Source organism: uncultured Nisaea sp. (genome assembly GCF_963974195.1).
In the GTDB taxonomy this organism is placed as follows: Bacteria; Pseudomonadota; Alphaproteobacteria; order Thalassobaculales; family Thalassobaculaceae; genus Nisaea.
In genome coordinates this window covers 1-55,815 of the sequence record NZ_CAXBDC010000014.1, presented here as the reverse complement: position 1 = coordinate 55,815, position 55,815 = coordinate 1, and the positions used below count along the sequence as shown (strand labels likewise).

The window sequence follows — 55,815 nt, the reverse complement described above, 5'->3', positions numbered from 1 at the left end:
GAGGTGCCGAGTTCCGGCACACCGACGGAATCGCCATACATCTCGACAACCCGCTTCATGCCTGCACTGCCCGGCAGATGCGCGCAGATCGGCTCGCCATAACCATAGGGACCGAGGCCTGTGTGGTAATCGATAACGCTGACCAGCGCGCGGTCAGCCAGCGTGAAGTCGCGGATGATCTTCTCCAGCGTCTGGCGCGCCCATGAAGGGCCGAAACCGCCAAAGAACATGCTGTGCGCATGCTTGTACTGACCGGCCTTGCGGGCTGTCTGGAAGGCGCTTTCGCCATGATCCGCCCGGTATTTGGCGATCTTTTCCTTCGCCTTGGCCATGGTTTCGTCGTCGAGGGACGGCGGGACGAGGGCATCGACCAGCTCGTCATGGCCCGGGTTTTCCGGAACGGGCTTGGTGAAATCGATATAGTTCCGGTTCAGGTCGCAGCCTTCTTCCGTCACACGGCGCAGCCAGGCGAAGCCGTGTGGGTTCAGTGCGTGGATGTGCAGCGCCGCCATGTCCGCCTCGAGCCCTTGCCGGGCGCCGGACAGGAACCAGTCGATCTGTGCACCCGAGCCGCAGAAACCTTCCACGCCGTGGGTGGAGGAGATCGTCACCAGAACCTTCTTCGCATCTTTCGGCCCAACCCAGGCGGCGTCACAGGCGAGGGTTTCGCCGTAGGGGCCCTTGTTCGGATTCTCGTAGGTCGTGACCGTGGCGCCTTCGCGCTCGGCCGCGGCGAGAAAGCGCTCGCGCGCCTGACGGTAATCGTCGGAAAATGCGTGATCGATGAATTCGAGGATGCTCATCTGGTCCAGTCCATGGGGAAGGTGGCGAAAGCCGTGAAGGGGAACAGAGTAGCAAACAGCCATGCCCCGGCGCCATTGCCGTAACGGAAATATCTGTTGAGCTGATCGGGACAAGTTGGCAGCGTTGCCGCTCAATTTCCTGAAGTGTGTGAGTGCGAGGCGTCATGGCGTTACCCGGGAACATCCTGCTTATTACCGCCGATCAGTGGCGTGGCGACTGTCTCTCTATCCTCGGTCATCCGGCTGTGCGGACACCCAATATCGATGCACTGGCAGCGGACGGGGTTCTGTTCGAGCGGCATTATTGTCAGGCCGCACCGTGCTCGCCGGCCCGCGCCTCGCTCTATACCGGGCTCTACCAGATGAACCATCGGGTCTGCCGTAATGGCAGCCCTCTGGATGCGCGTTTCACCAATATTGCGCAGGAAGGGCGCCGGGCCGGTTATGGCCCGGTCCTGCTCGGCTATACGGACCAGACCCTCGATCCGCGCACCCGGCATCCGAAAGACCCGCGGCTCACCACCTATGAAGAAGTGCTGCCGGGGTTCGAGCGGCACACGCGATACGACGAACATGCGCTCGACTGGCTGCACTGGCTGGAGGGCAAGGGGGAGGACGCGTCCGGTGGTCTCAAGGGAGTCTATGGGGCGGTGCCGCAGGACGGTCCTTTCAGCCGGGCGGATCTGACGCCAAAATTTGCCCCCGAGCATACGGAGACCGGCTATATCACCGAACGGTTCCTCGATTATCTGGGGCAACAGGATGCGGACAAACCCTGGTTCGCGCATCTTTCCTTTATCCGGCCACACCCGCCGTTTTCGGTGCCGGAGCCCTATAATTCCATGATCGATGATGCGCTGGTACCGGAGCCGAGCAGGGCGGAGTCGGTCGAAGCGGAAGCGGCACAGCATCCGTTCCTGCGCTTCATGCTGGACCGTGTGCCCGGCAAGTCCTTTGTGCCCGGTGGCGGTGACCGGCTGGTGACGGACTGGAGCGACGAGGAAATCCGTGCCGTGCGGGCGGTCTATTTCGCCATGGTGGCGGAAGTTGATGCGCAGCTCGGCCGTCTGGTCGAAGGGCTGAAGAAGGCCGGGGCCTATGAAGATACGCTGATCGTGCTGACCAGCGATCATGCCGAAATGCTGGGCGACCATCATTTGTTCGGCAAGCTCGGCTATTTCGAGCAGAGCTATCATATCCCGCTCATCGTCCGGATGCCGGGAGCGCACAATCCGCGCGGCGTCAGGGTGGATCGGTTCACGGAATCCATCGATATCGCGCCAACCCTGGCGGAATGGTCCGGCATCCCCACACCACTGCAATATGATGGCCGCTCCCTGTTGCCGTTTCTTGAAGGCACGGAGCCGTCCACATGGCGTGATGCGGCGCATTGGGAGTTTGATTTCAGGGATGTCACCGGCGGAGTACCGGAAAAAGAACTCGGTTTGCGGCTCGATCAGTGCCAGCTCGCGGTGCGGCGGGAAGGCCGGTTCAAATATGTCCATTTCGCCGCCTTGCCCCCGTTGCTGTTCGATCTGGAGAATGATCCGGATGAACTGGTGAATCTTTCCGGCAATCCTGACTATGCGGCAGAGGAACTTGCGGCGGCGCGTGGCATGCTGTCCTGGCGTCAGGCGATGAGCGAACGCACCCTGAACGGGATCGATGTTACGGCGGACGGGCCGGTGGAGCGGAGCTTCGCGGAGCGTTTTTAAACGAGTCTGGCGGAGCCTCGCGGAGCGATTCTGAGAAACCGTAATCATCCTTCGCCAATTGATACTGATCCGGTTCCGTGCCGCACCTTGGCGGTGCGCGTAAAGCGCTGCTAAGTTACTGAAAACAGCGAGCGCATTCGGGGGATGTTATGAGCGAAGCAGCCGATTATTCGATTGATCCGCAGATGGCGAAAGCCATGGAACGGATGGTGAAGATCGTCGAAGAGGAAGGGCTTCCGCCGCTCCCCGTGAATCCAAGTCCGCCGGAATCCCGCGCCCGGATGGAAGCGGAGCGGTCCTGGTGGAACCAGGACCTGCCGGAAATGGCGGATGTCCGCGAGGAACATATCGACGGCCCGAACGGCCCGATCCGGGTGCGACTGCTTTATCCGGACGTGCCGCGCCCGGCGCCGGTGCTGGTTTATTTCCATGGCGGCGGCTGGGTCGTCGGCTCGCTTGAGACCCATCACCGGGCAATGCGCTGTCTGGCTCTGGAAAGCGGCTGCGCCGTTGTTGCCGTCGATTACCGGCTTGCGCCAGAGCACAAGTTCCCGGCCCCGCTGCAGGATTGCGTCGCGGCGATCGAGTATGTCCGGGACCATGGGGCTGACTGGGGGCTGGATACGAAAAAGATCGCCGTTGGCGGTGACAGTGCCGGTGCCAACCTCGCCCTTGGGGCGGCGCTTGCCCTGCGTGACAAGGGCGACAGCCCGATCCGCTCCCTGACCCTGTTCTACGGCTGCTTCGACCGGGGTCTCGAAGATGAGTCCCATACATTGTTCGGCGATGGCTCCTTTGGTCTCTCGACAGCTTCCATGCGCTGGTACTGGAGCCACTATCTGCGCGATGATGCGGACGCGGAAAACCCTCTCGCATGCCCGCTGAAAGCGGATCTGGCCGGATTGCCGCCGACCCAGCTTTATCCGGCCGGTCTCGATCCGCTGCGGGACGATTCCATCCACATGCATGAGCGGATGAAGGCTGCAGGAGTGCCCGTTGAATACAAGCTCTATCCCGGGGTCTGCCACGCGTTCATCAACCTGACCCGGATGGTCGATCAGGCGCATGAGCTGATCGGCGATGCCTCTGCCGCAATCCGGCGGAACCTCTCCTAGGCTGAGGTCCCGGGGCGCTCTTTCGGCAGGCCGAGGGTCAGGATGTTGGTCATCAGGATGGTTCCCGCCAGCATGTAAAAGACCGAGGCGAGACCGTACTGGTCCGCCAGCATGCCGCCGATGATCGGCATGACGATGGAGAAGCCGCTCTGCGTGCCGAACATCAGGCTGGTGGCCGATCCTCCGAGATGATCCGGTGTCAGGTCCATCATCCAGCTATGCACGACGGGCCGCACCGCATAGAGCACGAAGCCGAGCAGGGATATCCCGGCGACGAAGGCCGCTTCGCTGCCGAGGAAGGTCAGGCTGGTAATCAGGACGGTGGAAGCGCTCAGCCCGGCGAGCACGACCGTGCGTCGTCCGACCCGGTCCGACCAGATCCCAGCTGCCGGTGTGGCGATCACACCGCCAACCTGCATCGCGGCCATGGCAACGCCGATCATGACGGGACCTGAATGCATGACGTCCGCGAGATAAAGCGGCAGGAAGGCCAGCAGGCCGCCCTGTGTCATGGAACGGAAGCCACTCATCACGCAGAGTCCGAGAATGGCCTTGTTGGCGATCACCGAACGGATCCCGGCGAAATACTCGGAAAGACCGACACCGCGTGCTGCCGTGCCCTCTGCTTTTTTCGTCTCATAGCGCATCAGCCCCACAGCCAGGATGACCGCGACGGCAAGTGCGGGCACGGCGGAGATCTCCGCTGCCTGTTGCCAGCCGAATGTGGCCATCAGGGCGCCGGCGGTCAGGGGCGCGACCGTATCGCCGGCACTGGCGCCGAGCCCGTGAATGGACAGCGCATAGCCCCGGTTTTTCGGATAGCGGTTCGACAGGAAGGAGATTGCCGGTGGATGCCAGAGATTGCTGGTCACGCCGAGCACCACCACAAGTCCGGCGAGGGCAAAGAAGGTGGTGGCGAGCCCCATCGCCATCAGCGCCAATGCACCAACGGCGACGGACAATATCTGAAAGATCACGCGGCGGCCGGAAAGGTCCACCAGCGGACCGCTGACGAAGTTCGCGGCGAACGCGCTGAAATGGAAAACACTGACCAGCGCCCCGGTCTCCGTATAGCTGAGACCCAGCGCCGTCGACAGGGCCGGGAGCAGCAGGTAGAAGACTGCGTCCGTCCAGTGGATGGCGCCGTGGCCGAGGCCGACGAGAGTGATGGGAATGTTTTCCCGGAGCGGGAGTCCGGTCAGACGTTCGGAGAAAGACATGGATATTCCGGGTTACTGTTACGCTGCCGCCTCGATTGAGCGGGCAAGGGCGTATGAGGATGGGTGACCAATTTAGCACGCAAGCCCCCGGATTGAGCAATCTCCTTCGCGAATTGCTGGATCATGGAGTGCTTGAAACCGTGCTGTTTGCCGTGTTGCTGCTCGGCGGCCTCTCGATCCTTTATTACACCGTGCGCACCGGTGTGCCGCCCATGCCGTCGCATCCATCGGTCCGCCGCGCCGTCTTCCGGATGATTCCGGACAGGCTTGCTCCGGCGACGATCTATGAGCTGGGCTGCGGTTGGGGCGGCATCGCCTTCGAACTGGCGGCGCGCTATCCGGAGGCACGGGTGGTCGCCATCGAGCTTTCGCCGCTGCCCTGGCTCGTCTGCCATATACGGAGACTTCTACAGCGCCGGGCGAACCTCGAAATCCGCAGGGCCGATTTCCTGAAGAGCGATCTTTCGGATGCGGATCTCGTGTTCTGTTACCTGATGGTCGTACCGATGCGTGGTTTGCAACGGAAGCTCGCCGGTGAGCTGAAGCCGGGTGCTATTGTGATCACAAGCACTTTCGCATTACCGGACTGGCCGGTTGAAGGAACCGAAACTGTGCCGGAATCCATGAGCGCCACTATTTACCGGTATCGGGCTCCCGGGTAATGCGCGGAAGGCGGCACTAAAGTGCCAGCCGCTCCGCATGCCAGCGCAGGTGATCTTCCATGAAGCTGGCGATGAAATAATAGGAATGATCATAGCCGTCCTGGCGTCGCATCGTCAGGCCGATGCCGGAGCTGCCGCAAGCCGCTTCCAGTAATTCCGGCTTGAGTTGGCCTTCCAGAAAACCATCCGCCAAACCCTGATCGACCAGGATTTCGGGAACCCGGGCGCCATCCTCGATCAGGGCGCAGGCGTCATATTGCCGCCAGTCGGCCTTGTCCGGGCCGATATAGCCGGTCAGCGCCTTGTCACCCCACGGGCAGTTCATTGGTGAGCAGATTGGCGCAAAAGCGGAAACGCTTTTGAAGCGGTCCGGGTTTCTCAAAGCGATGGTCAATGCCCCGTGGCCGCCCATGGAATGACCGGTGATAGCCTGCCGGGCCATGTCGAGAGGCTGTGCTTGACCAAGCAGAGCGGGCAGCTCCTTCTCGATATAGCTGCGCATCCTGTAATTGGCGGACCATGGGGCTTCCGTCGCATCGACGTAGAAACCGGCGCCGAGGCCGAAATCATAAGCGCCATCCGGGTCGTCCGGAACGGAGTCGCCGCGCGGACTGGTGTCCGGAGCGATCAGGGCGATTCCCAACTCGGATGCATATCGCTGTGCACCGGCTTTCACGGTGAAGTTGTCTTCGGTGCATGTCAGCCCGGAGAGGAACCAGAGTGCCGGCACCTTTGCTGTCTCCGCCGCAGGCGGCAGATAGACCGCAACACGCATATCGGTCCCGGTCTCTTCCGAGGCATGGGAAAAGACGAACTGCTTTCCACCGAAAGCCTTGGCTTCGGAGATGGTTGTCAGGGCCGGTGCGGTCATTGGGCGCTATCCTCTGTCGTGCGGTTGGGCCTTTGTCGTGCGTTCGGCCGGAGGCTACACCATGGTGGCGGCGGGCGGAACGGTTCCGTTAAAACGGCGGGAAGGAGCCAAGAAAGGTCCCATTCGGGTTATCGGGGTTATGTCCGGCGCCTTAGATCTTTAGGATGCCCGCTGACTTAATAAGAGGGACCCCATGCCTAAGATCAATGCCGAGCGCCTGCTGAACGATCTGAAAACCCTGCGCTCCATCGGAGCGGTCGAGACGGGGGTCGTCAGGCCCGCCTTGAGCGAAAAGGATCTCGAAGCACGCCGCTGGCTGAAGAAGCGTTTCGAAGAAGCCGGGCTGGACACGACACTCGATGGTGTCGCGAATGTGCTGGGCCGCTCCAGGAAGAACGGTCCGGCCCTGATCGTCGGCTCCCATTCGGACACGCAGCCGCGTGGCGGCTGGCTGGATGGTGCCCTTGGTGTGATCTATGGTCTCGAGGTGGCGCGCGCGCTGGCGGAAGACCCGGAGACCTCCGACCTCGCGGTCGATGTGATCTCCTGGCAGGACGAGGAAAGCCGTTTCTATGGCTGCATCGGCTCCCGGTCGTGGATCGGCACCCTTGATCCCGAAGTGGAAGCAAACGCGACCGACCGGGACGGCGTGAAGCTGACCGATGCGCTGAAGGATGCCGGGCTGACCGATGTGCCGCGCCTGCGGATGGAAGAGGGCCGCTATGTCGGCTATCTCGAGGCGCATATCGAGCAGGGCGCCTGGCTGGAAGAGGCCGGAGAGCAGATCGGTGTCGTCACCGGCATCGTTGGTATTCGCGGCATGACGCTTAAATTCGTGGGCGAGCAGAACCATGCCGGCACCACCACGATGGCGCGCCGTAAGGATGCGGCGACGGCGCTTTTCCGGGTTGCGAGCCGGATCCATGAGGAATTCCCGAAACATGCCAAGCCGACGACGGTCTGGACGCTTGGGCGCGTGGTGATCGAACCGGGCGCGGCCTCGATCGTGCCGGGCTATGCCGAGCTTACCCTGCAGTTCCGGGACAGCGAGGAAGCGTTGCTCGACAAGTTCGAGGAGATCGTCGCGGAGCTGATCGCGGAAGTGAATGCGGAGGGCCGCATCAAGGCCAGTGCCGAACGCTCGCGCACACCGGTTCCGCCGTCGGACATGGATGAAAGCTTTCAGGATCATCTGTCGGCTGCCGCGGAGAAGACGTCCCCGGGCAAATGGCGGCGGATGCCGAGCGCGGCCGGACACGATCCGATGGTGCTCAGCGAAGCGCTGCCCTGTGCCATGTTGTTTATTCCGTCCATCGGCGGCATCAGCCACGATTTTGCCGAGGACAGCCATGAGGAGGACATTGTCGCCGGGTGCCAGGTGCTCGCCGATGCCGCTGCGTCCATCCTTAAAACCTCCCAGAAGGAGACACCATGACCTCAGCCGAAAACACGGCGCGCGCTGTCGAGATCCTCGCAGCGTCGCGCCTCGGCGGTGGACCGACTGACCGTCTCCCCGGCCCGCTCATGCCGGCCACGGTCGCGGAAGGATATGAGCTGCAGAACCAGCTGAACGCGCACCTGACACAGGCGGGTTTCGGTCCGGTTGTCGGTCACAAGATCGGCTGCACCACCAAGGTGATGCAGGACTATATGAAGATCAGCGAGCCATGCGCCGGCGAGATATTCGCGACCATGGAATTCCATGAGCGCGCCGATGTTCAGATAGAGCTGTATCACCGGATCGGGATCGAGGTCGAAATCGGGGTCTTGCTCTCGCATGACATGGTCAAGGACGAGGCATTCACCCGGGAGACGGCCGGCGGTTATGTCGAGGCCGTGTTGCCGGCGGTGGAGCTTGTCGATGACCGCTATGTCGATTACCCGTCCCTGCCGGTGCCAATGCTTGTGGCGGACAATTTTTTCAATTCCGGCGCGGTCCTCGGGGTGCCGGTACTGAACTGGCAGCATCTCGATTTAGCGGCCATTACGGGCAATCTCTATATCGATGGGGACGAAGCCGGAGCCGGTATCGGGGCCGACATACTGGGCCACCCGCTCGAGGCTCTTGCCTGGCTCGCAAATCTGCGCCGCAAACAGGAACGGCCTCTGAAAGCCGGAGAATTTGTTCTCCTCGGCAGTATCGTCAAGACCGTGCATTTCGACGAGCCGGCCCAGTGTATCGCGGATCTTGGCGAGCTTGGCAGGATCGAGGTGAATTTCACCTGACCGGGAGGAAGAGCCCGGCCAAGGACCCGCGATTCGGTTGATTTTTGCCGCCAATGATTTTGTGTCAGGCGAACCAATTTTCTGATGAAATGCGCCAGAGGTTTTACAGCGCTTGTCGGACACACCAGCTGGTGTCACCATCCCGCGGTCTTGTACGACCATGGAAATTGTGTGGGTTTGACGGGCGATAGTTCGGGAACGGCTTGGGTATGGCGACTTTCGTATTGGTTCATGGGGCGTGGCATGGTGGCTGGTGCTGGCGGCGGGTCGCCGACCGGCTGCGCGCCGCCGGGCACGATGTTTATACACCGACACTGACTGGCCTTGCCGATCGCTCGCATCTGCTGTCTCCGTCAGTCAGGCTGCAGACCCATATCCTTGATATTGCCAATCTGCTGTCCTGGGAGGATCTGGAGTCCGTGGTTCTGTGCGGGCATTCCTATGGCGGTATGGTGATTACCGGGGCGGCGGACCGGGAAGCCCGGCGGATCAAGTCGCTGGTCTATGTCGATGCCTTTGTGCCCTCCGACGGGGAAAGCGCAATGGATTCGCGTCCGCCCGAGCGGGTCGAGCTGGCTTTCGAACAAATCAGATCCGTCGGCGAGGGATGGTGGATGCCGCCGACCCCGGCCGCGTCGTTTCGTGTGAACGAGGCGGATCAGGCCTGGGTCGATGCGAAATGCACGAACTTCCCGATTTCCTGTTTTACGCAACCGGTCCGGCTGACTGGCGCGGTGGACGGCATATCCGGCAAATATTATGTCCGGGCAGGCGGCTATAAAGCCCCGCAGTTCGATGCGTGTGTCGAGAAACTGAGCGGTGACCCGGACTGGGATGTCCGCAGCTTGCCTTGCGGGCATGATATCATGGTCGACATGCCGGATGAGCTTACCGCTGTGCTGGAAGAAGCCTGCCAATAATGACGCCCCTGCCAGCTGAACAATGTTGTGCTGTTATCAGAGCTGTGGGCAAATCCGAAAATCATTGTTTTTGAAAGTGCTGAACGAAGGAAGACTTGGCGCGTTTACTATTTATTAGGCTTGTTTGGCTTAAAGTGCCCGGTTGATGGTTTACAGTACTGTAGACCGTTCCCGCCGGCTGGTTGACTCCCTGGAATAGACTGCTGGACCATTCATGAGTGACATCGATATTGCCGATCAGTTCAGTTCGTTCGATGCGCTGCACGATAGCGTGTTTCTGATCGATTTTGGCGGGCTTGTCATCGCGGCGAATACGTCCGCGCTCGATACGCTTGGGCTGACAGCGATGCAGTTGGTGGGCAGCCCGTTCTCTAATTATTTCCCGGATTGCGACATGCTGGTTCCCGGCGGAGACGGGGATGTGATCGAAATAAGCGGCCGCCGTGGGGACGGTGCACGCTTGTTGCTGGAAGGCCGCTCGTCCGTTGTTTACCGTAATGGCTCCAGATGTTGTCTTCTGGTCATGCGCGACCGGCACAGCAGGGTTTCTTTGGAAGAGAAACTCATATGGGCCGCCTTCAACGATCCGGTGACCAAATTACCGAACCTGGTCGGCTTCTGCAGCCGTATTGGACAGCGTATTCATGTCGGCGAGTTCCCCCTCGACGGTACGGCAATGGTTATTGCTATCTCCTTGGGACGTCTCGGCTTTTTCGCCGGGACGCTGGGTGAAGCCACCCGGGCCAGGATTGTCCGGGAGGCGGGGGACCGGCTGGGCCGTCTGGAAGAGGTCATCGAAATTGCCTTGCTTGATGACTCAACCCTGGGCGTTGTGGTCTCTACCGAAGACGGACCAGATGATCTGACGGGCTTGGTCGAGAAATTGCGCATCTGTGTCGAGGTCAGTTATTCGCCGAGCGAAAATGCTGCGCGCATCGTTCCGCATTTCGGTATCAGCCGGATTAGCGACCCGGATCTCGATCCCGAGGATATTGTGCGCAAGGCCCGGTTTGCCCTGAATGCGGCAATGCAGAAGGCGATGGGCAGCGCGGAAATATATGAAGACGAAACGCACCGTGAGGCTGTCCGGCATCTGGTGGTCGAGCATGATCTCCGGCGCGCGATATTCGAACGTAAGGAAGAGTTCTGGCTGGCCTACCAGCCAAAGGTCGATTGCAATACGGGTGCTATTTCAGGACTTGAGGCGCTGATCCGCTGGAATCATCCGAAACGCGGCCTCGTGGGACCGAATGAATTTCTGCCGATTGCCCGGCAGGCCGGCATAGCATCGGATCTGACATTCATTGTTCTCGAACGGCTTGTTGAGCAGATCAAGGAATGGCAGTTGGCCGGGCTCAATATGGTTCCTATCGCCTTCAATATCGGGGCTGAGGATGTTCGCGAGAACCGGCTGGTGCCGTTTCTCGCGAACCTGCTTCAGGATGCCGGGATCGCGCCGAGTGCCCTTGAGTGTGAGCTGACCGAGACAAGCATTGTCGCCGACATGAGGGCTGCCAAACACTTGTTCGATCAGCTTGTCGAGATGGGGTTGCAGACGGCTGTCGATGATTTTGGCACCGGCTATTCATCCCTTGTTCACATCATAGATCTGCCGGTCAAAGTGGTGAAGATCGACAAATCCTTTGTTCAGACGATGGAAACCAGCAAAGGCAGCAATGCCATTGTCCAGGCCATCGTTGCCATGACAAGGGCGATGGGGGCAATTTGCGTCGCGGAAGGTGTTGAAACACCCAAACAATTCGCAGACATTCGAAAGCATGGCTGCGATTTGGCTCAAGGGTATTTGTTCGACAAACCTCTGACTCCGGAGGCGGCCGCAGCCCGGTTAAGAGAAACGCGATCATATGGCAAGCGGATCGATGAAGACATGGCGATCCTTGTTTGATCTCTGCCAGCTGGGCACCGCTGCTTTCCGGGCGGTGCCGGCATGCTGGGCTGTTTCCTGGCGGCTTTGCAGGCTGCAGGAGATGAGGGAGCGCTTCTGTGTCTGAGGGCGAGAGTCAGATTCAGGATGACTGTAAGGAGCCGTCAGCGGCGGCCGCTCAAGCGCAACCCCAACCAGCGGGAAAAGGCGGGAAGTCTCCGACTGTAAGCTCTGCGAATGCGTATGTCGCGATCGAAGGTCTTGATTTCACGTATTTTCTTTGGCTGGCAACTGTCGCAACAGCCATTCTTGCGTCCGTCAGTATGTTGATGGCCCTCGGGCTCTTCATGCTGAACTATCTTTCTGATCTGGTTTTTGGGACGCTTCTCGTCGGCGGCGCTAATTATCTGGGCATCATGCGGGTGACAGGCGTGTTCGCGGGGATGTCCATGCTGACTCACCTGCTCCGGTTGCGCATGCTGGCCGTGGCCAATTCGACCCAGGCCATTCCGTTTCCGGACGAAATCGTCGCATCGCCGAATACGGGCGACCCCACTGTCGACAAGTTCGAGTGTCTGGGGCGCGTGCAGATCTATGTGTACGATACGGAGGTTGCCGATCTTATTCTGGCGAACCGGCCAAGGATCAAGGAAGCGTTGTCTTCTGCTCTCTCGCTCGCGGTGAGTGACCCCGTTGTGCGCTACTCAAAAGAAAAGATAGAGCATACTTTGCGTATGGGGCTTGGCGAATTGCTGCCGCTCAAGAGTATTTCCGGAGTGAGCTTGTCCGAGTTGCGCCACAGGGTTCGCTCCCACCGGCCAGTGGATTAATAATTTCAGTTAAGCATTTGATGGGCAGGGAGTTTTTGGCTCATCCATCAACACATGATCCGGATTAAGCGGCCCGATAAGGGTATTTTCGAGGTTCGTTGCACGGAGATTTGTTTTCTGGACACGGCCGACCTTGGAGCCGTCTCCGGTGCTGATCGGTGCGGGTTGGATAATTGCATCCGTGAGGTCTGCCCGCCGCAGGTTACATCCCCAGAGCGTGGCGCCGGATAGATTGCAGCCGCGCAGGCTGGCCATCTCGAAATCTGAGTTCGTCAGATTTGCCAGGATCAGCATGGAGCCGTTGAACTGGGCGCCGCGAAAACTGACACCGCGCAATTGGGCACCGCTGAGATTGAGGTTCCTGAGGTCCGCATTGTCGAGATTGACGCCGTCGAGATCGGCGCGGGCTCCACGGGAGCCGCCGGTCGAAACCCAAAAATCATGCTCGATGAGCTGCCGGTGCAGTTCGACGGACAGGGGATCCATCGCCGCATGCAAGCGGGCGCTCTTCATGTCGACTCCCGAAAGATCCGTATCCTTGATCCGGGCGCCGATCATGTTTGCTCCCTGGACCATCGCATTCTTCAGGGTCGCGCCACTGAGGTCGGCGCCTGTCGCGATGGATTGGCACAGATCGGCGGCATCAAGCGCGGCGCCGACGAGCGTGGCGTTCCGCAATGTAGCGCCACATAATTTCGCGTTGGACAGATTGGTGCGTTCCAGATTCGCACCGGACAGATCTGCGCCTTCAAGGATTGCGCCGGACAGATCCGCTCTCTCCATATTGGCGTGATGGAGCCTGGCATGAGACAGATTGAGCGGTATGGTATCGTTGTCACTTCCGGACCATTTCGTCTCTGTTATCCGTCCCCGTGCGCGTGACAGATTTGCGCCCCGCATGTCGGCACCGATGAAATTGACGGACGCAATGGTCGCCATGGTGAAATTGGTTTTTTCGAGTTTTGCCCCCCGGAAATTGGCGGACATCAGATCGGCACCTGTCAGATCGGCACCTGTCAGATCGGCACCTTCCAGATTTGCGCCTTGAAGATTGGCGCCGCGCATCAGGATGTTCCGCATCTTCTTGCTGCGGAAATCGCTGCCAAACAGGTTTGTATCCGAAAGGTCCGCGGGCTTCCCGCGCGTCGGATCATCCAGCCACAGCATGTGCTGGTGCAGGGTGTTCTCAAGGGACTCTTTCGAGATGTAATTGAGTGAGCTCATGCTCCTCATGCTACGTCATGCTGTTTAAGGGATCGTTAATAATTGGGCTGTTTCTGACCCTGGTTTCCACATAATCGAGGCTAGACGGCGCCGCACAGCATCGGCATAAAGGCTTCCAGATAGTTCAATTGCAACACATTAGGGGTTCGGTCGTGGCGATTAACAAGATTGTTGATGCTCGTGCTGATGCAGTGTCCGGGGTAAAGGACGGCAGCATTGTCCTGATTTCCGGCTTTGGCGCGGCAGGCGTGCCGACGGACCTTATCCATGCGTTACTCGACCAGGGCGCCCGGGATCTGACTGTTGTCTCGAACAATGCCGGGACCGGGGATCGCGGTCTCGCTGCCCTGCTGAAAGAGGGCCGGGTGCGCCGGATCATCTGTTCCTATCCGCGTTCCGCCGGCTCGGTTGCCTTTGACGAGTTGTATGCTGCGGGAAAGATCGAGCTGGAACTGGTGCCACAGGGAACGCTTAGCGAGCGCATGCGCGCGGCAGGTGCCGGAATTGCCGCTTTCTACACACCCACCAGCGTCGGAACGCAGCTTGCCGAGGGCAAGGAAGTGCGGGAGATCGACGGACGTGAATATGTGCTGGAATATGCCCTGAAAGGCGATGTCGCTCTGGTTCAGGCCGAGAAGGCCGACCGGTGGGGCAACCTGATCTACAACAAGTCCGCCCGGAACTTCGGGCCGGTCATGGCCACGGCCGCCGATCTCACCATCGTCGAGGCGCGTCATATCGTCGATCTGGGCGAAATCGACCCTGAAATCGTCGTGACGCCGGGGGTTTTCGTCGACCGGGTGTTCCATGTGCCGGCACTTGCCGCGGCCGCCTGAGGGCGGCCGGGCTCGGTTTTGTTAAGGCCTTAGTCCGACGAACTCAGGCCTTGCCGCCGCGTTTGCGGCATTCCACCAGATATTCGATCGCCTTGGTGACACCGCCGGGCGTGTAGGGCACACCGAGATAGGCGAAGGTGGCTTCCACGCTTGCCAGTGCGCCATAGAGCATCGGCTCGTTCATATCGCCCATATGGCCAATCCGGAACGCCTTGCCACTTAGGTTGCGCAAGCCGCCGCCGAGAGCGCACTGCAATTCATCGCGGCAGACGTCGCGAATCTTCGTGCCGTCGTAACCTTCCTTCAGCAGGATGGTCGTCACGCCGTCCGCATACTGATCCGGATTGATCGCGTTCAGCTCCATGGCGCCTGCCTGGCCCCAGTGCTCGACAGCGATCCGGGTTGCCCGGGCCAGCCGCTTGTGGCGTGCGAAGACATTCTCGAGGCCCTCTTCAAGTAGCATGTCGAGGGAGGCACGCAGGCCGTAGAGCTGGATCTGCGGGCTGGTGCCGCAGAAGGTCCGGTAGCTTTCCGCCGCGAGCCGCAGCGACCAGTCCCAATAGCGGCGCTGCGATGTTGCCTTCTTGTGGGCTTCAAGCGCTTTCGGAGAGGCGGCCACGAAGCCGAGACCCGGCGGCATCATCAGACCTTTCTGGGAGGCGCTGACGGCGACATCGACGCCCCATTCATCCATCCGGAAATCGGTGACGGCGAGGGTGGGAATCGTGTCGACAAAAAGCAGGGCCGGATGTCCGGATTCGTCAATTGCCTTGCGGATTGCCGGGACATCGCAGGTCACGCTGGTGGCGGTATCCGTCTGGATCACCAGGACGCCCTTGATCTCGTGGTTTTTGTCGGCTGCGAGGCGATCCCTGATCTTGGCCGGATCGATTGCCTGCCGCCAGTCGCCCTTGATGGTTTCGGTGCGCATCTGCAGCGCTTCCGCCATCTCGCCCCAGCCGGTTGAGAAATTCCCGAGCTCCGGCACAAGCAAGAGATCACCCGGGGACATGGTATTGACAAGGGCCGCTTCCCAGGCGCCATGGCCGTTGGCGGCGTACATGAAAATTTCGTGCTCGGTCTTGAAGATTTTCTTCAGATCCCGGAAGCAGGTCTCGATCATCGAAAGTGCGCGCGGATCGCCAAGATCCAGGGGGTTGCGCACCATGGCTTGCTGAACCTGCTCTGGCACGTTGGTTGGGCCGGGGGTGTTAAGCAGGCTCCGACCGCGTTTAACGTTGTAACCAGACATCTCCGTAGCTCCCTGTATCTCTGCGCCGGAGCGCGGGTACAGCAAGCTTCACCCGGTGACGATCCGGCACTATCCGCGTTTTTCTTTGGGTGATCCGTGAGGAATCCCGTCTATTCGGGACGTGCGAGCTGAGTTATATGGTCAGTCGCGCAAGGCGGCAACACTTCAAAAGCCGGGGGGAGCCGCTATTGTGGAGCAGGATAAAAAACGCAGTTGGAGCATCGGTATGGCCATGGAAGCGGCAGCTCAGGATAACGCAGCAAAAAAACTGACGCGGAATCAGGTCGCTTGGCGTGCGGCCAACGAAATTCCGGACGGCAGTTACGTCAATCTCGGGATTGGCTTGCCGACCACCTGCGCGAACTTCATGCCAGAGGATCGCGAGATTGTTCTGCATAGTGAAAACGGCATCCTCGGTGTGGGACCGGCTCCCGAGCCGGGCACCGAAGACCCCGAGCTGATCAATGCGTCGAAAGATCCGATTACCCTGGTTCCGGGCGGCTCCTTCTTTGTGCATTCCGATGCCTTCGTGATGATCCGGGGCGGCCATATCGATCTCGCCCTGCTCGGCGCTTTCGAGATTTCCGAGACCGGCGATCTTGCGAACTGGACGACCGAGAATCCGAAATTTCCGCCCGGCGTCGGCGGCGCGATGGATCTGGCTGCCGGTGCCAAGCAGGTTTGGGTCCTGACCGACCACGTGACCCGCAAGGGCGAGCCGAAAATCGTCAAGAGCTGCAGCTACCCGCTGACGGCCAAGCAGGTCGTGACCAAGGTTTTCACGGATCTCGCGGTGATCGACGTGACAGACAAGGGACTGATTGTCCGCGAGATGGTCGAGGGCATGACCCTCGCGGAGCTTCAGGAGCTTACCGAGCCGGAACTGAACCTGGCGCCGGACTGCGGTATCCTGTCCGCGCCCGCGCTCTAGTCTCCGCGTGGGGGGATGTGAGCGCGTTGGTTGACTCGATCCGGCTCCCCGGCTTCACTGCGTTTCCGAATGCGGCAGAGGCCGCGCAGCTATCCCGGGGATGTTCCTAAGTCATGGATGCAGTAGAAATTTTGCCGGCGCGCGCAAGTGACAGGGAAGGGCTGACCGACCTTGTGTGCGAGCTGAAAGATTTCGAGCGCTATCTGCATCAGGCGCGGCAGCCGGGCGAGCGGGTCGCGGCGGAGCATGTCGATTATCTGATTCATTCCGCTGAAGAGGGCGCAGGCGCCATTTTCATCGCCTGGGTCGGAGCGGATATCGCCGGTTTCGTCGCAGGCTGGATGGCCGTGGATCAGGATCCCCTGAATTTCCCGGAACTGGCCTCGCATGGATATGTTTCAGATGTTTTCGTATTGCACCGGTGGCGCGGCAAGGATATTGCCCTGCAGCTTCTGGAAGCCATTGAAGCACATCTGAAAAATCAGGGAGCCAGACGGCTCCGCATTCATTCTCTTGCACGCAACGCAGCGGCACTCGCCGCTTACCGGGGATTTGGCTTCGATCCAATGGAGCTTGTCCTGGAAAAACCACTTTAAGAACCGCCTAAAAGAACACGCCGGGAAGGCGGACCCGACTCGCCGCGGGCTTCATACGGCGGAGACAATGGGAGGAATATATGACGCGCAAATCCTATGAGGACTTGCGGAGTTACCGCTGGTATGGGGTCGATGACCTGCGTTCGTTCGGGCACAGATCCCGGGCCAAGCAGATGGGCTACGCCCGCGAGGACTGGGCCGGAAAACCTGTCATTGCGATCATCAACACCTGGTCAGACATCAATCCGTGCCACACCCATTTTCGTGACCGCGCGGAAGAGGTGAAGCGCGGTGTCTGGCAGGCAGGCGGTTTCCCGGTCGAAATGCCGGCGATCTCTCTGTCCGAGCCGTTCCAGAAGCCGACGACGATGATGTACCGCAACCTGCTGGCGCTGGAGACGGAGGAGCTGCTGCGCTCCTACCCCTGTGACGGTGCGGTGCTGCTCGGCGGCTGCGACAAGACCACGCCGGCGCTTTTCATGGGCGCGGCCAGCATGAACATCCCGGCGCTTTTCGTGCCGGCAGGGCCGATGCTGCGCGGTAACTGGCGCGGCAAGACGCTCGGCTCCGGCAGCGATACCTGGAAATACTGGGCCGAATTGCGCGCCGGCAATATCACCGAGGATGACTGGGAAGAGATCGAGGACGGCATTGCCCGGACGCCCGGCACCTGCATGACCATGGGCACGGCGGCAACCATGATGTGCGCCGCCGAGGCGCTGGGGCTGACGCTTGCGGATGCTGGCTCTATTCCGGCCGCCGACAGTAATCACGCCCGGATGGCGACCCGGTGCGGCCGCCGGATCGTGGATATGGTCTGGGAAGACGTGAAGCCGTCGGATATTTTCACCGTGAAGGCGTTCGAGAATGCGATCACGACGGTGATGGCGATGGGCGGATCGACCAATGCGGTGGTGCATCTGATCGCCATGGCCGGCCGGCTCGGTGTCGAGCTTGATCTGGAACGGTTCGACGAAATTTCCCGGCGCACGCCGTTCCTCGCCAATATCCGGCCGTCGGGTCAGTACCTGATGGAAGATTTCTTCTATGCGGGCGGTCTCGCGGGGCTGCTGAATGAGATCAAGGATATCCTGCATCTCGACTGCATGACGGTGAACGGCAAGACCCTCGGCGAGAATATCGAGGGCAAGGATATCTACAACGAGGACGTCATCCGGCGCCGTGACAAGGCGTTGTCGGGCGAGGGCGGACTCGCTGTGTTGCGCGGAAACCTGGCGCCGGGCGGGGCGATTATCAAGCATATTGCCGCCGACCCCGAGCTGCATACGCATACCGGCCCGGCTGTGGTGTTCAAGGATTACAACGACATGTCCGCGCGGATCGACGATCCGGACCTGCCGGTGACGAAAGACTCGGTCCTCGTGCTGCAGAATGCCGGGCCGCAGGGCGGACCGGGCATGCCGGAATGGGGCATGCTGCCGATTCCGAAGAAGCTGTTGCAGGAAGGGGTCCGCGACATGGTGCGGATTTCTGACGCGCGGATGAGCGGCACGAGCTATGGCACCTGCGTGTTGCATGTGGCGCCGGAAAGCTTCGTCGGCGGGCCGCTGGCTCTGGTTCGGGACGGGGATATGATTGCTCTCGATATTCCGGGCCGGACGCTCGAATTGCAGGTTGACGAGGCAGAACTCGAACGCCGGAGAGCCGCATGGACACCGCCCCCGGCGAAGTTCCAGCGTGGTTTCGGCGCCATCTACGCGGCCCATATCACCCAGGCGGACAGAGGGTGTGATTTTGATGTTCTGGAGGGCACGGCGCCGACTCCGGAGCCGGAAATTCACTAGGGAGTTTCTGCTGCAATTGTGGCATTTATTCGCAAACCACGCACGGTTCTTTCCAACAGAGAGGTAATCCCGTGGCCCGGCGGCCTTGCGCCGGGCCCAATTGTTCGGAAGTATGTGCGCCGAGATTGTGCGTATTAAAGAGCACCGTCGTTTCACAATCGTTCAACACAAGAACGAATTAATCATCATTAGGAGGAAACACAATGTCGTTACCCGTAATCCGTTCTCTTGCCGTGGGCGTTCTCGCCATCGGTTTTGCCGCTTCTGCGCAAGCCGAGAACATCAAGCTGATGACCGGCCCGCAGGGCGGTTCCTGGTATCCGCTTGGCGGCGCCATCAAGAACATTGTCGAGAACAATGTTTCCGGCACCAGCGTGCAGGTTCTTCCGGGCGCCGGTATCGCCAACGTGAAGGCCGTTGAATCCGGCAAGGCCGACATCGGTTTCGCCAACTCGGTTTCCACCGTGGACGCGATCAACGGCAAGCCGCCGTTCGAGAGCAAGGCTACCAATGTCTGTAATGTTGCGACCCTGTATCCGCAGTATTTCCAGATCATCGCGCTGCAGAGCACCAGCATCAAATCGCCGGCCGATCTGAAGGGCACCGCCCTGACCACCCAGAAAAAGGGCAACACGGGCGAGGCCATCACCCGGCACCTGCTGCAGGCTTATGGCATGAGCTATGACGATCTGAAGCAGGTCAGCTACGGCTCCTACACCGATTCCGTGAACCAGCTCAAAGACGGCAATTCCGATTGGTTCACCCTTGGCTCGACCGTGCCTGCCGGCTCCGTCATGGATCTTGCCTCCGCCCGCGATATCACCGTTGTTCCGGTTCCGGACGATGGCCTGGCGAAGATGAAAGAGATCAACCCCGGCTATCAGCGCATCGTGGTTCCGGCCAACAGCTATCCCGGTCAGACCGAGGCGGTTGGTACGATCGGCTATTCCACGCATGTCATCGCGCGTTGCGATCTGGACGAGCAGCTGGTCTATGACGTGCTGAAGAATCTGCTGGCCAGCGTGCCGGATCTCGCCAATGTCGCCAAGGCAGTCGGTTCGGCCGATGCCAAGAGCATGGCCGTCGAGACCGGTGTTCCGCTGCACAAGGGCGCCATGAAGTTCTTCAAGGAACAGGGCGTCCTTTAACCCGGAAACGCGTTTCCGGAACGAGGGCGGCCATGGCCGCCCTCGTTCTTTTCCCAACCGGCAGATTTCCGGCCTCGGAGGCCCACCATGTTGTATTGGTTGCGCGGCGCCAAGTACGTGATCTCGATCGTTGCTCTGTCAATGGTCTCTTATCATATCTACACGGCCCTGTTCGGCGCACCCGACGCACTCACATTCCGTGCAGTGCATGTCGCTTTCGCTCTCGTTCTTGCTTTTCTCATCTTTCCTTCCCGGGGTCTCGAACTCGATAAACCGGATGTGTCCGGTGTGTTGCTTGCGGCTCTCAGCGTTGTTGCCTGCGGCTATATCCTCTGGGCCCAGGAATATATCGACAACCGCATGATGATGGTCGACGACCTGCGCGGCGAGGACTGGGTGCTTGGCTCCCTGATGGTCGTGCTTCTGCTGGAAGCGACGCGACGTGCCGTCGGCCTGGCTTTGCCGATAACGGCCGGCGCTTTCCTGCTCTACGCCGTCACCATCGGCAATGCCGATACGGCGCAGCTGATGGAGCAGCTCTATCTCGGCACGGAAGGTATCTTCGGCATCCCGGTCAGCGTCTCGGCCACCTATGTCATGCTGTTCATTCTGTTCGGCGCCATGGTGGAGAGGACCGGCACCGGCCGTCTGTTCATGGATTTCGCCATGGCCATCGCCGGCCACACTGCCGGTGGTCCGGCTAAGGTGGCTTGTATCACCAGTGGTATGTTCGGCACCATTTCCGGCAGCGCCGTTGCCAATGTGATGACAACCGGTACTTTCACCATTCCGCTGATGAAGCGCATCGGTTATCCGCCGGCTTTTGCGGGGGCTGTCGAAGCTGTCGCCTCCACCGGTGGCCAGATCATGCCGCCGATCATGGGCGCGGTTGCCTTCGTCATGGCCGACTTCCTCGGCATCAGTTACATGACCGTGATCGGTTATGCCCTGATCCCGGCTGTGCTGTATTTCCTCGCTGTCTTCATGTGCGTGCATTTCGAGGCACGCCGCCTCGGCATGCGCGGTCTGCCGAAGGCGGATCTGCCGCGCCTGCTGGACGTGCTGAAAGAGCGCGGCCACATGTTCCTGCCGCTGGTGGTGATCTGTGCGTTCCTGTTCATGGGCTACAGCGCACCTTATTCGGCGCTGGCCGGTATCGCGTCGGTGCTGATTTCGGCGGCATTGCGCAAGAATACCCGGGTCGAGCTGACGCCGAAGAATGTCGTCGAGGGTTTCATCGCGGGTGCCCGTAACACCGTTACGGTGGCGCTCGCCTGTGGTTGTGCCGGTATTGTCATCGGCGTGATTTCTCTCACGGGGCTTGGCATCGATTTTACCAGCCTGGTGCTGAAGGTCTCGCAGGACACCCTGATCATGGCTCTGGTGCTGACCATGTGCGCCGGTATCATTCTCGGCATGGGTCTGCCGACAACACCGGCTTACGTGGTGCAGGTTTCCCTGCTGGTGCCTGCGCTGGCGAAGCTCGGCGTGGCGCTGGAAGCGGCGCATATGTTCGCGCTTTACTTCGCCATTCTGTCGGCCATTACCCCGCCGGTCGCGCTTGCGGTCTATGCCGCGAACGGGATCTCCGGGGCGAAACTCTGGGAAACCGGTGTGGCCGCGGTGAAACTCGGTGCGACCGGTTATATCGTTCCGTTCATGTTCGTCTTCGGCCCGTCCCTGTTGCTGATCGGCACACCGATGACAATTGCGACGACGGCTGTAACGGCGATCATCGGGGTGGTTTGCCTCTCCTCGGGACTGGCCGGTTTCCTCGTGGCACCATTGCAATGGTGGCAAAGGATTTCGCTGGTCGGGGCCGCACTCGTGCTGATCAAGCCGGGGCTGACCACGGACCTGATCGGTATCGCGATCGTGGCTTTCGTCTTTGCCACTAATTTCGCGCTGAAGAAGCGGGAGGATGCCGCCGCCAGCGCGGGCCTGAGCAACCCCTGACAATCCCGGTAACCGGGTTTTACGATACGCGAGCCGATCAGACTTCAATCTGGTCGGCTCGTTCTTTATGTAGAGTTCGCAGGGTTCGAGCGTGTTGCAACACGCTGTTTTTGTTTCAGGGATGAGAAATGACCGAGAGTGCCGCCTTCGACGAACGTGACGCCGCAAGCTACGGCTACTGGATCGAGGAGAAGATCCGTTTCGCCGATCTCGATCCGGTTGGCCATGTGAACAACAACGCGATCGGCGTTTATCTCGAATCCGCTCGCGTCTCGCTTTTTGCAGATGCCGCGGGGGAGATGTATGGCGGCAACCGGGGCGGATTTTCCTGGGTGGTGGCCCGAATCGAGGTCGATTACCTGAAGGAAATGCACTATCCGGGACAGGTCCGCGTTGGCACCCGGATCGAGAAGCTGGGGAACAGCTCCCTCATCATGCGCCAGGCCATTCTGTCTAACGGCGAGGTCACCGGACTGGCCCGTGTGGTCGGTGTCTGCTTCGATATGCAGGCCCGGAAATCAATGCCGATCCCCGAGGATGTCAGAGCCGGTCTGATGACGCTCGCCGGGCCGTCCGGCGCAAGCTGAAGCTTTACATCACGGCATCGAAGACCCATCCGGCGGCGAGTGAGCCGGTGAGGGCCGTGAACAGATAGAGCAGGAACGGCTTGAGCTTCAGGACGGGCAGGATAGCCATCGCCCCGTAGATGCTGACGACACCGCCCGAGACCAGAAACCCCATGGCCGCGCCGGGCGACATGCCATGGTCCAGCAGGGAACGCGTCAGGGGCAGGGCGGCGAAGCCATCGAGATAGAGTGGCCCGCCGATCAGCACGGCCAATGGTATCGACCACCAGTTTTCCGAGCCGACATAGGTGGAGAGGGCTTCCGGCGTCAGCATGTAGCCGAGCAGATGCTCCATGGCGAAAGCCGGGATCAGGCAGATCAGGATAAGGCGGGTGGTGGCTCTGATCTCACGATAGAAGCCAGTCCTTTTTGCTGCATCTTTCCAGATCGCGGGTGTGAAGCCATCCGGCTGGCAGACCTGACCGAGACTGCCGACGATTGAATTTTCCCGTAATGCCGCAACAGCCCAGGGTTTGTGCGCCATCATCGCCGTCAGACTTCCCCCGACCAGCCCGATGCAAAAGGCGGCGAGCGTTTTACCGGCGGCGAATTCAACGCCGAGTGTGGCGGCAGTTGTGGCCAGCATGGCCGGGTCAGTGACTGGCGAGGAAAGCCAGAATGCCATCACGGGCGCAAGCGGAACGCCGCCGGCGAGGAGCCCGACCATCAGGGGCAGGACGGAGACGCCGCAAACGGGTGTGACGGCGCCAATCGCCGATGCGGCCAGGATCGTGCGATACATGTTGCCCCTGAATATCTCGGATATCCGCCCGCTCGCGCCGCTGGCCCGGACCCATGCGGAAAGCAGCACGCCGGGAACGACAAGAGGAGAGACCTCCAGAAGGCTCCAGCCAACGAAATGGAGCGTGGCGACGCTGTGGGCCGGAAAGGCCAGCGCGATTGTCAGGAGGGCGATCAATGCCGCCCCGAGAACGCACATGGTTCGGCGCGTCATAACCGGCGCGGTGGATGCACAATCGCTCATCATCTCGGCTCCTGTCTGTGTTCACGGACAGATTGTTGCTTGAGATGAATTTTGAAAAACGAATAATATGGAATGTAGGTATTCAATTTATCGATGGATGTGAATGTCCCATCTTGAGAGCGATCTGCTGCGCACGTTCCTGGCGATCAGTGACGCGGGAAGTTTTGTCGGCGGGGCCGCGCGAATCTACCGCTCACAATCTGCCGCCAGCACCCAGATTGCGAAACTTGAAGCTCTGCTCGGGGCGACTGTATTCGAGCGTCATGGCCGTGGTGTTCGCCTGACGGCTGTGGGCGAGAAGCTGGAATCAGTGGCCCGAGGCGTGGTGCGGCAGCTTGACGAAACCCTGGCCGAGCTGACGGGGAATGCACTTTCCGGGAAGCTGAGAGTCGGTATCCCTGATGACGATCGTGAAGGCAGGCTGTCCCGCGTGGTGGCTGATTTTGCCCGGACCTATCCCGGGGTTGAACTCAGCGTGCATTGCACCTTCAGCGCGGGCTTTCCAAAGGCGCTGGCCGAGGGGCGTCTGGATCTCGCGGTGCATGAGGTCGGCAGCGTTGCTCCCGGCATGGAGCAGCTCTGGGCCGAGCCCATTGCCTGGGCGGGATCACGTGCGCATTCAGTGCAACGGGATGACCCGCTGCCGATCGCGCTGTTCGACAGGGCCTGCTGGTGGCGGGACGTGGCGATCTCGTCATTGCGGGACAGCGGACGCCGGTATCGCATTGTCTATTCCAGCGAAACCGCCACCGGAGTGGCAGCGGCCATTCGTGCGGGGATTGCCGTTGGCGTTCTGAACCGCTCGGCAATACAGGGCGATCTTGTCACGCTCTCTCCGGCGGACGGTTTTCCGGCTCTGCCGCCATCCATTCTGGTGATCGAACGGCGGGAAGGCGCGGATCCGGAGCTGTGTGCCGCAATGAGCGACAGTCTGCGCCGCGCCTTCCGCCGGGTTTGATTCCCCCTGATCGGGTCTTTAATTGACCGGCGTGATCAGGTCCTCACCTGCGAAGAAAGCCTTGATGTTGTTGTAGACCAGCATCCCCATGGCCATGCGCGTGTCGTGCGTGGCGCTGGCGATATGCGGTGTCAGGACCACGTTCGTCATGTCGAACAACTCGTCCGGGGCGTTCGGTTCGTCCGGATAGACGTCGAGACCGGCAGCGCCGAGGCGGCCATCCTTCAGGCAGGCGATCAAGGCATCCATGTCAACGACGGAGCCTCGAGCGACGTTTACCAGCAGGCCCTGCGGGCCGAGCGCTTCCAGCACGGCTTCATCCACCAGATTGTTGGTGGCGGCACCGCCCGGAGTGATGACGACCATGATTTCCACGTCCCGGGCCATCTCCACCAGATCGGGGTAAAAGCGGTAGGGTACATCCGGCTTCATGGAGCGGTTGTGATAGGAAATGTCCATCTTGAAGGCGGCGCAGCGGTCTGCAATTTCGAGCCCGATACGGCCGAGGCCAACGATACCGACCTTGGAATGATGCACCTTGTTCACGAACGGATAGAGCTTCTTCACCGGCCACTGACCGGCGCGCACGAAGCGGTCCGCATCGACGATATGCCGACGTGTGGAGATCAGCAGGCCAAGAGCAAGATCGGCGACACAATCATTCAGCACGTCGGGGGTGTTGGTCACCTTGACGCCTCGGCGGTTCGCATCCTCGATATCGATGGCATCATAGCCGACGCCGAAATTGGCGATCAGCTTGGCGTTAGGCACCAGATCCAGCAGTGGCGGGTCGCATTTCATGAAGGTGGCGAAGGCGACGCATTTTTCGCCGACTTCGGCCAGCATCTTCTGCGGGTCCGGCGCGCTGTAGAGATGATGCGTGGTGGCGATCTCGTCCAGCCGGTCCATCGCGGGCTTGTAATAGGGGGCGGGGATCAGGACGTGAGGTTTGTCTGCCACGATATATTTCCTTTTCTTGCGGCCTTATCCCGGCCTGTCAGTACTGGTTGGGATTAGAAAGAAGAACCCGGTTGTTTCAGGAATTCCTGCTCAGCGTCGGTGCTTTCGCGTCCGAGAACGTCATTGCGATGGGGAAAGCGTCCGAAACGGGCGATGATATCCCGGTGGCGCACAGCGTAGTCGGTCGATGTGTCGTTGCCGAGTGCCTCGAACAGGGCAACGCTACGCTCCTGGTCTTCAAGTTCCTCGCTATGTTCGAACGGCAGGTAGAGGAAGGCTTTTTCCCTGTCGGGTAAATCCCGGTCGTAACCGTCCACAAGAGCCTTGATCGCCGCCGCGCGGGCTTTCGCATCGGCGGCGAAAGCCTGGCTCGACCCGCGATGGATATTCCGGGTGAATTGATCGAGCAGCAGGATATAGGCAAGGGCGCCGCGTGGCGTGTCCAGCCAGTCCTCCAGCTTGCCCCGGGATGCGGCTTCAACGAGTGCGCCGAAGCGCTCCCGGATTTGCCGGTCTAGTTCCGGATCTTTTTCGAACCATTGCTTTTCGGAGCATTCCTCGAACCAGAAGCTGTGTATCTGATCAATTTCACGCATATCTTGGTCCAGGTTCCACGTTGTTGAACGGGAACGATAAACCCGCGGAGTGCGTTAGGTAAATGCGCTGGACTTCCGCCCTGCGGATATCCATGTGGTGACAGTGTGAAGTCCTGCATGGGACAGTCGCCCGACACCATTTTGGATTTGGAGAGGACATGGCCCGCCGTTTGAGAAAATGCTTAGCCTCAATGGCTGTATTGTTACTCGTTGCCGGGTGCGGAACGTCCGTCGTTCAGTCCCAGACGGGGGTAAGCGGAGGCGCCAAGAAGCGCGTTCTGGCTTTTGCCGGCAAGCAGGGCCCGATGCTGCTTCAGGTCTCGGGCGAGCCCTTCCGTGAAGGCAAGGGGGAAACGGCGGCGGTTTCCGCGAAAATTCTTTCCGGTGTCTACCCCGAGGTTCCTGACGGTTTCACGCTCAACCCGGCAGTGGCCGGAGCGCCCCAGTACCGGTTCCGGATCGCCTTCGATCCGCCCGTCTCGACCAGTGCCGAAGGCGTTTGCTCCGCGAATGCACAGAAACCGCTGGGCTATGACCGGCGCGGAGACCGGCAGAGCCTTTATATGGTGTTTTGCCGGCAGGATGTTGCCATTGCGGGTGTGGTTGCCCGGTCCGACCGGATGACCACGCTGGCGGACCCGAACTACCGCAATTTGTTGCTTCAAGCAGCCCACGAAATGTTCCAGGCCGATTCAAACGACAATGGCAGTCTTGGCATTCTCGAGTTCGATCCGGTCCCCCGGATAAAGCTGAATCCGCTTGAAGGAATTTTCTGATTTGTGTGGGCTGTGATGCGCTTGGCTGACAGCCCATATTCTTGAAAGGCGCTTTCGGATGTGCCGCACGGGAGAGTGATGTGGAACATAATCGCAGGACAGGGAAAGCCGTTGCAGCCGGAGCACTTTTCTCCACCATGTTGCTTGCTGGCTGCGTGACCTCGATGCAGGGATATTCCGGGGTCGATAATGAGGGTAAGCGCGAATATCTGACCTATGCGGCGGCCGAAACGCCGGTCTGCCTGACTATGTCCGGCACGCCATTCGTGGGTGACAATCAGGCTGCCGCTGTTGTAGCCGGTTATGCCTCCGGTGCGATCCTCGGCTCTCCCGCGCGGTTCACCGCCGATTGCGAGAGCACCGCCCATCCGGATTACCGGATCGTCATTTTCGCGAATGCTTCAATCGTCGGCTCCCCCGATCAGCTCTGTGAGGAAGCTCCGATCCCGACGCATCAGGTTGCCGGTAAATTGCGCCTTGATGCGGCCTTTTGCGCAAAGACCGAGCCGCTCAGCACAGCATGGTCCGAAGGACCCGCTCCGGAGGGAATTAACGACCCTGTTTTCCGGCGCATGATCTGGACCACGATGAACGAGCTGTTCCCGGCCGAGAAAGAGCGGAAGAATGATCGGGAAGGGTTCCGGATATCGGCGCTTCAGTGAGCCGGTGCCTGCCCTTCCGGGATGGACGCCCTAGCCGTCTCCGTACCAAGAGACGCGGGCGGCCGCGTCCCGGTCTGCATTACGGGCGGAGTTGAAGCGGAGATCGCTGAAACCGCCCACGGCATACCAGCCTGAGGCATCCTCCGGATCGCGGCGAAATTCCTCGAAGCCGAAGCTGCCATCCGTTCTCTGATACACATCGACGCACAAAAGCCCGTCGGCGCTGTTTCTGGAGGTGATGACGAGAGGCTTCGTCATCACGCGGTCTAGAACTGATCCAGCGCCATGGCCATCACACTGTCGCCTGCATCGGTGACCTGCGGCAGCAAGGCCGGGGCCTGGCTCAGGTGATAATCGGCGAAGAACCGGGCGCTGATCAGCTTGCTTTCCAGAAAGGCCGCATCGCCATTGGCGCTTTGCTTCTGCTCCATGGCTGCTTTAACGCCGCGCGCCAGCAGCCAGCCGGCACAGAGCAAACCCATCAGGTTCTGGAAGGAGACGCCCCCGGAAGCGGCTTTGCCGGTGTCGGAGGGGAAGGTCGTGACCAGCCATTGCACGGCGCTTTCCGCCGCCTCCAGGGCCGCGTCCATGTTGCGGACGATGGCGCGGGCTGACAGATCGTCGCTGGCGCGCAGCGGCTCCAGATCGGCGCGAATATCGGCAAACAGTTCCTTCGCGGCTTCTCCGCCGTCACGGGCGACTTTGCGGCCGATCAGATCCATCGCCTGCACGCCGTTGGTGCCTTCGTAGATCGTGGTGATCCTTGCATCGCGGTAATGCTGGGCGGCGCCTGTTTCCTCGATGAAGCCCATGCCGCCATGGATCTGGATGTTGGTCGAGGTGATGGCGAGGCCGGTATCGGTACACCAGGATTTCACCACCGGGATCATCAGGTCGACACGGCGCTGGGCACGCGCTCTTTTCTCCAGGGCTTCCTCCCGGTTGGCCCGGTCGATCTCGGCGGCGGTGTAATAGCAAAGACCGCGCATGCCCTCGATCTGGCTCTTCATGCCGAGCAGCATGCGGCGGACGTCGGGGTGCTGGATGATCGCAACCGGCCCGTCGCTGCCCTGAATGGCGCGGCTTTGCACCCGGTCGCGGGAAAAGGCGACTGCTTGCTGGTAGGCGCGTTCGGCAATGGCGAGGCCCTGTAGGCCAACCCCGAGGCGGGCGTTGTTCATCATCACGAACATATATTCGATGCCGCGATTTTCCTCGCCGATCAGATAGGCGACGGCGCCTTCATTATCGCCATAGGACATGACGCAGGTCGGGCTGGCATGGATGCCGAGCTTTTCTTCCAGCGAGACCGGCCGGACATCGTTCCGGGCGCCGAGGGAGCCGTCGTCATTGACCAGGAATTTCGGCACGATGAAGAGCGAGAGCCCCTTGCTGCCGGGAGGTCCGTCGGGAGAGCGGGCGAGGACGAGATGGACGATGTTGTCCGTCATGTCGTGATCGCCCCAGGTGATGAATATCTTCTGGCCCTTCAGAAGATAGTGATCGCCCTTGCGCTCGGACCGGGTACGGATGGCGCCGAGATCGGTGCCGGATTGCGGCTCGGTCAGGTTCATGGTTCCGGTCCATTCGCCGGAAACCAGCTTGTGCAGGTATTTTTCCTTCTGCTCGGCACTCGCATGCTTGGTCATGGCCTCGATGCCGGCCTGCGTGAGCAGTGGACAGAGGGCGAAGGCGAGGTTGGCGCTGTTCCACATTTCCCAGACCGCCATGGTCAGGGAGACCGGCAGATTCTGGCCGCCGAATTCTTCCTCGAACGGCATGGCGTTCCAGCCACCCTGCCAGAACTGGCTGTAGGCATCCGAAAATCCCGGGACCGGACGAACCACGCCGTTTTCCAGCCGCGCCTTTTCCTTGTCGCCGACTTCGTTCAGCGGGGCCAGGACATCGCGGGAAAACTTGCCCGCTTCTTCCAGAATCTGGTCCGTGAGTTCCTGATCGGTGCCGTCGAAACCCGGCAGCGCGGCGATCTTGTCGAAGCCGACAATTTCGCGCAGCGTGAAGCGCATATCATCAAGCGGGGCGGAATAAACAGACATCGATTTCCTCACACTTTGCCGGAGCGGGTTATGATATCCGGCTCCCAATTGTTTGCCGCAGTCTAGTGCTTGCAGCACGGGTTGCAATCCAAATAGGACGGAATACAAGCCAGGGAAGTGATGAGTGAAGTCCGGCTCCGGTGTAGAGCCGGACAAGGTAATCAGGTGCCGATCTTGATACGGCGCTCCGCGTGTGTGCCGTCTTTACTCTTCGGCATCGAAATGCTGAGAACACCTTTATCGAAGGCGGCCTTGATCTTCGCCTCATCGATGTTTTCCGGGACCGTGAAGGAGCGCCGGAACTGGCCGTAACGGCGTTCCGTTAGATGGTAATTGTCCTTCTCGTCTTTCTTTTCCTCGGTCTTCTCGCCTTTCACAGTGATGGTCCCGTTCTTCACCGTGACCTCGACATCCTCTTCCCCCATGCCGGGGAGTTCGGTGGAGATGGAGATCTCGGTGTCGCTTTCCTTCATGTCCGTGGTGGGAATAACGAGGCCGTTATGCGCACCGGCGAAAGGCAGCGGCATGGAAAATGCGGGGGATTGCAGAAAGCTGTGAAACATACGGTCCATTTCGGCGCGAAAGGCCGAAAACGGGTCCGCGTATGTTTTGACGGGTTCCGAACTCTTACTCTCTGTGATGTTGCCCATGGCGTTTCTCCTTCGCTCTGGAACATTCGGTAATGCTCAGGTGCAGGAGAATAGGCAGTCACCGCCGGACGCTCATTGAGCTAGGTCAATAAGCGTCCGGGGCAGGAAAGATAGAAAGATATCAGATCACCTTGCCGGGATTCATGATGCCGTTTGGATCTATCGCATTCTTGAGCGTGCGCATGAGGTCGAGCGCAACCGGGTCCTTGTAGTGGGCCAGCTCGTCCCGCTTCAGGCGGCCGATACCGTGCTCCGCGCTGATCGAGCCGCCGAAGGACACGACAACATCGTGGACTGCCCGGTTATACTCGTCCCAGCGATTGACGAATGCCTTTGAATCGCCGCCTTCCGGCTCCGCCACATTGTAATGCAGGTTGCCATCCCCGGCATGCCCGAAGGCAACGATCCGGGCATTCTTGTCCACCTTGCTGATCGCCTCTGCTGCGGCCTTGTAGAAAGCAGGCAGGCTGGCAACCGGAACGGAGACGTCGTGCTTGATGGAGGCGCCTTCGATCTTCTGGGATTCGGACGCATTCTCGCGCAGCTTCCAGAATTCCTGACGCTGCTGTTCGTTCTGGGCGAGGGCAGCATCCAGGATCAGGCCATCTTCCATGGCGGCACCGAGAATGGCCTCGAACCGTTCCTCAATGCCGGTGTCATTGTCCGACGTGGTGACCAGTTCGATCAGCGTATACATCTCGTACCGTTCGCCCAGCGGGTCCTGGCAGTCTGGCATATGCTTCAGAACAAGGTCGATGACCAGCCGCGGGATCAGCTCGAACGTCTCGACGCTGTCGCCGCTTTCCGCTCGTGCCCGCTGCAGCAGCTCGATGGCCGCGTCCACATCGCGGATGGCGCAAAAGGCGGTGCGGATATCGCGGGGCTTCGGGAACAGCTTGACGACCGCAGCGGTGATGATGCCGAGAGTGCCTTCGGCGCCAATGAAAAGATGCTTCAGGTCGTAGCCCGTATTGTCCTTGCGCAAGCTGCCGAGCCCGTTCCAGATCCGGCCGTCCGGCAGTACGACCTCAAGGCCAAGCGTCAGATCCCGGGTGTTGCCATAGCGCAGGACGTTGGTGCCGCCCGCATTGGTGCTGAGATTGCCGCCGATCATGCAGCTGCCTTCGGCAGCGAGGCTGAGCGGGAAATAACGATCCGCCTTGGCGGCTTCTTCCTGCAGGAACTGCAGCACGCAGCCGGCTTCCACTGTCATTGTGTAGTTCAGCGGATCGATCGACCGGATCTTGTTCATCCGGGCGAGCGACAGGACGATCTCGTTGCCGGTCTCGAACGGCACGGACCCGCCGCACAGGCTGGTGTTGCCGCCCTGGGGAACGACCGGGATACCCGCTTCGTTGCAGAGCTTCAGGACACTGGAGACTTCAGCTGCGGTCGTCGGTTTGACCACCATCTGCGCGCGGCCATGAAACAGCCCGCGATCCTCTACAAGATTGGGCTCCATGGCGGAGGGGTCGGAAGTCCAGCCCTTCGGACCGACGATTTCCTTGATCTTTTCGAGCGCGGCGGCCTCTTCGGCGGTCGGCGAATAGGGCGCATCGGGTAGGGCCGTGGTGCGCGGGGCGGACATGACGCGGTCTCCGGAACTGCGTGGATAAAGTTGATTGGCGGCAATATTAGTGACCGGCGCCGGAACGGCAACCCGCCACGGCGCGAAGGCACCTATGCGCGTGGAGCAGCGGCGCGGCGGAGCCGGTCGTTAATGGCGGTGCCAAGGCCCTCCGCTGGGATCGGCGCGACGGCGATTCCGGTTGCTCCGGGCCTGTCCAGCGCACGCAGCAGGGCGAACAGGCGGGCCGCTGCCTCGGTGAGATCGCCCGAAGCGCTGAGTGTCTCCGAGCCGGCGGGGCCAGCGGTGGCGCCGAAGCCGAGAAAGATTTCCCCGTCATCGGCGGATGTTGCATTGAGACGGACCGGAAGCGCCGGTGCGTAATGGCTCTCCAGCATGCCGGGCGCGGCGATTTTTGCGCCGGTGCCGGCAGCCGAAACCTGCCCGAGCAGTGGCGTCAGCATCTCGGCGGTGATCGCTCCAGGCCGGAGGATCGTTGGTGTTTCTCCCGAGAGGTCCAGCACGGTGGATTCAAGACCAACGGAGCAGGGGCCGCCATCCAGAATGATCGAGACCTTGCCTGCCAGCCCGGCGAACACATGCTCCGCCGTGGTCGGGCTGACCCGGCCGGAGGGATTGGCGCTTGGCGCGGCGATGGGGCGGTCAACGGCGCGCAGCAGCTCGGCGGCGAGCGGATGTGCAGGCACCCGAATGGCGATGGTGTCGAGGCCGGCGCTGGCCAGCAGGGAGATTGGACAGTTTTCCCGACGCCGTACCACCAGAGTCATCGGCCCCGGCCAGAAGGTTTCGGCGACGGCTCGGGCGCGCGCGTCAAAATCGCCGAGGGCGAAAGCGGCATCCAGATCCGGCACGTGCGAGATCAGCGGGTTGAAGCTCGGCCGGGCTTTTGCCTCGAATATCCGGGCGACAGCCGTGTCGCTGGTTGCATCGCCGCCGAGCCCGTAGACGGTTTCGGTCGGGAACGCCACAAGCGCGCCGGCCGCGAGGGTCGCGGCGGCTTCGTAGAGTGCCGCGTCGGTTGGTTTCAGAACCCGTGTTTCGATCATGACCGCCGCTTATCCGCCGGTCCGGCGGGTGCGGTCAAGAGATGGTCTTATGTTGCGCTGCACAATAATGGTGTTAACGTGGCGCTTGCGATACAGTCGTGATGCAGCCTGGGAGTGCGGCCATGACGGGAACCATCATCACTATTGCGCAACAGAAGGGCGGAGCGGGCAAGACCACGCTGGCGGCCCAGCTTGCCGTTGCGCTGGCACATAGCGGCATGCGCGTCGCGGCCATCGATATCGATCCGCAGATGAGCCTTTCCACCTGGTTCGACATGCGGGCCGAAATGCATGGTGATCTTGTCTACAAGGGCAAGGGCGGGCTGGAAATCCTGCAGGTCACCGGCTGGCGCGCTGCGTCGGAGATCGAGCGCCAGGCGAAGGAAAACGATGTGGTCATCGTCGATTCCCCGCCCCATGCCGAGACCGAGGCGCGGATCGCAGTGCGCAATGCCCATCTGGCCGTCATTCCGGTGCAGCCGAGCCCGATGGATGTCTGGGCGACGAAACCGACTCTGGATATGGCGGCCAAGGAAAAAACCCCGGTGCTTCTGGTGCTCAACCGGGTACCGCCACGGGCAAAACTGACGGAACGCATGGTCGCGGCGCTGGCTGAACTTAAGGTGCCGGTGGCTAAAACGCAGATCGGCAATCGCGTGGCTCTGGCCAGCAGCATGGCGGACGGGCTTGGCGTCGTTGAATTCGCGAAAAGCAGCGTCGCGGCGAAAGAGATCACCGCACTGGCAAAGTTGGTGCTGAAGGCCGCCGGTTAAACGTTGCGGCCCTTGGCGATGAACATCCCATTGAGGAACTTTTCTCCGGACTTGCCGTAACGGAACGGCGTGCCGTCGAACGCGGTCATGGTGCCGCCGGCGGAATTCAGCACGGCGTGGCCAGCGGCGGTATCCCATTCGCAGGTCGGGCCGGTGCGCGGATAAACGTCCGCTTCACCACGGGCCACGAGGCAGAATTTCAGCGCCGAGCCGCGCGACACGGAATGAGCCGGTTTCAGGGTCTCGATATATTCCTCAAGCTCCGGCGAGCGGTGGGAGCGGCTGGCAACGACCGTCAGCGTTTCCGGCGTGGCCTCGCGCACGGAAATCGGCGTGCGGGTACCGTCGGCTTCTTCCTCGAACGCGCCGCCACCGACGAAACCGGCGGAGGCCCGGCCGTCAACAGGTGTCAGCACCACACCCAGAGTGGGCTCGAAATTCTCCACCAGACCGATATTCACCGTGAAGTCACCGTTCCGGCGGATATATTCCTTGGTGCCGTCCAGCGGGTCGACCAGCCAGAAGGTGCCGCCGGAGACATCCGGATTGTGGCCGTCGGCGAAGCTCTCTTCCGAGATGATCGGGATTTCCGGTGTCAGCTTTTCAAGCGCGGGGAAGATCAGCGCATCGGCTGCCCGGTCCGCGGCGGTAACCGGCGAGCCGTCCGTCTTCTCGTCGACCGCGATCTCGCCCTCGTAATATTTCAGGATCAGAGCCGAGGCGTCCCGGGCAATCAGAATGACTTCGTTCAGCAGGGCCTGTTTGTCCATGATCTGTCCGGCAGAGTGTTGATAGGGGGCGGTGTCGGTCGTAGTTTCGATCTGCAATACTGGAATTGGACGGGTTTGAACAGGCATGTGCGGTCGTTACAGCATCAAAACGCCCCCGGAAGATCTGTTCCGGCTCTTCGCGGTGACGGACATGCTCAATCTGGAGCCGCGTTACAATATGGCGCCGATGCAGACCGCGCCGGTGATCCGGGATCGTGACGGCAAACGGCATATGGACCGGCTCCGCTGGGGGCTGGTGCCGGGCTGGGCGCCGGATGAAAGCCGGGCCGCATCCCTTATCAACGGGCGATCGGAAACGGCCGCTGAGAAGCCGTCTTTCCGCGATGCCTATGCGAAGCGGCGCTGCCTGGTGCCGGCGGATGGCTTTTATGAATGGCGCAAGGTTGCTGGCGGTAAACAGCCTTACAGGGTCTCGCTTGAGGGAGAGCGCCCGTTTGCGTTCGCGGGGCTTTGGGAGCACTGGGACAAAGGCGCCGAGCCGGTAGAAACTTTCACTCTGCTGACCGTGGATGCCGATCCCAGGATCGAACACATCCACCACCGGATGCCGGTCATGCTGTCTGAGCCGGAGGAATTTGCCTGCTGGCTGGAAGGAGATACCGGAGACAGGGCGGCGCTGTTGCGCCCTTATGGCAAGGAAGATCTGGTTTTCACGCCCGTCTCGACGCGCGTCGGAAATGTCCGGAACGACGACCCGGCGCTGATGGAGCCCGTCGTTGAAGGAGAGGAGGGTAGTGCGGACGCGCCCGGGCCCTCTCCACGGCAAGGCTCCCTGTTCTGACAGAGGCTTGCTCTATTCCCGGGGGCAGCGATTCAGGATCTGGATTGTGTTGCCGCTTGCCATGAAGCCGCCTGTGCCGGTCGATCCCGCCATCTGGATATCGTTCGGCCCGAGCTTCTGCAGATGCTCAACAAGCGTGGGGGAGCGCCGCAGGTAGAACTGGAAATCGTCTTCCATGGTCTCGGTGATATTGACGGTTTCCGCAGAGGTCTTTCCTTCGCGGGTCACGGTGTAGCCGGAACCGGTGAAGATCACGTAATTCTCCGCGCAATTGTCCGGTGACCAGCGGCCGACCAGCGTCGGCGCAATGCCGCTATAGCGGATGACATTGCCCGTGGTCAGGGGCATCACCACAGGCTCATCCGCCGTATGGCTCCCCATTTCCGGCTCGTCATGGGCCATTGAGGCATGCGGGAACATGCGGGCGTAGCTGCCAAGACCGACCTTGTCGGCGAGAGAAAGCATCGCAGGATGCTGCAGGTACAGCATGACCGAGATCGCGCCGCCGCCAAGGAGCAGCAGGACGAGCAGCAGCAGGATGATGGTTTTCAGGGCGGAGCGTTTTTTCCGGGGCGCGGGTTTCCGGAAGATGGGCGGGAGGTCATCGTAGGCCTGACGTTCGGAGGCACCGCCCCGGTCTACGGGCCAGGTCTCTTCGGCTTCGGCCGGCTCCGGCTCGTAAGTCATCGAGACACTTTCGTCCCGGCGCGGAGCTTCGGTCCGCTCCTCGTCATATTCTTCCGGCCCGGACTCCGCTCCGAAACCGTCCACCGCATCATCGTCGAAATTGGGATTGTAGCCGGGTTCGGGCTCATCCTCGGCCATCGGCAAATCGATGCTGGACTGGTCAAGATAGAACAGCTGGGCATATTGCCAGTCGCCGGATGCATCGTCGTGGTACGCGCCGACCAGCCGGATTTCCGCGCCGCGATCATTCGCGATTTCCCGCGCCAATCCGGATTTCAGGACGGAATAGGCCCGGGCCTGCTCGACGGTTTCCCAAGAGCCGCCACGGTCGGTGGCGGGGCGGGACTGGAGGTAATAATGCGCATATCGCTTCATGACGGACCCGATGATAACCGTGCTACCAACTCTTGTCTTCCGCTAGAAACGCCGTGGCATTTTCGGCGTTCATGGGTCTGGAGAACAGAAAACCCTGAGCGTAATGACAATCGAGCGCGCGCAATTGGGCAAGCTGTTCTGTTGTCTCGACGCCTTCGGCGATCACATCCAGACGTAAATTCTGTCCCAGCATCGTGATGGTGCGCACGATCTCCAGATTCTGGAAGTTGCTGGTCATGTCCTCGATAAAGGATTTGTCGATCTTCAGGGTGTCGATCGGGAAGGTATGCAGATAGGAGAGGGACGAGTAACCGGTGCCGAAATCGTCCACGCAAATCCTGATATTCGCTGCCTTCAGCCGATCCAGCATCTGGGTCGACAGCGCGACATCCTGCATCAATGTGCTTTCGGTGATCTCGATCTTGAGCTGGGTCGTCGGCAGGCCTACGCCTTCCAGACAGTCAATGATCCCGGAAACAACTTCGGGGCGGGCAAACTGCCGGCCCGACAGGTTGACGCTGATTTCCAGTTGCTCATTTGCCGGACGCTGCGCGTTCCAGGTCGCCATCTGAACTCCTGCGGTGTGCAGGGCCCACTGACTGAGAGAGAAAATTGTCCCGGTTTCTTCCGCGACGGGAATGAATTCCACGGGCGAGATTTCCCCGCGCTCGGCATGGAACCAGCGGAGCAGGGCCTCGAAGCCGGCGATCTTTCCGCGCCGCATGTCGATGATCGGCTGATAATAGAGCTGCATCTCGTTGCGCTCGAGGGCGCGACGGAGATCCGAATCGAGATCGAGCGGCGTGACAGGCCAGACCCGCATGTCATTCTGGAAAGCTATACTCTGGGCTTTACCGCGTTCCTTGGCCTGATACATCGCGAGTTCGGCATCGCGCAGGATATCTTCCGGCCGCTCATAGCCTTGATCGGAATGGGCTATGCCAAGGGAGGCAGAGACGAAAATCTCTTTCCCGCCGAGGCGGAATGGCGTGTCCAGCGCCTGATGCAGGCCCTCGGTCAGCCGGGTAGCCTCTTCCGGGGTCTTGATATCTTCCAGCAGGATGGCGAATTCGTCCCCGCCCAGCCGGGCGACGGTGTCACTGTCGCGCAGGGTGTTCTCGAACCGCCGGGCGGTGGCAAAGATCAGATCGTCGCCATGCACGTGCCCAAGACTCTCGTTTACGATCTTGAACCGGTCGAGATCGAGAAAGGCGACGGCAAAGCGTGCGCCCGGCTCCTTGCGCAGACGCGCGAGTGCCCTGCGCACAAGGTCGAGGAACAGGGTTCGGTTGGCGAGCCCGGTCAGCGCATCGTGCAGGGCGTCATGCACAAGCTGCTGTTCGGCCTGTTTGCGCCCGGTGATATCGGTCTGGCTTCCGGCGATGCGATGCGCGGAGCCATCCGGGCCGCGCACAGCGAGGCCCCGGGTCAGCATCCAGAGAAAGGTGCCATCAGCATGACGGACCCGGAATTCGCACTCGAAATGAGGGACTTTTCCTGCCAGATGAGCATCAATCTGCGTGGTGACGCGGGCAACATCATCCGGATGAATACGGCTGAACCACTCGACGGGATTGTCGGAGACCTCCTCGTCGGTCAGCCCAAGCATTTCCTTCCAGCGCGGCGACAGATAGATCCTCTCCCGCCGAAGGTCCCAGTCCCACAATCCGTCGTTGGAACCGGCCGCGGAAAGGGCATAGCGCTCCTCGCTCTCGGCCAGTCCCTGACGCGCTGTTTCGGTCAGTGTCACGTCCGTGCTGGCCATGATCACATCGCCATTGACCATAGGCGTAAAGGAATGCTCGAGAATGCGACCGGATGCCAGACGGTGGTTGCTGGTCAGGGAGCGTTCCAGCCGAAGATAACCAACGACCTCTTCCAGAACAGCTTCCCGGCCGGTTTCCAGAAAATCGCCCCGCGTAATCATGAAGTCGACGAGCTCGGAGACCGGCGTACCGATGCGCATCAGGTGTTCGGGGAATTCGAACATTTCGACCAGTTTGGCGTTCCAGACCCTGAGCATGAGCGCCGAATCGAACACGGCGATGGACTGATCGATACTGTCCAGGGTGGCGCGCAGCAGCATGGTCTGGTCTTCGGCGTGCTTCCGGGCGGCTTTTTCCTCGGTAATGTCCCGATGGAAACTGAGCAGGCCGCCGCTGGCGGTGCGCAGTTCCGCGATTTCAATCCAGCGGTTTTTACGGTCGTGCAGCAGCACGCGGCCCCCCGGTTCCCGGTGGGCCTGCAATCGTCTTTCGCGCCATCTCTCGGGAAAGTCCGAGGGCGTATCGGTCGTCCAGCGCTGGATGATTTCCGGCTCGCTCAACAGGCTTTCGAGCGTTCGCCCGGCAAGCGTCATGCCGCCAAGTTCAGGGTAGAGCTCAAGAAACTGAGTATTCCAGGAAGTGATGCGGCCATTTTGGTCGAAATGGCAAAGGCCGACCTGAATCTCTTCCAGGGCACCGAGCAGTTCGGTCGGGTGGTTTTCCAGAGCGGCCGGCTTGGTTATGCCCATTGCGTCACTTTACGTCCCATGCCGCGCAATTCCGGTTACCGCTGGATATCAGAAGCATGGTGGATTGTGTCATTCTGACTCTCCATTCCGCAGTTTCGAGAGGCCCGCCTGACCGGTGTAAGCGGAAGGGAGATCGGCTTTTCGAGCTTTGCGAGCCCTAGTTTCATATCAATTTCCCGAAAGATATCAGGGTGATGCCTCGTCTGTCACGGGAAACACTCCAATTCCGGAGGTTTTACCGCCAAATTTCAGCATCCGATAGTATTGCCAGAGCAATTGTGCCGCCGCACCGCGATATGGCCGCCAGGGTTCGGCTATAGGATGCGTGTCTTTTTCCCGTGGCCGGACGTCCAGTTTTTTCAGGGCACGCACAGCCTCCTGAATGGCGAGATCGCCGCCGGGCCAGACATCCAGCCTGCCAAGACAGAACAGAAGATAGATGTCCGAGGTCCAGCGTCCGATTCCCGGGACCTGTGTCAGAGCCGTGACGACGGCTTCGTCATCCAGATTTTGCAGGTTTTCAAGATCGAGCCGTCCGTCCAGCACGTATTCGGCAAGGGCGCGGGCATAGCGAACCTTCGGACGGCTGAAACCGGCTTGCTTGAAATCCTCGTCTGTCGCGGCGGCAATGGCGGTGGGGGTGACGTCGAGCTGTTGGTTGAGCCGTGTCCATATGGCGCTTGCGGAAGCCAGGGAGACCTGCTGGGCCGTGAGGATACGGATCAGGGACGCGAATCCGGGAGGCTCGCGCCTTGACGGCGGCGGTCCGAGCTTTTCGTAAAGCGCCCCGATATCGGGATCGCGCCGGGTCAATTCGATCACGGCCTCGTGGAGAGCGCTGTTCTGGCTGCTTGTGCCTGTCATGGCCGTCCTTTGTTGTGCCATTGCAATGTCGTGAGCATAGTTCCGGCTTGATGGTTTGATAAGGGAGCGACGGCCATGTTGCATGTGGATCGGCAGGCACAGGAAATTCTGACGGTTCGTACGGCGGGACACGGCTTCTACGACCTGACGCGGAATGCCTCTTCCTGGGTGAACGGGACGGGCATATCCACGGGATTGCTGACCTTCTTCGTCCGCCATACCTCGGCTTCCCTGACGATCCAGGAAAATGCAGACCCGGATGTTCGCGCCGATCTGGCGGATTACCTCGCCGGGATAGCACCGGAAGACCCGGGCCGTTACCGGCACGGCATTGAGGGGTCGGACGATATGCCCGCGCATATCCGCACCATGCTGACCCAGACATCGATACCGGTCCCGGTGGCGGATGGCCGGATGCTGCTCGGTACCTGGCAGGCAGTCTACCTTCTGGAACACCGCCGTGCGCCCCATCGCCGGGAAGTGGTTCTGCATCTGCTGGGAAGCTGAGCAGGCCATATCAGTTGATGCTTGACGTTCCAGCGACTGGAACCTTTATGCAGAGCTATCAGTCCGGATATCCCGGCTGAAGAAGCATCCGACGGAGCTATCATGTCCTGCCACGCACCAGAAAAAACCGAGGCACCGAAATCTTGCTGTCACAGCGCGGCGGAGAAACCTGCAAGTGCATGTTGCGGGCATGGCGGCCATGGTCACAGTCACGGCGGTGGTGCCAGCTCGGGCAAGGCGGTGATGACGGGAAAACCCGAAGGCGCCGGTCCGGGATATATCTGCCCGATGTGCCCGAGCGTCTGGAGCCCGGAGCCGGACAATTGCCCGATGTGCGGCATGGCGCTCGAGCCGGAGATGATCACCCGCGATACGCCGCCCAATCCGGAATATCTCGACATGCGGCGCCGGTTCTGGATTGGAGCCGTTCTGACGTTGCCGGTTTTCGTGCTGTCCATGGGAGAAATGGTGCCGGGGCTGGCGGATCTGGTCTCCGGCCCCTGGAATGCCTGGATACAGGCCATTCTGGCGACGCCGGTGGTGCTGTGGGCAGGTTTTCCGTTTTTCCAGCGCGGCTGGACATCGCTGCGCACCGGCCATTTCAACATGTTCACGCTGATCGCGATCGGCACCGGAGCGGCGTATCTCTACAGCCTTGCCGGTTTGTTGTTGCCAGACCTGTTTCCCGAAGGTTTCCGGGGGGCGGATGGCCGCGTCGGCCTGTATTTCGAATCCGCAGCCGTCATTATCTGCCTGGTCGCGCTCGGGCAGGTGCTTGAGCTGGGCGCCCGGGAGAAAACCTCGGATGCCCTGAAGGCACTGCTCAGTCTGGCGCCGGAGACGGCCCGCCGTCTGACGGAGGGTGGTGACGACGAGGAGGTCGCCGTCGATGATATTCGCGCGGGCGACCGTATCCGCATCCGCGCGGGCGAGCGCATTCCGGTGGATGGCCGTCTGGTCGAAGGTGCTGGTGCAGTCGATGAATCCATGCTGACGGGTGAGCCTCTGCCGGTGGACAAGAGTGCGGGCGACAGTTTGGTCGGCGGCACTCTCAATGGGCGGTCGACGCTGGTCATGGAAGTTGAAAAGGTCGGGCAGGACACCGTGCTGTCCCGTGTTGTCGCCATGGTCGCGGATGCGCAGCGCAGCCGGGCGCCGGTCCAGAAGATCGCCGATGCCGTTGCCGGATATTTCGTGCCTGCGGTCCTGGTCTCCGCCGTTGCGGCTTTTGCGATCTGGGCCTTTTTCGGCCCGGAGCCGGCTCTGGCGCATGGTGTTGTTGCTGCCGTCTCGGTGCTGATCATCGCCTGTCCCTGTGCTCTGGGACTGGCAACACCGATGTCGATCATGGTCGGGGCCGGGCGCGGCGCGTCGGCCGGAATCCTGATCCGGGACGCCGAAGCCATCGAAGGGTTTGAGAAGATCGACACGCTGGTGGTCGACAAGACAGGCACCCTGACCGAAGGACATCCGGAGGTGACGGATATCTCCGTTGCCGGCGGGCAGGAAGAGAGCCGTGTTCTCGGGCTTGCCGCCGCTCTGGAACGCAGCAGCGAGCACCCGCTGGCAGCCGCCGTTCTGCGCGCTGCCAGGGAGCGCGCGCTTTCCGTGGAGCATGCGAGGGATGTGGAGACGGAAGCCGGGCTTGGCCTGCGCGGCGCGATCGACGGAAAGCAGATTGCCGCCGGGTCCGCCCGGTTCATGGAGAGCCTGAAGGTCGATATATCCGCGCTGGCGGAGACTGCTGCCTCCTATTCCGGGGATGGAGCGACATTGCTTTATGTCGCGCATGACGGTGCGGCCATCGGTTTGCTGGCCGTGCGGGACAGGATCAAGGATGGAGCGGCCGAGGCCGTGGCCGATCTTGCCCGGGACGGTATTCGCGTCGTCATGGCGTCGGGCGATAATCCGAAAGCGGCGGCCGCCATCGGCGCGGAGCTGGGAATCACCGAAGTGCATGGCGGGCTGATGCCTGCCGACAAGGCCGATCTGGTCCGCGACCTGAAAGCGGAAGGACGGGTTGTTGCGATGGCCGGAGACGGTATTAACGATGCGCCGGCACTGGCGCTGGCCGATATCGGCATCGCCATGGGCAACGGCACGGATATCGCCAAGGAGAGTGCTGCCGTGACACTGGTGAAGGGGGATGTGCGCGGGCTGGTGAAGGCCCGGCGCCTGAGCCGCGCCACCATGCGCAATATCCGCCAGAACCTGTTTTTCGCCTTCGTCTATAATGCGCTGGGCGTGCCGGTGGCGGCGGGACTGCTCTATCCGCTGTTCGGGCTGACCCTGAGCCCGATGCTGGCGGCGGCGGCGATGAGCCTGAGCTCCGTCTCCGTGATCAGCAATGCCTTGCGGCTCCGCTCGGCGAAACTCTGAGGAGGCAGATCATGCAGATCAGGGAAGTTGAACAGAGCGCGGGGTTACCGGCCAAGACCATCCGCTATTACGAGGAAATCGGACTGGTCCGGCCGAACCGGCAGGATAATGGCTACCGTATCTATTCGACGGAGGATGTGCACCGGCTCCGCTTTCTGCAGCGGGCGCGGGGGCTTGGCTTCTCCATTGAGGATTGCCGGGCGCTGCTCTCGCTGTATGACGAGACCGGCCGGGAGAGCGCGGATGTCCGGGCCATTGCCGAAGCGCATCTGGACGAGATCGATCGCAAGATCCGGGAGCTGAAAGGCATGCGCCAGACTTTGGCGCATCTGGTCCATGCCTGTCATGGGGACGATCGCCCCGATTGCCCGATCCTCGACGATCTCGCGGGCATCGGGGATGGCACGTGAACTGGCGCTTTCTGGTCTCCGGCGTCGCGGTCCTGATCCTGCTTGGCCTTGCCGGCTATTCGCGCATGCGAGACCCGGAGCGCCCGTCGGTGATCAGCAAGATTGTTCCGGGCGCAGTTGAAGCAGGAAAGAGCCCTGCAATAAGGCTGCGGCCCGGCGATACCGGACTGGTCGCGGATGGGCGCGAGATTTACGCGACGGCCTGCGCGAGCTGCCACGGCGCAAATCTGGAAGGGCAGGCGAACTGGAAACAGCGCAAGCCCGATGGCCGCCTGCCGGCCCCGCCGCACGATCCTTCCGGCCATACCTGGCACCACCCGGACGGACAGCTTTTCGCGCTCACGAAACTTGGCCCGGCCCGGATTGTCGGCGACGGTTATGAAAGCGACATGCCCGGTTTCGAGGGTGTGTTGAGCGACCGGGAAATCGTGGCGGTATTGTCTTTCATCAAAAGCACATGGCCCGCCGAGATCAGGGCCCGGCATGATGGCATCAACCATCAGGCCAGTGCACAGAATTAGCCATCTTCTCAGCCACCCTGAGCGCGTTGCCCGGCGGCCCGTTTTTCCAGCCACCAGGAATATTGCGGCGGCCAGGTTTTGAAATCCGGATCCAGTCCGAAGGCATCCGCGGCATGGCGCGGCCAGAACGGGTCGTAAAGAGCTTCACGGCCGATGGCGATGAGGTCCGCGTCGCCTGCTTGCAGGATGGCCTCTGCATGGTGCGGGTCTGTGATCAGGCCGACGGCCTGGGTCATTATGTCGACCTCGCGCCGGATCTCGGCGGCATAGGGCACCTGATAGCCCGGCTCCCGGACCAGCTTGAAATTGGTCGCGCCTTTCGGAGACTGTCCGCCGGAGGAGCAGTCGATCACATCAACGCCGCGCGCTTTTAATTCCTTTGCGAAGATCAGGCTGTCCTCCATCTCCCAGCCGCCTTCGATGGCATCGACGGAGGAGATGCGGACAAAGAGCGGCAGGTTGTCCGGCAGTGCGGCCCGGACATCCTCGGCGATCTCCAGAGACAAGCGCATCCGGCCTTCAAGATCGCCGCCATAGGCGTCTTTGCGGAAATTGCCGAGCGGGGACAGGAAGGTCTGCAGCAGGTAGCCATGCGCGCAATGGATCTCGACGGACTCGAACCCGGCATCGACAGAGCGCTTGGTTGCGTCGGCGAAAGCACCGCGAAGGCGTTTCATGTCATCAAGGTCAAGCTCGCGGGGTGTCAGCCAGCCATCGGCCAGCGGTACCGCACTCGGCGCTTCCGGCTGCCAGGGAGTGTTGCCATCGGCGATATCCTCGGGGGTGAGGGGACCATTGCCTTTCCAGGGACGCTGCATGCTGCCCTTGCGGCCGGAATGGCCAATCTGGATTGCCGGGACACTGCCTTCCGATTTCAGGAAAGCGGCGATCGGCGCCAGCTTCTTTGCCTGCTCGTCCGTCCAGATCCCGAGATCGCCGTGAGTGATGCGGCCGTCACGGCTCACTGCGGTGACTTCCAGGATGACCATGCCGGCGCCGCCGATGGCGAACTTGCCGAGATGGGCCATGTGGAAATCCGTCGCGAAACCCTCTTCGGCGGAATACATGCACATGGGCGGGATCACGATGCGGTTTGGCAGGGTGATGCCCCGGAGTTGGATCGGCTGGAACAGCAGTGGTGTGGATGCAGTCATTCTTTCCTCCCTTTTCGGAAAAGGATAACCGAAACGGACCTTAATCGCGCAAGACTGGTAGGTTCTCCGGGAGTAAGTCTTAAGCGCCTGTTCGGCACTTGACAGCGGCGCTCTGCGCGCCATCGTGTGAGCTGTTCCATTTCCAGAGATTTATTCCCGCCCGCAAGGAGCCACTTCATGCCTATCGTCAATCGTATCGCCGATTTTCACGCCGAATTGACCGGCTGGCGGCGCCATATCCACGCCAATCCGGAGCTTGGTTTCGAGGAGTTCGAAACCTCGGATTTCGTGGCGGAACGGCTGACGGAGATGGGGCTTGAAGTACACCGGGGGCTCGGCGGTACGGGTGTGGTGGCAAGCATCAAGGGCAATGGCGGCGACGGTCCGGCCATCGGCCTGCGCGCCGACATGGATGCGCTGCCGATCCAGGAAAAAGGCACGCCCGAGCATCGCTCCAAGAATGACGGAAAAATGCATGCCTGCGGCCATGACGGACACACCACCATGCTGCTCGGCGCGGCCAAATACCTTGCCGAAACCCGTAATTTCGCCGGCACCGTACAGCTGATTTTCCAGCCGGCCGAAGAAGGTAAGGGCGGCGGCAAGAAGATGATCGAGGACGGTCTCTTCAAGCTGTTCCCGGTGGATGAGGTCTATGGCATGCACAACCGGCCTGAAATGCCGGTCGGCAGTTTCGGTGTTTCCGCCGGCCCGGTCATGGCGGCGCGGGATAACTGGGAGATCTTCATTTCCGGCCGGGGCGCGCATGCGGCCATGCCACATCAGGGTGTCGACCCGGTGGTTGTCGGAGCGAACATCATCATGGCGCTGCAGACCATCACCAGCCGCAATATCGATCCGGCGGATGCGCTTGTCATCAGCGCCACCCAGTTCCATGCCGGCGACGCCTTCAACGTGATCCCGGACGATATCATCCTGCGCGGCACCTGCCGGGTGCTGAATCCGGAATTGCAGGCAACCCTGCCGGAACGCATCAAGCGGGTGGTGGACGGTGTCGCCGCGACCTACGGGGCAACGGCCGAACTGAACTATATCTCGGGCTATCCGGCGACCGTGAACACCGAGAAGGAAGCCGATTTCGCGGCTTCGGTCTGTGCCGAGATTTCCGGCGGCATGGGGACGGTGGACCGGGGATTGCCGTCGAGCATGGGGGCCGAGGATTTCTCCTACATGCTGCTGGAAAAGCCGGGCGCCTATATCTGGTGCGGCAATGGCGATACCGCCGGCCTGCATCACCCGGAATATGACTTCAATGACGAGGCCCTGACCGTTGGCGCCAGCTACTGGAGCAAACTGGTCGAAACCCGGCTGGCCAGATAGGCATGAAGTGATGACAGGCGGGACGGTGGACAGGGAACTGCCGCAAAGACTGCATGTCTTTGGTGCCTCCGGTTCGGGTACGACCACATTTGGCCGTGCCTGGGCAGCCCGCTTTGGTCACACACATCTCGATACGGACGATTTCTACTGGATGCCGACGAAACCGGCCTTTCAGGAAAAGCGTCCGGTCCCGGAGCGTCTCCGCCTGCTTGAAGAGGCCTTCGGGCAGGCGGAAAGCTGGATCCTCACCGGATCCCTGGTGTCCTGGGGCGAGCCGCTGATCGACAGCTTTCAGCGCGCCGTCTTTATCTACACGCCCTTTAATCTGCGCATGGATCGTCTGATCGCCCGGGAAGAAGCCCGGTATGGCGTGGAGGCGCTGCAGCCGGGCGGGGAGCGTTATGACGACTTCAATGCCTTCATCGAATGGGCGGCATCCTACGATACCGGCGGCCCCGAGATCCGCAGCCTGAAGATGCATGAGGCCTGGATTGAGCGTTTGCCCTGTCCGGTCATCCGGGTTTCAGGCACCGATACGACCGGGCAACAAATCGAGCAGGTCGCCGGTTTCGTGTCGGACTAGGCTGTTCCGGGCTGCATTTTCCCAACTCTTCCATCGGCATGCAGGAACCAATCCTGCGGGCAGGCGTTCTTCCTTCAAGTGAAGTGCAAAGTGCCCCTTTGAATTTCGTCGAGGAGATGAACCATGAAACGCACCCTGATCCTTCCCGCCATTCTTGCCGGCGGTTTGCTGGTTTCCGGTTGCTCGGGCATGGACACGACGGAGCAGCGCGTTCTTTCGGGCGGCGCCATCGGTGCCGGTGTGGGCGCGGTCGGGACCGTGCTGACAGGCGGCTGCGTTTCCTGTGGCGCTGCTATCGGCGCGGGTGTTGGTGCCGGTGCCGGCTATATCCATGACCAGATGGAGAAAAAGGACGAGGACTGAGTCTCCGCCAGGTTTTTCTGGTGCTGCGCTGTGTGATGATGCTCAGAGCTACCCGCCGGGGCGTGCTGCGGCCCAGTTGAGCAATGCGTCGAGAGCGGGGCAGAGGGCCTGTCCCCAGTCCGTCAGGCCATACTCCACCTTGGGCGGTACCTGCGGGTAGACAATGCGGCGCACGATGCCGTCCGCTTCCATTTGCCGAAGCTGCTGGATCAACATCTTCTGGGAAACTTCCGGGATAGCGCGCTCTAGCTCCGAAAATCGCATCACACGGCCGCCAAACAGATGGAACAGGATGATCAGTTTCCATCTCCCCTCCAGCATTTTCAGCGCCTGCTCAACACCTTCCGCCGCCGAGGAGCGTGTGTAGCCATGGGACTTACCTTCAGGTGAGTACCTTACTTTTTCGTGCGTTCTTGTCATCTGGAGAGCTTAAGAGCAGATACGGGCCATCGCAACAAAAAGGGAGTCAAAAGCGATGGCCGATACATTTCCCGTTCCTGTCGAAGCATATTTCGCCGCCAGCACGCCGGAACAGATCGCGGATTGTTTTACCGAGGACGGTGTTGCCGTGGATGAGCGCCATACACACAAGGGACGTGAGGCGATCCTGCGCTGGCGTGAAGATGTGAGCAAGATCAGCTTTCGTCAGGATATTCAGACGTTCAGTCGTGATGGTGCACGGGTCCTTGTGAGCTGTCGGGTTTCCGGAGATTTCAAGGGCAGTCCGGTCGATCTCGATTATGCGTTCCTCCTCGAAGGCGACAGGATCGCCCGGTTGGAAATCACCTGAGCGCCTTCAATTTACAGAATTTAACATTTCTTATCAGATAGATAAGGCGCTTTTGGCGCGCTTATTGAAAGACCTCTCCCCGGCGCCGAATGCCTCGGCGTCCACTCCGTGAGCGGAGTGCATTTGCATGAAGGGAGAGCCACATGGATGTGAGTTCCATTGGCAGCGGTTATTTTGATTTCGCTGCCATGCAGACCCGTTTTCAGGAAAAGGTAACTGAGGCGGATGCCGATGGCAGCGGCGGTCTGTCATTCGCGGAGTTCGAGGAACTCGAAGCAAGCAGGCCAGCAGGCCCGGGCGGTCCAGGCGGGCCAGGTGGTTCGAGCGGTGTTGCCGAAGAGCAGACGACGGAAGAAAAGTTCGACAGTCTGGATACGAACGGCGACGGGGTCGTGACCCTGGCGGAGCTTGAGGCCGGCAAGCCGAGCTTCGAGCCGAGCTTTTCCGCGTCCAACCTGACAGAGCTACTGGCGGCGCAAGAAGAAAGTTCAGGCGTGGATGCCGGCTCCGATGCGTCGGATGAGTTGATCAATCAGCTGTTCCAGAGACTGCAGGACGCGCAGGCGCAAGCGGATAAAAACAAGGCTGCCTGACCAAAGCTCAATGCTCCTGGGTGAACCATCACGCTTCTGGGTGAAACAAGAACTCTGGGTGAGCTGAACATCTCATGCCGGGCAGTACGCCGTGGCCAAATACGAAACGCCAAATCCGAACGCACGAATCCGCTGGCTGCCCGATTGACGGCGGAAGTTTCGGGATCGAGAACGATCCCGGACGTGCGGTCGGCGTTTTGTCTGCGCGAAGGCGCACGGCAAAATTATGAGCTCCGGCCGGAACCAATTCCGGCTTCCCGCGTTTTCCTTATAAGCGAGGCAGAGTGCCTCCCCAGAAATCAAGACCCTGAGATTCAAGCGAGGAGACGACAGATGCGACGCACGCTGGTCCTCCCGGCCCTTATAACCGCCGGTCTTCTGTTATCGGCCTGCACCGATACTTATTCGACCAGACAGCATGTTCTGTCGGGCGGTGGCATCGGCACGGGGCTGAATTCGGAAACCGCCCTCTATGATGGCTGTGTTTCCTGCGGCGTCGGTGTCGGCACCGGCGTTGGTGCCGGAACCGTGTACCTCGTCGACTAGACCGAGATTTAAGACGATTTTCCCCCGAGAGTATCTCTTCCCCCGAGAGATCCTCCCATCGATAGAATGGCCGCTATTCCCCTGGCGGCCATTCTTCGTTTCCGGAACGGTTTCAGCTTTGCAGGCGTTCGCGTGTGACCGAAGAGATCGCCGCATCAGCACCGTCGCGGGCATCGAGCCCGGACATGACGCCCTCTTTGTCCGCAGCCGGCCGGTTCTGGCTCAGCTTCCATTTGCCGTCGATCCGGGTGATCGGGATTTCGAACCCGATGATGCCCTTGAGCTGTGACTGGACAAACTTTTCCGGCGCGTCGTTCAGCGCCCAGGGCTCGGCATTCGCGGCCTCGTGCCGGTCGGTCAGGCGAGAGACCTGATCGCGCAGACGTTCCGCATCCTCGAAGAAGCTGATTGGCCCGTAGGCATGGACGGCGACATAGTTCCAGGTCGGCACGACTTTGCCGTGCTCCTGTTTCGTCGCGTACCAGTTCGGGGTGATATAGGCCTCTGGCCCCTGAAAGATCGCCAGCGCCTCGATATCCGATGCTTCGGTCTTGGTCTGGATATTCGCTTTCGCCAGATGGCCGGTCAGCGTGCCATGCTCGCCTTTGCCCGTGTCGAGCAGCATCGGCACATGGCTGGCCACCAGCCCGTCGGGGCCGAGTGTCACCAGGGTGCCGAAAGCGATACGTCGGATGGCCTCATGCAGCAGGGTGATATCGTCTTCGCGAAAATGCGGCGGTGTGTACATGAGATTTCTCCGGTCGTGAAAGGCGCCGGCGCAAGGTTGCGCCGGCGCGTTCCGCAATCTGTGTTCGTCAGATTGGCAGGATATAAGCGGTTTTCACCGTAGTGTAGAATTCCGATGCATAACGGCCCTGCTCGCGGGCGCCATAGCTGGAACCTTTCCGGCCGCCGAACGGGACGTGATAATCGACGCCCGCCGTTGGCAGGTTGACCATGACCATGCCGGCCTCGGAATTGCGCTTGAAGTCGCTGGCGTATTTCAGGCTGGAGGTGCAGATGCCGGAGGACAGACCGAAGGTCGTGTCGTTGGCAACGGCCAGAGCCTCGTCATAATCCTTCACCCGGATCACGCTGGCGACCGGACCGAATACTTCCTCGCGGTTGATGCGCATGGAATTGGTCGTCTCGGTGAACAATGCCGGCTGCAGATAGAAGCCCGGCGTTGCCCGCTCCAGACGCTCACCGCCAAAGGCGAGCTTGCCGCCTTCTTCCTTGGCAATGCGGATATATTCCTCGTCCTGCGCGAGCTGGCTGGCATCGACCACGGGGCCGATATGCGTCCCTTCGGCGAGCGCGTCGTCGATCTTCAGGCCCTTAAGCTTGTCGATGCAGGCAGCGACGAACTTGTCGTGAATGCCTTCGGTCACGATCAGCCGGGAGGAGGCGGTGCAGCGCTGGCCGGTGGAGAAGAAGGCACCGTTCACGGCAACATCGACGGCGGTGGCGAGATCGGCATCGTCCAGCACGACGAGCGGGTTCTTGCCGCCCATTTCAAGCTGGTACTTTTTCATGGTGGAGGAGCATTTCGCCGCCACATGGGCGCCGGTCGCGACCGAGCCGGTAAAGGTCACGGCGTTGATCTTGGTGCTGGAAAGAATGGCCTCGCCAACGGTGCCGCCGCTGCCCATCACCAGGTTCAGTACGCCGTCCGGCAGACCGGCCTTTTTCAGGATGTCGACCAGGGCCCAGGCGCAGCCCGGAACCAGACCGGCCGGCTTGAAGACGATGGTGTTGCCGTAGCAGAGAGCCGGAGCGATCTTCCAGGCCGGGATGGCGATCGGGAAGTTCCACGGTGTGATGATGCCGACAACGCCGACCGGCTCGCGGGTGATCTCGACTTCGAGGCCCGGACGGGTGGAGGCGATCTTCTCGCCGGACAGGCGCAGGCATTCACCGGCGAAGAAATCGAAGACCTGGGCGGCGCGGATGGTCTCGCCGATACCCTCGGCCAGTGTCTTGCCTTCCTCGCGGGAGAGCAGGCGGCCGAGTTCTTCCTTGCGGGCCATGATTTCGGCGGAAGCAGCGGCCAGAATGTCGTGGCGCTGCTGGATCGGGCTGCGGGCCCAGGCGTGGGAGGCGGCGACGGCGGCGTCGATGGCCTGTTCCGTTGCGGCGGCATCGGCCTGCGCGAACTGGCCGACCACGTCGCCGGTGTTGGACGGATTGATGTTATCGCTCGCGTTCGTGCCCTCGACCCAGTCGCCGGCGATCAGATTGCGGTGCAGTGTCATGAGTTCCCTCTCTCGGTTCCGGCGCCGTTCGGGCCGGGTTTTGAATCGGAGGGGAGCTTACGCCGGATCAGAGCTGGTGCAAGACCTTCAGCACCGTGGGATCTCATTCCGTCACGGAAGGAAACGGGCAAGAAGCGGAGATAGGGAAAAAATCATCAATCCTATTAAAAATTCCTATCGCCGCAGCCGTTTTTGACTGTGTGGATTTCAGGGAGGACTGAAGCTTCAGACTGCGATGCCGCGCTTGGAGAGTGAGCGGAACAGGACAAGCGCACCATCTTCCCATTCCGGCAGGGCGTCCGAACGGCCAACCACGTTCTCCAGGCACCCGAGCCGCGAGCTGGCAATCCGAACAATGTCGCCGAGCTTGTGGGTGAAGCCTTCGCCGGGCCGGTCCCGGTCGTCGGTGGGGGCGAACAGGGTGCCGGTATAGAGCACGGCGCCGTCCGGGTACTGGTGACAGTCGAACATCTGCTGCGCCAGATCTTCCGGATCGCGGCTGATCACCCGCATGGTGCTGGAGCCGCTCAGGACATAACCATCCGTGCCGGTAACCTCCAGCGACAGGTCTGCGTTGCGAATGTCGGTCATGGTGAAGTGATCGTCCAGCAGCCGGATGAACGGGCCGAGGCTGGCCGACGCGTTGTTGTCCTTGGCCCGGCCGAGCAGCAGGGCGCTGCGCCCCTCGAAGTCGCGCAGGTTCACATCATTGCCAAGGGTGGCGCCGGCGATCTTGCCGTCCGGTCCGCAGACCAGCACGACTTCCGGCTCCGGATTATTCCAGTCCGAGCGCGGATGCAGCCCGACCCCGGCACCGTGCCCGACCGAGGACATCGGCTGTGCCTTGGTGAAAATCTCCGCATCCACACCAAAGCCGACCTCGAGATAGGGTGACCAGAGATCCTTCGCCAGCAAGGTTTCGCGTAATTTCATCGCTTCGTCCGAGCCCGGCACGATGGAGAACACATCGTCGCCGATATCCCGGCCGAGCTGCGCCCGGGCCTCGTCCGCCTTCAGCGGATCGCCCTTGGTCATTTCCTCGACCACGCGCTCGATCATGCTGTTCGGAAAGGTCACCCCGGCGGCCTTGATGGCCTGCAGGTCAATGGGGGAGAGCAGGCGCGGGCCTGTCGCCTTCGGATCGAAGCTTGTCTCCAGAATGTCGCCGATCTTGCCGATCACGGAGCCTTCGGCCCCGCGCACGATACTGGCCGGGCAGGCGGCTTTCAGGGCATGGGTTATGGTCGGCAGGCGGGCGGTGATATCTACGACGTCCTCACCGCGCAGGGTGCAGACAGCCGGACCCTCCGGTGTCATGACCCGTCCCAGAAGTGTCGCTTTCTCCCGGTCGACCGGCAGGTCCTGTGCGATACGGTCGCTCATCTCTTGTCTCCTCCCATGCCTCGGCCCACACTTGCTGCATCGCGCTTCTTGCGGCGCGGTGAGCCGTCGGACTCTTCGCTCGGGCGGATTATGGCCTCTCTGGGATACAAAATACCAGAAAAATGAAAGCCGGTTGCGCATCATGGAGGACACGCTGCTACCGGCGGGCTCACTCATCCAGGATTCGGCTTCGGGCTAGCGTCACGGGCGGAAAATTTCACGGGCTGGAAACCCGGCAATGGGCGCCGTTCGGTTGTAGTAAAAGAATTTCCTTGCAACTTCACCCGCGACGTGGCTTTTTGCTGATGTGCGCTGCGCGTAGATGATGAGCATATCGTCAGCAGTGTAAATTCTCGCAATACGTCGTATCGATCGTTGCCAGAACGCCCAACTGGGCAGATTAACAGAACGGCAGCTGATCTACGCAAGCTTCCAGAACAGAAAAAGGCCACCTTCCGCTGCCAGTATGGCGCGATCAGGGGGTGACCGGTGAAAGAGCCTACTTGAAACAGTTTAACGACCTTGGCCAAGCCAAGTCCCACCTTCGAGCCGTATCCGCCGAAGGACACAGCATTCCCACTCAAACTCCCATTCAGGACGATGTGATCCCTGCTACAGAGGTGGCTGGGCGCGTGTCGCATCACGCCAACGCAGCCAAGAGCACGTCCCAGACCCAATCCCGGCGTTCCGGCTCTGCCCGGCGTCCGGTTGAAAAGAATGCGCGCCGTCCCGACATGTCGGGCGAACGCACACCCGGCCCCGATGCTCCGGATGCAGGCTTGTTCCGCATGCTGGGAAATATCGGCGCCGCAACACCAGCTGTCCCCGCCTGAAGGCGGCAACAGAAAACGTCAATCCAGACTAACGATCAGTATAAGGAATATGATCATGGCTACAGGTACAGTGAAATGGTTCAACACCACCAAGGGTTATGGCTTCATTCAGCCGGATGATGGCAGCAACGACGTGTTCGTTCACGCCACTGCCGTCGAGCGTGCAGGCATGCACGGCCTGAACGAAGGCGACAAGATCAGCTACGACATCGAAGAAGACCGCCAGCGCGGCAAGTCTTCCGCTGTCAACCTGCAGACGAAATAATCATCGTCTTCCAGGACAAGCCCGGGCGGCGCTGTTCCCTGGAATAGCGCCACCGGGTCGGCCTTTCGGGCGGGGTTCACGAACTTCATCCGCGACGGTCTAGAAAACGCCAATCCATTTCATGGGTTGGCGTTTTTGTTTTTGCTCACCCGCCGCGCCGGACGATCTGTTCGCGGTGGAAGGTATAGATGCCGCTGCCGACGACGATGGCGGCGCCGATGATTGTCGCCAGGTCCGGCAGGTCGTCGTAGATCAGGTATCCCCACAGTACGGCCCAGGGCAGCATCAGGTAGTTCAGCGGTTGCAGGACGCTTGCCGGGGCAAGTGACAGGGCCTTGATCAGCAACCCGTGACCTGTCAATCCGATGGCGCCGATCCCCACCATCAGGGCCAGCCCTGACCAGTCCGGCGTGACCCAGAAGAACGGACCGACGCAGGTCATCGAGACGAGCCCGGTGATGCCCGTATAGAGCACCGTCGTGCTGGCCTCGTCATGGCGTGCGGCCCGGCGCGTCAGGACCTGGTAGAGGGCGAAGAGGGCAATACCGAACAGGGGCACCAGCAGCATCGCATCGAAGGCGGCAAAGCCCGGCCGGATGATGATCATCACCCCAACCGCACCGACACCGATCGCGCTCCAGCGCCGGATCCCGACCTGTTCCCGCAGGAATGGCACGGACAGGGCGGTGGTGATCAGCGGGCCGGCGGCGGCGATGGCCTGGACATCCGCCAGCGGCAGATGGCGCAATGCCACGATGAAGACAAGAATCTCGCCGGACAGCAGGAAGCCGCGGGTGAGCTGTAGCAACGGTGCGCGGGAGGTGAAAACCCGGCGCCCCCGTTTGTGCAGGCCGTGGGCCAGCGTCACGCTGGCAAACACCATGTAACGGACCCAGAGGATTTGCGGCGCCGGATAGATCTGCGCTGCCATCTTGGTCAGCGTGTCCATCACCGAGAAGGCGAAGGTGACGGCGAACATGATGCCGACACCGGCGCGTGTGCCCTCTGCGTCCTCGGGCGCTCCGAAACGGTCGTTTGTCATATCTGTGCCGCGCCCCCTGCCGGTGCCGGGCGGTTCCAAATACCTGCCGCTTCCGGAGGGCTCCACTTGACAGTGATCGCCGCCCGCTGTCTAGCGCTATGCGGGTGGACGGCGCTCTGCGTAATCAGACCGTGGCGACGGGGGTGGCCGGTGAGCCGACGACGCCGGGCAGGCGCAGTGGCGGCGCGGTCAGAAGGAAGCGCGACCGGCCCGTCTCGCGCAGCCACAGTGCCAAATCGTGCAGGTACCAAAGCTCGCCAAGATGGACGCCGAGCTTGAAGATGCAATGGTGGTGCAGCGGCATGAACACGGTGGCGTCGTCCGGCAGCGGCGCATGCGGGTCCTCGACGCCGTAATTGTCCGCGATCAGCACCGAGAGACCGCTGTCGGTGATCCAGTTCAGCAGGCGCTCGTCCCGGCCGTCCAGCACGCAGCAGGCATGCAGCAGCGTGTCTTCGTCCGGCTCCTTGTTCATGTCCATGATAACCTTGGTGAAGGCGGTATGCAGCAGCACCATGTCGCCCGGCTCGACGACCACCTTGTCCGCTTCCATGATCTTCATGAGCTGGTCGTAGCCGACATAGGTCCGTTCCCGGCCGAGATGCTTCTCGATGTCGATCAGCACGCCCCGGCCCTGCACGCAGGTCTCGGCCATGTTCTCGATGCCGAGCCGCTTGGCGTCGGTGCCTTCGAAGCGGGTGTGCTCGCTGCCCGGCTGCTCGCTGGTCGGCCCGGCTATATGCTCGCCGCCGCGCCAGCCGTTGTAATAGACGATCTCCGCCTCGCCATCGCCGTCCGCATCGAAGCGCGCGCCGATATGGCACAGGCTGTCCCACTGGGTCGAATATTGCAGGCAGAGCAGCACGGAATCGTCGGAGACGATATCGACCAGGCGCTCGTCGTTGAGCCCGAGCGGAAAATTGAAATTCGCCAGCCCGCCGCGCGCGGTGGCGAAATGCCGGGGCGGGAAGCGCCGCGGGTTGAGCAGGCGTTTTCCCGGATAGTCCAGCGGCAGGGACAGGCAGAAGGTCTCGCCAGTCTGTACCTCGGCCACGCCCTGACGGACCTTCTCTGCCGTGAGCAGATTGATCCGGCCCTTCTCGTCATCCGCCCCGAAATCCCCCCAGGTCGACCCCTCGGGACGGTTCTTCCACCGCTTGCTCAT

The 55,815-nt window shown here is 61.0% G+C and carries 55 protein-coding genes (1 of these 55 only partly in view); 31 read left to right on the top strand and 24 right to left on the bottom strand.

Annotation, left to right across the window (positions count from 1 at the left end):
- On the bottom strand, positions 1-803 hold the 5' portion of the coding sequence (locus tag AAC126_RS05260) for a M14 family metallopeptidase (protein WP_339850717.1). The gene continues 298 nt to the left of window position 1, outside the view; 803 of the gene's 1,101 nt are visible here — the first part of the coding sequence; the start codon lies at positions 801-803; the stop codon falls past the left edge of the window.
- A 164-nt stretch (positions 804-967) separates the two neighbouring features.
- Here AAC126_RS05260 and AAC126_RS05255 point away from each other — a divergent pair, with 164 nt between their 5' ends.
- On the top strand, positions 968-2,518 hold the full coding sequence (locus AAC126_RS05255; protein ID WP_339850715.1) for an alkaline phosphatase family protein: 1,551 nt from the start codon (positions 968-970) through the stop codon (positions 2,516-2,518).
- 149 nt (positions 2,519-2,667) lie between these two features.
- A complete protein-coding gene (locus AAC126_RS05250) occupies positions 2,668-3,633 on the top strand; it encodes an alpha/beta hydrolase fold domain-containing protein (protein ID WP_339850713.1) in 966 nt (321 codons plus the stop codon).
- On the opposite strand, the gene AAC126_RS05245 is transcribed toward AAC126_RS05250, so the two are convergent.
- Entirely contained in the window at positions 3,630-4,853 is a 1,224-nt protein-coding gene (locus tag AAC126_RS05245) for an MFS transporter (protein WP_339850712.1), read from the bottom strand. The two genes, AAC126_RS05250 and AAC126_RS05245, sit on opposite strands and share 4 nt — an antisense overlap.
- Positions 4,854-4,945: 92 nt before the next feature.
- Here AAC126_RS05245 and AAC126_RS05240 point away from each other — a divergent pair, with 92 nt between their 5' ends.
- Positions 4,946-5,515, top strand: a complete 570-nt coding sequence (locus AAC126_RS05240; protein WP_339850710.1) for a class I SAM-dependent methyltransferase — start codon at positions 4,946-4,948, stop codon at positions 5,513-5,515.
- Positions 5,516-5,531: 16 nt separating this feature from the next.
- Here the strand turns inward: AAC126_RS05240 and fghA are convergent, their stop codons facing one another.
- Complete coding sequence (gene fghA / locus AAC126_RS05235) at positions 5,532-6,386, bottom strand: S-formylglutathione hydrolase (protein ID WP_339850709.1); 855 nt, start codon at positions 6,384-6,386, stop codon at positions 5,532-5,534.
- A 193-nt stretch (positions 6,387-6,579) separates the two neighbouring features.
- Here fghA and AAC126_RS05230 point away from each other — a divergent pair, with 193 nt between their 5' ends.
- The 5 genes from AAC126_RS05230 (at position 6,580) to AAC126_RS05210 (ending at position 12,247) form a co-directional block, all read left to right on the top strand.
- On the top strand, positions 6,580-7,821 hold the full coding sequence (locus AAC126_RS05230; protein WP_339850708.1) for a M20 family metallo-hydrolase: 1,242 nt from the start codon (positions 6,580-6,582) through the stop codon (positions 7,819-7,821).
- A complete protein-coding gene (locus AAC126_RS05225) occupies positions 7,818-8,612 on the top strand; it encodes a fumarylacetoacetate hydrolase family protein (protein WP_339850707.1) in 795 nt (264 codons plus the stop codon). The genes AAC126_RS05230 and AAC126_RS05225 overlap by 4 nt, the downstream gene beginning before the upstream one ends.
- Before the next feature lie 209 nt (positions 8,613-8,821).
- Entirely contained in the window at positions 8,822-9,532 is a 711-nt protein-coding gene (locus AAC126_RS05220) for an alpha/beta fold hydrolase (protein WP_339850706.1), read from the top strand.
- Positions 9,533-9,746: 214 nt separating this feature from the next.
- Positions 9,747-11,438, top strand: coding sequence for an EAL domain-containing protein (locus AAC126_RS05215; protein ID WP_339850704.1), 1,692 nt, complete (start codon positions 9,747-9,749; stop codon positions 11,436-11,438).
- Between the two features lie 98 nt (positions 11,439-11,536).
- Entirely contained in the window at positions 11,537-12,247 is a 711-nt protein-coding gene (locus AAC126_RS05210) for a hypothetical protein (protein WP_339850703.1), read from the top strand.
- A gap of 9 nt (positions 12,248-12,256) precedes the next feature.
- Here the strand turns inward: AAC126_RS05210 and AAC126_RS05205 are convergent, their stop codons facing one another.
- Positions 12,257-13,471, bottom strand: a complete 1,215-nt coding sequence (locus AAC126_RS05205; RefSeq protein ID WP_339850701.1) for a pentapeptide repeat-containing protein — start codon at positions 13,469-13,471, stop codon at positions 12,257-12,259.
- A 158-nt stretch (positions 13,472-13,629) separates the two neighbouring features.
- Between AAC126_RS05205 and AAC126_RS05200 the strand changes: the two genes are divergently transcribed.
- Positions 13,630-14,307 (top strand): 3-oxoacid CoA-transferase subunit A, encoded by a 678-nt coding sequence (locus tag AAC126_RS05200; RefSeq protein ID WP_339850724.1) that lies wholly within the window; start codon positions 13,630-13,632, stop codon positions 14,305-14,307.
- Between the two features lie 43 nt (positions 14,308-14,350).
- Here the strand turns inward: AAC126_RS05200 and AAC126_RS05195 are convergent, their stop codons facing one another.
- A complete protein-coding gene (locus tag AAC126_RS05195; RefSeq protein ID WP_339850699.1) occupies positions 14,351-15,559 on the bottom strand; it encodes an aminotransferase class V-fold PLP-dependent enzyme in 1,209 nt (402 codons plus the stop codon).
- 232 nt (positions 15,560-15,791) lie between these two features.
- On the opposite strand from AAC126_RS05195, the gene AAC126_RS05190 reads away from it, so the two are divergent.
- From AAC126_RS05190 to AAC126_RS05165, 6 genes are all read left to right on the top strand, one after another.
- Positions 15,792-16,490, top strand: a complete 699-nt coding sequence (locus AAC126_RS05190; protein ID WP_339850722.1) for a 3-oxoacid CoA-transferase subunit B — start codon at positions 15,792-15,794, stop codon at positions 16,488-16,490.
- Positions 16,491-16,603: 113 nt separating this feature from the next.
- Positions 16,604-17,086: a GNAT family N-acetyltransferase gene (locus AAC126_RS05185; protein WP_339850697.1), complete on the top strand. Its 483-nt coding sequence runs from the start codon at positions 16,604-16,606 to the stop codon at positions 17,084-17,086.
- A gap of 80 nt (positions 17,087-17,166) precedes the next feature.
- Positions 17,167-18,891, top strand: a complete 1,725-nt coding sequence (gene araD / locus AAC126_RS05180) for an L-arabinonate dehydratase (protein ID WP_339850696.1) — start codon at positions 17,167-17,169, stop codon at positions 18,889-18,891.
- Between the two features lie 203 nt (positions 18,892-19,094).
- Positions 19,095-20,039 (top strand): TAXI family TRAP transporter solute-binding subunit, encoded by a 945-nt coding sequence (locus AAC126_RS05175; RefSeq protein WP_339850694.1) that lies wholly within the window; start codon positions 19,095-19,097, stop codon positions 20,037-20,039.
- Positions 20,040-20,126: 87 nt separating this feature from the next.
- Entirely contained in the window at positions 20,127-21,995 is a 1,869-nt protein-coding gene (locus AAC126_RS05170; RefSeq protein WP_339850692.1) for a TRAP transporter permease, read from the top strand.
- A gap of 128 nt (positions 21,996-22,123) precedes the next feature.
- Positions 22,124-22,582 carry a thioesterase family protein gene (locus AAC126_RS05165; RefSeq protein ID WP_339850690.1) on the top strand — a complete coding sequence of 153 codons (459 nt, stop codon included), beginning with the start codon at positions 22,124-22,126 and terminating at the stop codon, positions 22,580-22,582.
- A 4-nt stretch (positions 22,583-22,586) separates the two neighbouring features.
- On the opposite strand, the gene AAC126_RS05160 is transcribed toward AAC126_RS05165, so the two are convergent.
- Positions 22,587-23,606: a permease gene (locus AAC126_RS05160; RefSeq protein WP_339850689.1), complete on the bottom strand. Its 1,020-nt coding sequence runs from the start codon at positions 23,604-23,606 to the stop codon at positions 22,587-22,589.
- A 103-nt stretch (positions 23,607-23,709) separates the two neighbouring features.
- Here AAC126_RS05160 and AAC126_RS05155 point away from each other — a divergent pair, with 103 nt between their 5' ends.
- Positions 23,710-24,564, top strand: a complete 855-nt coding sequence (locus AAC126_RS05155; protein ID WP_339850688.1) for a LysR substrate-binding domain-containing protein — start codon at positions 23,710-23,712, stop codon at positions 24,562-24,564.
- Between the two features lie 18 nt (positions 24,565-24,582).
- Here AAC126_RS05155 and AAC126_RS05150 read toward each other — a convergent pair whose 3' ends face one another.
- Both AAC126_RS05150 and AAC126_RS05145 read right to left on the bottom strand, forming a co-directional pair.
- Positions 24,583-25,524 (bottom strand): 2-hydroxyacid dehydrogenase, encoded by a 942-nt coding sequence (locus tag AAC126_RS05150; protein WP_339850686.1) that lies wholly within the window; start codon positions 25,522-25,524, stop codon positions 24,583-24,585.
- A gap of 53 nt (positions 25,525-25,577) precedes the next feature.
- A complete protein-coding gene (locus AAC126_RS05145; protein WP_339850684.1) occupies positions 25,578-26,120 on the bottom strand; it encodes a DUF924 family protein in 543 nt (180 codons plus the stop codon).
- A gap of 191 nt (positions 26,121-26,311) precedes the next feature.
- On the opposite strand from AAC126_RS05145, the gene AAC126_RS05140 reads away from it, so the two are divergent.
- Together AAC126_RS05140 and AAC126_RS05135 are read left to right on the top strand one after the other, a co-directional pair.
- Entirely contained in the window at positions 26,312-26,896 is a 585-nt protein-coding gene (locus AAC126_RS05140; protein ID WP_339850683.1) for a hypothetical protein, read from the top strand.
- 80 nt (positions 26,897-26,976) lie between these two features.
- Complete coding sequence (locus AAC126_RS05135; protein ID WP_339850681.1) at positions 26,977-27,558, top strand: hypothetical protein; 582 nt, start codon at positions 26,977-26,979, stop codon at positions 27,556-27,558.
- Positions 27,559-27,588: 30 nt separating this feature from the next.
- Here AAC126_RS05135 and AAC126_RS05130 read toward each other — a convergent pair whose 3' ends face one another.
- The 5 genes from AAC126_RS05130 to AAC126_RS05110 all read right to left on the bottom strand — a co-directional run bounded on the left by AAC126_RS05130 (position 27,589) and on the right by AAC126_RS05110 (position 32,899).
- Positions 27,589-27,816: a hypothetical protein gene (locus tag AAC126_RS05130; protein WP_339850680.1), complete on the bottom strand. Its 228-nt coding sequence runs from the start codon at positions 27,814-27,816 to the stop codon at positions 27,589-27,591.
- An 8-nt stretch (positions 27,817-27,824) separates the two neighbouring features.
- Positions 27,825-29,615 carry an acyl-CoA dehydrogenase gene (locus AAC126_RS05125; RefSeq protein WP_339850679.1) on the bottom strand — a complete coding sequence of 597 codons (1,791 nt, stop codon included), beginning with the start codon at positions 29,613-29,615 and terminating at the stop codon, positions 27,825-27,827.
- Positions 29,616-29,776: 161 nt separating this feature from the next.
- On the bottom strand, positions 29,777-30,265 hold the full coding sequence (locus AAC126_RS05120; RefSeq protein WP_339850678.1) for an Hsp20/alpha crystallin family protein: 489 nt from the start codon (positions 30,263-30,265) through the stop codon (positions 29,777-29,779).
- A 121-nt stretch (positions 30,266-30,386) separates the two neighbouring features.
- Positions 30,387-31,853: an FAD-binding oxidoreductase gene (locus AAC126_RS05115; RefSeq protein ID WP_339850677.1), complete on the bottom strand. Its 1,467-nt coding sequence runs from the start codon at positions 31,851-31,853 to the stop codon at positions 30,387-30,389.
- Between the two features lie 92 nt (positions 31,854-31,945).
- Entirely contained in the window at positions 31,946-32,899 is a 954-nt protein-coding gene (locus AAC126_RS05110; RefSeq protein WP_339850675.1) for an L-threonylcarbamoyladenylate synthase, read from the bottom strand.
- A 122-nt stretch (positions 32,900-33,021) separates the two neighbouring features.
- Here AAC126_RS05110 and parA point away from each other — a divergent pair, with 122 nt between their 5' ends.
- Entirely contained in the window at positions 33,022-33,672 is a 651-nt protein-coding gene (gene parA / locus AAC126_RS05105) for a ParA family partition ATPase (protein WP_339850673.1), read from the top strand.
- Here the strand turns inward: parA and cysQ are convergent.
- A complete protein-coding gene (cysQ, locus tag AAC126_RS05100; RefSeq protein WP_339850671.1) occupies positions 33,669-34,442 on the bottom strand; it encodes a 3'(2'),5'-bisphosphate nucleotidase CysQ in 774 nt (257 codons plus the stop codon). The two genes, parA and cysQ, sit on opposite strands and share 4 nt — an antisense overlap.
- An 85-nt stretch (positions 34,443-34,527) precedes the next feature.
- Here cysQ and AAC126_RS05095 point away from each other — a divergent pair, with 85 nt between their 5' ends.
- Positions 34,528-35,244, top strand: coding sequence for an SOS response-associated peptidase (locus AAC126_RS05095; protein WP_339850669.1), 717 nt, complete (start codon positions 34,528-34,530; stop codon positions 35,242-35,244).
- Between the two features lie 12 nt (positions 35,245-35,256).
- Here AAC126_RS05095 and AAC126_RS05090 read toward each other — a convergent pair whose 3' ends face one another.
- The 3 genes from AAC126_RS05090 to AAC126_RS05080 form a co-directional block, all read right to left on the bottom strand.
- Positions 35,257-36,306, bottom strand: a complete 1,050-nt coding sequence (locus AAC126_RS05090) for a hypothetical protein (protein WP_339850668.1) — start codon at positions 36,304-36,306, stop codon at positions 35,257-35,259.
- Positions 36,307-36,328: 22 nt separating this feature from the next.
- Complete coding sequence (locus tag AAC126_RS05085) at positions 36,329-38,821, bottom strand: EAL domain-containing protein (RefSeq protein WP_339850667.1); 2,493 nt, start codon at positions 38,819-38,821, stop codon at positions 36,329-36,331.
- Between the two features lie 186 nt (positions 38,822-39,007).
- The gene (locus AAC126_RS05080) at positions 39,008-39,685 is read right to left on the bottom strand and encodes a DNA-3-methyladenine glycosylase (RefSeq protein WP_339850665.1); all 678 of its coding nucleotides are present in this window, start codon (positions 39,683-39,685) and stop codon (positions 39,008-39,010) included.
- 75 nt (positions 39,686-39,760) lie between these two features.
- On the opposite strand from AAC126_RS05080, the gene AAC126_RS05075 reads away from it, so the two are divergent.
- The 4 genes from AAC126_RS05075 (at position 39,761) to AAC126_RS05060 (ending at position 43,502) form a co-directional block, all read left to right on the top strand.
- Entirely contained in the window at positions 39,761-40,192 is a 432-nt protein-coding gene (locus AAC126_RS05075) for a secondary thiamine-phosphate synthase enzyme YjbQ (RefSeq protein ID WP_339850664.1), read from the top strand.
- A 243-nt stretch (positions 40,193-40,435) separates the two neighbouring features.
- Positions 40,436-42,571, top strand: coding sequence for a copper-translocating P-type ATPase (locus tag AAC126_RS05070; protein ID WP_339850663.1), 2,136 nt, complete (start codon positions 40,436-40,438; stop codon positions 42,569-42,571).
- Positions 42,572-42,582: 11 nt separating this feature from the next.
- On the top strand, positions 42,583-42,981 hold the full coding sequence (gene cueR, locus AAC126_RS05065; RefSeq protein WP_339850662.1) for a Cu(I)-responsive transcriptional regulator: 399 nt from the start codon (positions 42,583-42,585) through the stop codon (positions 42,979-42,981).
- The gene (locus tag AAC126_RS05060) at positions 42,978-43,502 is read left to right on the top strand and encodes a cytochrome c (RefSeq protein WP_339850660.1); all 525 of its coding nucleotides are present in this window, start codon (positions 42,978-42,980) and stop codon (positions 43,500-43,502) included. The genes cueR and AAC126_RS05060 overlap by 4 nt, the downstream gene beginning before the upstream one ends.
- 8 nt (positions 43,503-43,510) lie before the next feature.
- Here AAC126_RS05060 and AAC126_RS05055 read toward each other — a convergent pair whose 3' ends face one another.
- Positions 43,511-44,656: an NADH:flavin oxidoreductase/NADH oxidase gene (locus AAC126_RS05055; protein WP_339850658.1), complete on the bottom strand. Its 1,146-nt coding sequence runs from the start codon at positions 44,654-44,656 to the stop codon at positions 43,511-43,513.
- A 177-nt stretch (positions 44,657-44,833) separates the two neighbouring features.
- On the opposite strand from AAC126_RS05055, the gene AAC126_RS05050 reads away from it, so the two are divergent.
- The 3 genes from AAC126_RS05050 to AAC126_RS05040 all read left to right on the top strand — a co-directional run bounded on the left by AAC126_RS05050 (position 44,834) and on the right by AAC126_RS05040 (position 46,943).
- Entirely contained in the window at positions 44,834-45,997 is a 1,164-nt protein-coding gene (locus AAC126_RS05050) for a M20 aminoacylase family protein (protein WP_339850657.1), read from the top strand.
- Positions 45,998-46,007: 10 nt separating this feature from the next.
- Positions 46,008-46,580 carry a hypothetical protein gene (locus AAC126_RS05045; RefSeq protein WP_339850655.1) on the top strand — a complete coding sequence of 191 codons (573 nt, stop codon included), beginning with the start codon at positions 46,008-46,010 and terminating at the stop codon, positions 46,578-46,580.
- Between the two features lie 123 nt (positions 46,581-46,703).
- A complete protein-coding gene (locus AAC126_RS05040) occupies positions 46,704-46,943 on the top strand; it encodes a hypothetical protein (protein WP_339850654.1) in 240 nt (79 codons plus the stop codon).
- 48 nt (positions 46,944-46,991) lie between these two features.
- Here AAC126_RS05040 and AAC126_RS05035 read toward each other — a convergent pair whose 3' ends face one another.
- Positions 46,992-47,363: a helix-turn-helix domain-containing protein gene (locus AAC126_RS05035; RefSeq protein ID WP_339850653.1), complete on the bottom strand. Its 372-nt coding sequence runs from the start codon at positions 47,361-47,363 to the stop codon at positions 46,992-46,994.
- 55 nt (positions 47,364-47,418) lie between these two features.
- Here AAC126_RS05035 and AAC126_RS05030 point away from each other — a divergent pair, with 55 nt between their 5' ends.
- The 3 genes from AAC126_RS05030 (at position 47,419) to AAC126_RS05020 (ending at position 48,872) form a co-directional block, all read left to right on the top strand.
- Entirely contained in the window at positions 47,419-47,733 is a 315-nt protein-coding gene (locus tag AAC126_RS05030) for a nuclear transport factor 2 family protein (RefSeq protein ID WP_339850651.1), read from the top strand.
- A gap of 143 nt (positions 47,734-47,876) precedes the next feature.
- Positions 47,877-48,326, top strand: coding sequence for a hypothetical protein (locus AAC126_RS05025; protein ID WP_339850650.1), 450 nt, complete (start codon positions 47,877-47,879; stop codon positions 48,324-48,326).
- Between the two features lie 333 nt (positions 48,327-48,659).
- Entirely contained in the window at positions 48,660-48,872 is a 213-nt protein-coding gene (locus tag AAC126_RS05020; protein ID WP_339850649.1) for a hypothetical protein, read from the top strand.
- Positions 48,873-48,984: 112 nt separating this feature from the next.
- Here the strand turns inward: AAC126_RS05020 and AAC126_RS05015 are convergent, their stop codons facing one another.
- The 3 genes from AAC126_RS05015 to AAC126_RS05005 all read right to left on the bottom strand — a co-directional run bounded on the left by AAC126_RS05015 (position 48,985) and on the right by AAC126_RS05005 (position 52,510).
- Positions 48,985-49,620, bottom strand: a complete 636-nt coding sequence (locus AAC126_RS05015; protein WP_339850648.1) for an FMN-binding negative transcriptional regulator — start codon at positions 49,618-49,620, stop codon at positions 48,985-48,987.
- A gap of 67 nt (positions 49,621-49,687) precedes the next feature.
- On the bottom strand, positions 49,688-51,127 hold the full coding sequence (locus tag AAC126_RS05010) for an aldehyde dehydrogenase family protein (RefSeq protein WP_339850647.1): 1,440 nt from the start codon (positions 51,125-51,127) through the stop codon (positions 49,688-49,690).
- A 225-nt stretch (positions 51,128-51,352) separates the two neighbouring features.
- On the bottom strand, positions 51,353-52,510 hold the full coding sequence (locus AAC126_RS05005; RefSeq protein WP_339850646.1) for a fumarylacetoacetate hydrolase family protein: 1,158 nt from the start codon (positions 52,508-52,510) through the stop codon (positions 51,353-51,355).
- Between the two features lie 888 nt (positions 52,511-53,398).
- On the opposite strand from AAC126_RS05005, the gene AAC126_RS05000 reads away from it, so the two are divergent.
- The gene (locus AAC126_RS05000) at positions 53,399-53,608 is read left to right on the top strand and encodes a cold-shock protein (RefSeq protein ID WP_339850644.1); all 210 of its coding nucleotides are present in this window, start codon (positions 53,399-53,401) and stop codon (positions 53,606-53,608) included.
- Positions 53,609-53,753: 145 nt separating this feature from the next.
- Here the strand turns inward: AAC126_RS05000 and AAC126_RS04995 are convergent, their stop codons facing one another.
- On the bottom strand, positions 53,754-54,650 hold the full coding sequence (locus tag AAC126_RS04995) for a DMT family transporter (RefSeq protein WP_339850642.1): 897 nt from the start codon (positions 54,648-54,650) through the stop codon (positions 53,754-53,756).
- Positions 54,651-54,774: 124 nt separating this feature from the next.
- Positions 54,775-55,815, bottom strand: a 1,041-nt coding sequence (locus tag AAC126_RS04990; RefSeq protein ID WP_339850640.1) for a cyclase family protein, incomplete at its 5' end; no start/stop codon positions are given.

Bases quoted from the DNA above. Each gene is read 5' to 3' on its own strand.
- AAC126_RS05255 (WP_339850715.1), top strand. From the start codon at position 968: ATGGCGTTACCCGGGAACATCCTGCTTATTACCGCCGATCAGTGGCGT.
- AAC126_RS05250 (WP_339850713.1), top strand. From the start codon at position 2,668: ATGAGCGAAGCAGCCGATTATTCGATTGATCCGCAGATGGCGAAAGCC.
- AAC126_RS05245 (WP_339850712.1), bottom strand. From the start codon at position 4,853: ATGTCTTTCTCCGAACGTCTGACCGGACTCCCGCTCCGGGAAAACATT.
- fghA (WP_339850709.1), bottom strand. From the start codon at position 6,386: ATGACCGCACCGGCCCTGACAACCATCTCCGAAGCCAAGGCTTTCGGT.
- AAC126_RS05230 (WP_339850708.1), top strand. From the start codon at position 6,580: ATGCCTAAGATCAATGCCGAGCGCCTGCTGAACGATCTGAAAACCCTG.
- AAC126_RS05225 (WP_339850707.1), top strand. From the start codon at position 7,818: ATGACCTCAGCCGAAAACACGGCGCGCGCTGTCGAGATCCTCGCAGCG.
- AAC126_RS05220 (WP_339850706.1), top strand. From the start codon at position 8,822: ATGGCGACTTTCGTATTGGTTCATGGGGCGTGGCATGGTGGCTGGTGC.
- AAC126_RS05215 (WP_339850704.1), top strand. From the start codon at position 9,747: ATGAGTGACATCGATATTGCCGATCAGTTCAGTTCGTTCGATGCGCTG.
- AAC126_RS05205 (WP_339850701.1), bottom strand. From the start codon at position 13,471: ATGAGCTCACTCAATTACATCTCGAAAGAGTCCCTTGAGAACACCCTG.
- AAC126_RS05195 (WP_339850699.1), bottom strand. From the start codon at position 15,559: ATGTCTGGTTACAACGTTAAACGCGGTCGGAGCCTGCTTAACACCCCC.
- AAC126_RS05190 (WP_339850722.1), top strand. From the start codon at position 15,792: ATGGAAGCGGCAGCTCAGGATAACGCAGCAAAAAAACTGACGCGGAAT.
- AAC126_RS05185 (WP_339850697.1), top strand. From the start codon at position 16,604: ATGGATGCAGTAGAAATTTTGCCGGCGCGCGCAAGTGACAGGGAAGGG.
- araD (WP_339850696.1), top strand. From the start codon at position 17,167: ATGACGCGCAAATCCTATGAGGACTTGCGGAGTTACCGCTGGTATGGG.
- AAC126_RS05175 (WP_339850694.1), top strand. From the start codon at position 19,095: ATGTCGTTACCCGTAATCCGTTCTCTTGCCGTGGGCGTTCTCGCCATC.
- AAC126_RS05170 (WP_339850692.1), top strand. From the start codon at position 20,127: ATGTTGTATTGGTTGCGCGGCGCCAAGTACGTGATCTCGATCGTTGCT.
- AAC126_RS05165 (WP_339850690.1), top strand. From the start codon at position 22,124: ATGACCGAGAGTGCCGCCTTCGACGAACGTGACGCCGCAAGCTACGGC.
- AAC126_RS05160 (WP_339850689.1), bottom strand. From the start codon at position 23,606: ATGAGCGATTGTGCATCCACCGCGCCGGTTATGACGCGCCGAACCATG.
- AAC126_RS05155 (WP_339850688.1), top strand. From the start codon at position 23,710: ATGTCCCATCTTGAGAGCGATCTGCTGCGCACGTTCCTGGCGATCAGT.
- AAC126_RS05145 (WP_339850684.1), bottom strand. From the start codon at position 26,120: ATGCGTGAAATTGATCAGATACACAGCTTCTGGTTCGAGGAATGCTCC.
- AAC126_RS05140 (WP_339850683.1), top strand. From the start codon at position 26,312: ATGGCTGTATTGTTACTCGTTGCCGGGTGCGGAACGTCCGTCGTTCAG.
- AAC126_RS05130 (WP_339850680.1), bottom strand. From the start codon at position 27,816: ATGACGAAGCCTCTCGTCATCACCTCCAGAAACAGCGCCGACGGGCTT.
- AAC126_RS05125 (WP_339850679.1), bottom strand. From the start codon at position 29,615: ATGTCTGTTTATTCCGCCCCGCTTGATGATATGCGCTTCACGCTGCGC.
- AAC126_RS05120 (WP_339850678.1), bottom strand. From the start codon at position 30,265: ATGGGCAACATCACAGAGAGTAAGAGTTCGGAACCCGTCAAAACATAC.
- AAC126_RS05115 (WP_339850677.1), bottom strand. From the start codon at position 31,853: ATGTCCGCCCCGCGCACCACGGCCCTACCCGATGCGCCCTATTCGCCG.
- AAC126_RS05110 (WP_339850675.1), bottom strand. From the start codon at position 32,899: ATGATCGAAACACGGGTTCTGAAACCAACCGACGCGGCACTCTACGAA.
- parA (WP_339850673.1), top strand. From the start codon at position 33,022: ATGACGGGAACCATCATCACTATTGCGCAACAGAAGGGCGGAGCGGGC.
- cysQ (WP_339850671.1), bottom strand. From the start codon at position 34,442: ATGGACAAACAGGCCCTGCTGAACGAAGTCATTCTGATTGCCCGGGAC.
- AAC126_RS05095 (WP_339850669.1), top strand. From the start codon at position 34,528: ATGTGCGGTCGTTACAGCATCAAAACGCCCCCGGAAGATCTGTTCCGG.
- AAC126_RS05090 (WP_339850668.1), bottom strand. From the start codon at position 36,306: ATGAAGCGATATGCGCATTATTACCTCCAGTCCCGCCCCGCCACCGAC.
- AAC126_RS05085 (WP_339850667.1), bottom strand. From the start codon at position 38,821: ATGGGCATAACCAAGCCGGCCGCTCTGGAAAACCACCCGACCGAACTG.
- AAC126_RS05080 (WP_339850665.1), bottom strand. From the start codon at position 39,685: ATGACAGGCACAAGCAGCCAGAACAGCGCTCTCCACGAGGCCGTGATC.
- AAC126_RS05075 (WP_339850664.1), top strand. From the start codon at position 39,761: ATGTTGCATGTGGATCGGCAGGCACAGGAAATTCTGACGGTTCGTACG.
- AAC126_RS05070 (WP_339850663.1), top strand. From the start codon at position 40,436: ATGACGGGAAAACCCGAAGGCGCCGGTCCGGGATATATCTGCCCGATG.
- cueR (WP_339850662.1), top strand. From the start codon at position 42,583: ATGCAGATCAGGGAAGTTGAACAGAGCGCGGGGTTACCGGCCAAGACC.
- AAC126_RS05055 (WP_339850658.1), bottom strand. From the start codon at position 44,656: ATGACTGCATCCACACCACTGCTGTTCCAGCCGATCCAACTCCGGGGC.
- AAC126_RS05050 (WP_339850657.1), top strand. From the start codon at position 44,834: ATGCCTATCGTCAATCGTATCGCCGATTTTCACGCCGAATTGACCGGC.
- AAC126_RS05045 (WP_339850655.1), top strand. From the start codon at position 46,008: ATGACAGGCGGGACGGTGGACAGGGAACTGCCGCAAAGACTGCATGTC.
- AAC126_RS05040 (WP_339850654.1), top strand. From the start codon at position 46,704: ATGAAACGCACCCTGATCCTTCCCGCCATTCTTGCCGGCGGTTTGCTG.
- AAC126_RS05035 (WP_339850653.1), bottom strand. From the start codon at position 47,363: ATGACAAGAACGCACGAAAAAGTAAGGTACTCACCTGAAGGTAAGTCC.
- AAC126_RS05030 (WP_339850651.1), top strand. From the start codon at position 47,419: ATGGCCGATACATTTCCCGTTCCTGTCGAAGCATATTTCGCCGCCAGC.
- AAC126_RS05025 (WP_339850650.1), top strand. From the start codon at position 47,877: ATGGATGTGAGTTCCATTGGCAGCGGTTATTTTGATTTCGCTGCCATG.
- AAC126_RS05020 (WP_339850649.1), top strand. From the start codon at position 48,660: ATGCGACGCACGCTGGTCCTCCCGGCCCTTATAACCGCCGGTCTTCTG.
- AAC126_RS05015 (WP_339850648.1), bottom strand. From the start codon at position 49,620: ATGTACACACCGCCGCATTTTCGCGAAGACGATATCACCCTGCTGCAT.
- AAC126_RS05010 (WP_339850647.1), bottom strand. From the start codon at position 51,127: ATGACACTGCACCGCAATCTGATCGCCGGCGACTGGGTCGAGGGCACG.
- AAC126_RS05005 (WP_339850646.1), bottom strand. From the start codon at position 52,510: ATGAGCGACCGTATCGCACAGGACCTGCCGGTCGACCGGGAGAAAGCG.
- AAC126_RS05000 (WP_339850644.1), top strand. From the start codon at position 53,399: ATGGCTACAGGTACAGTGAAATGGTTCAACACCACCAAGGGTTATGGC.
- AAC126_RS04995 (WP_339850642.1), bottom strand. From the start codon at position 54,650: ATGACAAACGACCGTTTCGGAGCGCCCGAGGACGCAGAGGGCACACGC.